The 56550-nt window shown below is 35.4% G+C and carries 67 protein-coding genes, 1 tRNA gene and 2 riboswitches (1 of these 70 only partly in view); of the genes, 51 read left to right on the top strand and 17 right to left on the bottom strand.

Annotated elements, in window-relative coordinates:
• The 4 genes from BWGOE10_RS21470 to BWGOE10_RS21455 all read left to right on the top strand — a co-directional run.
• Positions 1–34, top strand: the final stretch of a protein-coding gene (locus tag BWGOE10_RS21470) for a YitT family protein (protein ID WP_002015168.1). 845 nt of this gene lie to the left of the window's left edge; the window shows 34 of its 879 coding nt (coding positions 846–879); the start codon falls outside the window, past its left edge; its stop codon occupies positions 32–34.
• A gap of 180 nt (positions 35–214) precedes the next feature.
• Positions 215–985 (top strand): metal ABC transporter ATP-binding protein, encoded by a 771-nt coding sequence (locus BWGOE10_RS21465; RefSeq protein WP_070144880.1) that lies wholly within the window; start codon positions 215–217, stop codon positions 983–985.
• Positions 985–1818 carry a metal ABC transporter permease gene (locus tag BWGOE10_RS21460; protein ID WP_070144879.1) on the top strand — a complete coding sequence of 278 codons (834 nt, stop codon included), beginning with the start codon at positions 985–987 and terminating at the stop codon, positions 1816–1818. Before BWGOE10_RS21465 ends, BWGOE10_RS21460 begins: the two co-directional genes overlap by 1 nt.
• A 13-nt stretch (positions 1819–1831) precedes the next feature.
• The gene (locus BWGOE10_RS21455) at positions 1832–2245 is read left to right on the top strand and encodes a Fur family transcriptional regulator (RefSeq protein WP_002067192.1); all 414 of its coding nucleotides are present in this window, start codon (positions 1832–1834) and stop codon (positions 2243–2245) included.
• Positions 2246–2328: 83 nt separating this feature from the next.
• Here the strand turns inward: BWGOE10_RS21455 and ispG are convergent, their stop codons facing one another.
• The 3 genes from ispG to yqgB form a co-directional block, all read right to left on the bottom strand.
• Positions 2329–3438, bottom strand: a complete 1110-nt coding sequence (gene ispG / locus BWGOE10_RS21450; RefSeq protein WP_162208025.1) for a flavodoxin-dependent (E)-4-hydroxy-3-methylbut-2-enyl-diphosphate synthase — start codon at positions 3436–3438, stop codon at positions 2329–2331.
• A gap of 165 nt (positions 3439–3603) precedes the next feature.
• The gene (locus BWGOE10_RS21445) at positions 3604–3969 is read right to left on the bottom strand and encodes a hypothetical protein (RefSeq protein WP_070144878.1); all 366 of its coding nucleotides are present in this window, start codon (positions 3967–3969) and stop codon (positions 3604–3606) included.
• A 66-nt stretch (positions 3970–4035) separates the two neighbouring features.
• Positions 4036–4803, bottom strand: coding sequence for a protein YqgB (gene yqgB, locus BWGOE10_RS21440; RefSeq protein ID WP_070144877.1), 768 nt, complete (start codon positions 4801–4803; stop codon positions 4036–4038).
• A 239-nt stretch (positions 4804–5042) separates the two neighbouring features.
• Here yqgB and BWGOE10_RS21430 point away from each other — a divergent pair.
• The 14 genes from BWGOE10_RS21430 (at position 5043) to glcK (ending at position 19455) form a co-directional block, all read left to right on the top strand.
• Positions 5043–5116 (top strand) — tRNA-Ile (locus BWGOE10_RS21430).
• 224 nt (positions 5117–5340) lie between these two features.
• Positions 5341–5952, top strand: coding sequence for a superoxide dismutase [Mn] (gene sodA / locus BWGOE10_RS21425; protein ID WP_001052033.1), 612 nt, complete (start codon positions 5341–5343; stop codon positions 5950–5952).
• A 121-nt stretch (positions 5953–6073) separates the two neighbouring features.
• On the top strand, positions 6074–7351 hold the full coding sequence (locus tag BWGOE10_RS21420; protein ID WP_070144876.1) for an MFS transporter: 1278 nt from the start codon (positions 6074–6076) through the stop codon (positions 7349–7351).
• Positions 7352–7460: 109 nt separating this feature from the next.
• Entirely contained in the window at positions 7461–9587 is a 2127-nt protein-coding gene (locus BWGOE10_RS21415) for a peptidoglycan D,D-transpeptidase FtsI family protein (protein ID WP_070144875.1), read from the top strand.
• A 521-nt stretch (positions 9588–10108) separates the two neighbouring features.
• Positions 10109–11026, top strand: a complete 918-nt coding sequence (locus BWGOE10_RS21410) for a PstS family phosphate ABC transporter substrate-binding protein (RefSeq protein WP_070144874.1) — start codon at positions 10109–10111, stop codon at positions 11024–11026.
• A gap of 27 nt (positions 11027–11053) precedes the next feature.
• Positions 11054–12004, top strand: a complete 951-nt coding sequence (gene pstC, locus BWGOE10_RS21405) for a phosphate ABC transporter permease subunit PstC (RefSeq protein ID WP_070144873.1) — start codon at positions 11054–11056, stop codon at positions 12002–12004.
• A gap of 1 nt (position 12005) precedes the next feature.
• A complete protein-coding gene (gene pstA / locus BWGOE10_RS21400; protein ID WP_070144872.1) occupies positions 12006–12872 on the top strand; it encodes a phosphate ABC transporter permease PstA in 867 nt (288 codons plus the stop codon).
• A 28-nt stretch (positions 12873–12900) separates the two neighbouring features.
• The gene (pstB, locus tag BWGOE10_RS21395; protein ID WP_070144871.1) at positions 12901–13716 is read left to right on the top strand and encodes a phosphate ABC transporter ATP-binding protein; all 816 of its coding nucleotides are present in this window, start codon (positions 12901–12903) and stop codon (positions 13714–13716) included.
• A 172-nt stretch (positions 13717–13888) separates the two neighbouring features.
• Positions 13889–14545 carry a phosphate signaling complex protein PhoU gene (gene phoU, locus BWGOE10_RS21390; RefSeq protein ID WP_070144933.1) on the top strand — a complete coding sequence of 219 codons (657 nt, stop codon included), beginning with the start codon at positions 13889–13891 and terminating at the stop codon, positions 14543–14545.
• A 346-nt stretch (positions 14546–14891) separates the two neighbouring features.
• Positions 14892–17246 (top strand): sugar phosphate nucleotidyltransferase, encoded by a 2355-nt coding sequence (locus BWGOE10_RS21385; protein WP_070144870.1) that lies wholly within the window; start codon positions 14892–14894, stop codon positions 17244–17246.
• A 69-nt stretch (positions 17247–17315) separates the two neighbouring features.
• Positions 17316–17465 (top strand): 50S ribosomal protein L33, encoded by a 150-nt coding sequence (gene rpmG / locus BWGOE10_RS21380; protein WP_001265616.1) that lies wholly within the window; start codon positions 17316–17318, stop codon positions 17463–17465.
• A 104-nt stretch (positions 17466–17569) separates the two neighbouring features.
• Positions 17570–18148, top strand: coding sequence for a 5-formyltetrahydrofolate cyclo-ligase (locus BWGOE10_RS21375; protein WP_070144869.1), 579 nt, complete (start codon positions 17570–17572; stop codon positions 18146–18148).
• 103 nt (positions 18149–18251) lie between these two features.
• The gene (locus BWGOE10_RS21370; protein ID WP_000253699.1) at positions 18252–18452 is read left to right on the top strand and encodes a YqgQ family protein; all 201 of its coding nucleotides are present in this window, start codon (positions 18252–18254) and stop codon (positions 18450–18452) included.
• 19 nt (positions 18453–18471) lie between these two features.
• The gene (gene glcK, locus BWGOE10_RS21365) at positions 18472–19455 is read left to right on the top strand and encodes a glucokinase (RefSeq protein ID WP_002145726.1); all 984 of its coding nucleotides are present in this window, start codon (positions 18472–18474) and stop codon (positions 19453–19455) included.
• Between the two features lie 80 nt (positions 19456–19535).
• Here glcK and BWGOE10_RS21360 read toward each other — a convergent pair whose 3' ends face one another.
• Positions 19536–19709: a DUF2759 domain-containing protein gene (locus BWGOE10_RS21360; RefSeq protein ID WP_070144868.1), complete on the bottom strand. Its 174-nt coding sequence runs from the start codon at positions 19707–19709 to the stop codon at positions 19536–19538.
• A 170-nt stretch (positions 19710–19879) separates the two neighbouring features.
• On the opposite strand from BWGOE10_RS21360, the gene BWGOE10_RS21355 reads away from it, so the two are divergent.
• Both BWGOE10_RS21355 and BWGOE10_RS21350 read left to right on the top strand, forming a co-directional pair.
• The gene (locus tag BWGOE10_RS21355; protein ID WP_070144867.1) at positions 19880–20509 is read left to right on the top strand and encodes an MBL fold metallo-hydrolase; all 630 of its coding nucleotides are present in this window, start codon (positions 19880–19882) and stop codon (positions 20507–20509) included.
• Positions 20510–20518: 9 nt separating this feature from the next.
• Entirely contained in the window at positions 20519–21631 is a 1113-nt protein-coding gene (locus BWGOE10_RS21350; protein WP_070144866.1) for a class I SAM-dependent methyltransferase, read from the top strand.
• Positions 21632–21775: 144 nt separating this feature from the next.
• Here the strand turns inward: BWGOE10_RS21350 and BWGOE10_RS21345 are convergent, their stop codons facing one another.
• The 4 genes from BWGOE10_RS21345 to BWGOE10_RS21330 form a co-directional block, all read right to left on the bottom strand.
• Positions 21776–22066, bottom strand: coding sequence for an ArsR/SmtB family transcription factor (locus BWGOE10_RS21345; RefSeq protein WP_000894375.1), 291 nt, complete (start codon positions 22064–22066; stop codon positions 21776–21778).
• Between the two features lie 428 nt (positions 22067–22494).
• On the bottom strand, positions 22495–23007 hold the full coding sequence (locus BWGOE10_RS21340) for a cysteine hydrolase family protein (RefSeq protein ID WP_070144865.1): 513 nt from the start codon (positions 23005–23007) through the stop codon (positions 22495–22497).
• Positions 23008–23178: 171 nt separating this feature from the next.
• Positions 23179–24342, bottom strand: a complete 1164-nt coding sequence (gene metC / locus BWGOE10_RS21335; protein WP_070144864.1) for a cystathionine beta-lyase — start codon at positions 24340–24342, stop codon at positions 23179–23181.
• A complete protein-coding gene (locus tag BWGOE10_RS21330; protein WP_070144863.1) occupies positions 24339–25451 on the bottom strand; it encodes a methionine biosynthesis PLP-dependent protein in 1113 nt (370 codons plus the stop codon). The genes metC and BWGOE10_RS21330 overlap by 4 nt, the downstream gene beginning before the upstream one ends.
• Positions 25452–25532: 81 nt before the next feature.
• A riboswitch (SAM riboswitch) is annotated at positions 25533–25646 on the bottom strand.
• A 203-nt stretch (positions 25647–25849) separates the two neighbouring features.
• A riboswitch (SAM riboswitch) is annotated at positions 25850–25959 on the top strand.
• Positions 25960–26029: 70 nt separating this feature from the next.
• On the opposite strand from BWGOE10_RS21330, the gene BWGOE10_RS21325 reads away from it, so the two are divergent.
• From BWGOE10_RS21325 to BWGOE10_RS21300, 6 genes are all read left to right on the top strand, one after another.
• Positions 26030–27862: a bifunctional homocysteine S-methyltransferase/methylenetetrahydrofolate reductase gene (locus tag BWGOE10_RS21325; RefSeq protein ID WP_070144862.1), complete on the top strand. Its 1833-nt coding sequence runs from the start codon at positions 26030–26032 to the stop codon at positions 27860–27862.
• Positions 27862–31260 (top strand): methionine synthase, encoded by a 3399-nt coding sequence (gene metH, locus BWGOE10_RS21320; protein WP_070144861.1) that lies wholly within the window; start codon positions 27862–27864, stop codon positions 31258–31260. Before BWGOE10_RS21325 ends, metH begins: the two co-directional genes overlap by 1 nt.
• Positions 31261–31278: 18 nt before the next feature.
• On the top strand, positions 31279–32337 hold the full coding sequence (locus tag BWGOE10_RS21315) for an undecaprenyldiphospho-muramoylpentapeptide beta-N-acetylglucosaminyltransferase (RefSeq protein ID WP_070144860.1): 1059 nt from the start codon (positions 31279–31281) through the stop codon (positions 32335–32337).
• A gap of 243 nt (positions 32338–32580) precedes the next feature.
• Positions 32581–32823 (top strand): DUF3966 domain-containing protein, encoded by a 243-nt coding sequence (locus BWGOE10_RS21310; protein WP_085960924.1) that lies wholly within the window; start codon positions 32581–32583, stop codon positions 32821–32823.
• A gap of 97 nt (positions 32824–32920) precedes the next feature.
• Entirely contained in the window at positions 32921–33295 is a 375-nt protein-coding gene (locus tag BWGOE10_RS21305; RefSeq protein WP_070144859.1) for a nucleoside 2-deoxyribosyltransferase, read from the top strand.
• A 79-nt stretch (positions 33296–33374) separates the two neighbouring features.
• On the top strand, positions 33375–33863 hold the full coding sequence (locus BWGOE10_RS21300) for a hypothetical protein (protein ID WP_070144858.1): 489 nt from the start codon (positions 33375–33377) through the stop codon (positions 33861–33863).
• 33 nt (positions 33864–33896) lie between these two features.
• On the opposite strand, the gene BWGOE10_RS21295 is transcribed toward BWGOE10_RS21300, so the two are convergent.
• Positions 33897–34208 (bottom strand): hypothetical protein, encoded by a 312-nt coding sequence (locus BWGOE10_RS21295; RefSeq protein WP_070144857.1) that lies wholly within the window; start codon positions 34206–34208, stop codon positions 33897–33899.
• Between the two features lie 252 nt (positions 34209–34460).
• On the opposite strand from BWGOE10_RS21295, the gene BWGOE10_RS21290 reads away from it, so the two are divergent.
• Entirely contained in the window at positions 34461–34676 is a 216-nt protein-coding gene (locus BWGOE10_RS21290) for a DUF3912 family protein (protein WP_002111839.1), read from the top strand.
• An 87-nt stretch (positions 34677–34763) separates the two neighbouring features.
• Positions 34764–35156 carry a hypothetical protein gene (locus BWGOE10_RS21285; protein ID WP_070144856.1) on the top strand — a complete coding sequence of 131 codons (393 nt, stop codon included), beginning with the start codon at positions 34764–34766 and terminating at the stop codon, positions 35154–35156.
• 61 nt (positions 35157–35217) lie between these two features.
• Here BWGOE10_RS21285 and BWGOE10_RS21280 read toward each other — a convergent pair whose 3' ends face one another.
• The 3 genes from BWGOE10_RS21280 to BWGOE10_RS21270 all read right to left on the bottom strand — a co-directional run bounded on the left by BWGOE10_RS21280 (position 35218) and on the right by BWGOE10_RS21270 (position 37789).
• Positions 35218–36612, bottom strand: a complete 1395-nt coding sequence (locus BWGOE10_RS21280) for an L-cystine transporter (RefSeq protein ID WP_016092314.1) — start codon at positions 36610–36612, stop codon at positions 35218–35220.
• 107 nt (positions 36613–36719) lie between these two features.
• A complete protein-coding gene (locus tag BWGOE10_RS21275; RefSeq protein ID WP_002088627.1) occupies positions 36720–36962 on the bottom strand; it encodes a DUF2626 domain-containing protein in 243 nt (80 codons plus the stop codon).
• 131 nt (positions 36963–37093) lie between these two features.
• On the bottom strand, positions 37094–37789 hold the full coding sequence (locus BWGOE10_RS21270; protein WP_070144855.1) for a helix-turn-helix transcriptional regulator: 696 nt from the start codon (positions 37787–37789) through the stop codon (positions 37094–37096).
• Positions 37790–37994: 205 nt separating this feature from the next.
• Between BWGOE10_RS21270 and comGA the strand changes: the two genes are divergently transcribed.
• The 10 genes from comGA (at position 37995) to BWGOE10_RS21220 (ending at position 43639) form a co-directional block, all read left to right on the top strand.
• Complete coding sequence (gene comGA, locus BWGOE10_RS21265) at positions 37995–39038, top strand: competence type IV pilus ATPase ComGA (RefSeq protein ID WP_070144854.1); 1044 nt, start codon at positions 37995–37997, stop codon at positions 39036–39038.
• Positions 39025–40062 (top strand): competence type IV pilus assembly protein ComGB, encoded by a 1038-nt coding sequence (gene comGB, locus BWGOE10_RS21260; RefSeq protein ID WP_070144853.1) that lies wholly within the window; start codon positions 39025–39027, stop codon positions 40060–40062. The genes comGA and comGB overlap by 14 nt, the downstream gene beginning before the upstream one ends.
• An 11-nt stretch (positions 40063–40073) precedes the next feature.
• Positions 40074–40373 carry a competence type IV pilus major pilin ComGC gene (comGC, locus tag BWGOE10_RS21255; RefSeq protein WP_002145747.1) on the top strand — a complete coding sequence of 100 codons (300 nt, stop codon included), beginning with the start codon at positions 40074–40076 and terminating at the stop codon, positions 40371–40373.
• The gene (comGD, locus tag BWGOE10_RS21250; RefSeq protein WP_070144852.1) at positions 40370–40825 is read left to right on the top strand and encodes a competence type IV pilus minor pilin ComGD; all 456 of its coding nucleotides are present in this window, start codon (positions 40370–40372) and stop codon (positions 40823–40825) included. The genes comGC and comGD overlap by 4 nt, the downstream gene beginning before the upstream one ends.
• Positions 40818–41114: a competence protein ComG gene (locus tag BWGOE10_RS21245; RefSeq protein WP_070144851.1), complete on the top strand. Its 297-nt coding sequence runs from the start codon at positions 40818–40820 to the stop codon at positions 41112–41114. The genes comGD and BWGOE10_RS21245 overlap by 8 nt, the downstream gene beginning before the upstream one ends.
• The gene (gene comGF / locus BWGOE10_RS21240) at positions 41098–41559 is read left to right on the top strand and encodes a competence type IV pilus minor pilin ComGF (protein WP_070144850.1); all 462 of its coding nucleotides are present in this window, start codon (positions 41098–41100) and stop codon (positions 41557–41559) included. Before BWGOE10_RS21245 ends, comGF begins: the two co-directional genes overlap by 17 nt.
• Entirely contained in the window at positions 41556–41927 is a 372-nt protein-coding gene (gene comGG, locus BWGOE10_RS21235) for a competence type IV pilus minor pilin ComGG (protein ID WP_002145752.1), read from the top strand. Before comGF ends, comGG begins: the two co-directional genes overlap by 4 nt.
• A 173-nt stretch (positions 41928–42100) precedes the next feature.
• Positions 42101–42751, top strand: a complete 651-nt coding sequence (locus BWGOE10_RS21230; protein ID WP_070144849.1) for a 2OG-Fe(II) oxygenase — start codon at positions 42101–42103, stop codon at positions 42749–42751.
• Between the two features lie 151 nt (positions 42752–42902).
• Positions 42903–43400 (top strand): shikimate kinase, encoded by a 498-nt coding sequence (locus tag BWGOE10_RS21225; protein WP_070144848.1) that lies wholly within the window; start codon positions 42903–42905, stop codon positions 43398–43400.
• Between the two features lie 38 nt (positions 43401–43438).
• Positions 43439–43639, top strand: coding sequence for a YqzE family protein (locus tag BWGOE10_RS21220; protein ID WP_002015009.1), 201 nt, complete (start codon positions 43439–43441; stop codon positions 43637–43639).
• Between the two features lie 66 nt (positions 43640–43705).
• Here BWGOE10_RS21220 and BWGOE10_RS21215 read toward each other — a convergent pair whose 3' ends face one another.
• Entirely contained in the window at positions 43706–44341 is a 636-nt protein-coding gene (locus tag BWGOE10_RS21215; RefSeq protein WP_070144847.1) for a VC0807 family protein, read from the bottom strand.
• 126 nt (positions 44342–44467) lie between these two features.
• Positions 44468–44584: a hypothetical protein gene (locus BWGOE10_RS30435; protein ID WP_003279814.1), complete on the bottom strand. Its 117-nt coding sequence runs from the start codon at positions 44582–44584 to the stop codon at positions 44468–44470.
• Positions 44585–44657: 73 nt separating this feature from the next.
• On the opposite strand from BWGOE10_RS30435, the gene BWGOE10_RS21210 reads away from it, so the two are divergent.
• Positions 44658–44885 carry a hypothetical protein gene (locus tag BWGOE10_RS21210; protein ID WP_000032702.1) on the top strand — a complete coding sequence of 76 codons (228 nt, stop codon included), beginning with the start codon at positions 44658–44660 and terminating at the stop codon, positions 44883–44885.
• Positions 44886–44983: 98 nt separating this feature from the next.
• Complete coding sequence (locus BWGOE10_RS33735; RefSeq protein WP_098786117.1) at positions 44984–45115, top strand: hypothetical protein; 132 nt, start codon at positions 44984–44986, stop codon at positions 45113–45115.
• Between the two features lie 38 nt (positions 45116–45153).
• Here the strand turns inward: BWGOE10_RS33735 and BWGOE10_RS21205 are convergent, their stop codons facing one another.
• Positions 45154–45948, bottom strand: coding sequence for a YqhG family protein (locus BWGOE10_RS21205; RefSeq protein WP_070144846.1), 795 nt, complete (start codon positions 45946–45948; stop codon positions 45154–45156).
• On the bottom strand, positions 45935–47617 hold the full coding sequence (locus BWGOE10_RS21200) for a DEAD/DEAH box helicase (RefSeq protein WP_070144845.1): 1683 nt from the start codon (positions 47615–47617) through the stop codon (positions 45935–45937). The genes BWGOE10_RS21205 and BWGOE10_RS21200 overlap by 14 nt, the downstream gene beginning before the upstream one ends.
• A gap of 390 nt (positions 47618–48007) precedes the next feature.
• Here BWGOE10_RS21200 and gcvT point away from each other — a divergent pair, with 390 nt between their 5' ends.
• From gcvT to BWGOE10_RS21145, 11 genes are all read left to right on the top strand, one after another.
• The gene (gene gcvT / locus BWGOE10_RS21195) at positions 48008–49108 is read left to right on the top strand and encodes a glycine cleavage system aminomethyltransferase GcvT (protein WP_070144844.1); all 1101 of its coding nucleotides are present in this window, start codon (positions 48008–48010) and stop codon (positions 49106–49108) included.
• A 20-nt stretch (positions 49109–49128) separates the two neighbouring features.
• The gene (gene gcvPA, locus BWGOE10_RS21190) at positions 49129–50472 is read left to right on the top strand and encodes an aminomethyl-transferring glycine dehydrogenase subunit 1 (RefSeq protein ID WP_070144843.1); all 1344 of its coding nucleotides are present in this window, start codon (positions 49129–49131) and stop codon (positions 50470–50472) included.
• Positions 50469–51944 carry an aminomethyl-transferring glycine dehydrogenase subunit 2 gene (gene gcvPB, locus BWGOE10_RS21185; protein WP_002122485.1) on the top strand — a complete coding sequence of 492 codons (1476 nt, stop codon included), beginning with the start codon at positions 50469–50471 and terminating at the stop codon, positions 51942–51944. The genes gcvPA and gcvPB overlap by 4 nt, the downstream gene beginning before the upstream one ends.
• Positions 51945–52230: 286 nt before the next feature.
• Positions 52231–52434 carry a DUF3929 family protein gene (locus BWGOE10_RS21180; RefSeq protein ID WP_000262495.1) on the top strand — a complete coding sequence of 68 codons (204 nt, stop codon included), beginning with the start codon at positions 52231–52233 and terminating at the stop codon, positions 52432–52434.
• Between the two features lie 70 nt (positions 52435–52504).
• Positions 52505–52696, top strand: coding sequence for a hypothetical protein (locus BWGOE10_RS21175; protein WP_002160499.1), 192 nt, complete (start codon positions 52505–52507; stop codon positions 52694–52696).
• Between the two features lie 115 nt (positions 52697–52811).
• A complete protein-coding gene (locus tag BWGOE10_RS21170) occupies positions 52812–53186 on the top strand; it encodes a GntR family transcriptional regulator (protein WP_070144842.1) in 375 nt (124 codons plus the stop codon).
• 5 nt (positions 53187–53191) lie between these two features.
• Complete coding sequence (locus tag BWGOE10_RS21165; RefSeq protein WP_070144841.1) at positions 53192–54064, top strand: ABC transporter ATP-binding protein; 873 nt, start codon at positions 53192–53194, stop codon at positions 54062–54064.
• Positions 54045–54710, top strand: coding sequence for an ABC-2 transporter permease (locus tag BWGOE10_RS21160; RefSeq protein ID WP_070144840.1), 666 nt, complete (start codon positions 54045–54047; stop codon positions 54708–54710). Before BWGOE10_RS21165 ends, BWGOE10_RS21160 begins: the two co-directional genes overlap by 20 nt.
• Before the next feature lie 14 nt (positions 54711–54724).
• A complete protein-coding gene (locus BWGOE10_RS21155) occupies positions 54725–55357 on the top strand; it encodes an ABC-2 transporter permease (RefSeq protein ID WP_070144839.1) in 633 nt (210 codons plus the stop codon).
• 17 nt (positions 55358–55374) lie between these two features.
• The gene (locus BWGOE10_RS21150; protein WP_070144838.1) at positions 55375–55968 is read left to right on the top strand and encodes an ABC-2 transporter permease; all 594 of its coding nucleotides are present in this window, start codon (positions 55375–55377) and stop codon (positions 55966–55968) included.
• 247 nt (positions 55969–56215) lie between these two features.
• Positions 56216–56401: a hypothetical protein gene (locus BWGOE10_RS21145; protein WP_070144837.1), complete on the top strand. Its 186-nt coding sequence runs from the start codon at positions 56216–56218 to the stop codon at positions 56399–56401.
• 60 nt (positions 56402–56461) lie between these two features.
• On the opposite strand, the gene BWGOE10_RS34075 is transcribed toward BWGOE10_RS21145, so the two are convergent.
• Positions 56462–56545, bottom strand: coding sequence for a hypothetical protein (locus BWGOE10_RS34075; protein WP_367890491.1), 84 nt, complete (start codon positions 56543–56545; stop codon positions 56462–56464).
• Between the last annotated feature and the right edge of the window lie 5 nt (positions 56546–56550).

The following is a 56550-nucleotide window of genomic DNA, read 5'->3' as shown; positions in this document are numbered from 1 at the left end:
AAATGGTGGTAAGTTTAAATCAGCAATTCACTAAAAAGTTAATTATAATATCTTTTGAAAGCAGAGAATTCTTCTCTGCTTTTTGTTATAATAATAAGGTTTCTTGAAATAAAGAATATATTTTAGGTAGATTGGTTTACAACTATAATAAGCTGTACTATAATTCAAATAGAGATAAATCGGAATCATTCTGAATTAAAATAGGTGAGATGATATGAATAATATATTGGAAATAGAAGGATTAACGTTTCGATATGAAGATCGCAACGTGTTAGAAGATATTAATTTGCAAGTTCCGAAGGGGGCTTTTTTAGGTTTAGTTGGACCAAATGGTTCAGGGAAATCGACTTTACTTAAATGCTTATTGGGTGTTTTAAAACCAAAGCAAGGAAGTATTAGATTGTTTGGCATTGATAGTAAGAAATTTAAAGAGTGGAATAAAGTTGGTTATGTATCCCAAAAGGCAAGTAGTTTTAACTCAGGTTTCCCGGCAACTGTTTTTGAAGTTGTTTCAATGGGGCTCGTTTCGAAAAAGGGGCTTTTTCGCTTTTTTACGAAAGACGATAATACGAAAGTAGAAAAAGCGATTGCTGATGTAGGTATGAGTGAGTTTCAAGGTCGCAACATTGGAGAACTTTCTGGTGGACAACAACAGCGTGTATTTATTGCTCGTGCGCTTGTAAGTAATCCGGAATTGCTTATTTTGGACGAACCTACTGTTGGGATCGATGTAAAAAATGTGGAAAGCTTCTATGAGATACTAGAGGATTTAAACAAAAGGCTCGGGATTACGTTAATTCTTGTTACGCACGATATGGGTGCTGTAACAGAGAAGGTGACGCATGTTGCATGTTTAAATCAGCATCTACATTTCCATGGGAATGTAGAGAAATTCCGAGAGTTAGAAGATGCAGAAATGTCGATTTTATATGGACATCATGTTCATCGCTTAGAACATGATCATGGGCATCACGGGAGGATATAATGATACAGGATTTTTTACAATATGATTTTTTACGTAATTCTTTATACGCTGGTATTTTAATTGGGCTTGTCGCACCACTTATCGGCGTGTTCGTTGTAATTCGCCGCATGTCGCTTATTGCGGATGCATTAAGTCATGTGACGTTATCAGGAATTGCAGCAAGTTTATTACTTGAAAAGACAATCTTTACCGGTGGGTTTTTAAACCCTTTATATATGGGAATGTTTTTTTCAATCGGTGGAGCATTGCTAATTGAAAAATTACGTACTGTATATAAACATTATCAAGAGTTAGCAATTCCGATTATACTTTCAGCAGGGATGGGGATTGGAGTTATCTTCATTTCACTTGCTAATGGATTCAATACGGATTTATTTAGTTATTTATTTGGTAGTGTAAGTGCTGTGACAAGCGCAGATTTAATTATTATTGGTATAGTAGCAATTGTAGTTATTATAACGATTGTTTTATTATACAAAGAGTTATTTTTACTATCATTTGATGAGGAATACGCTGTATCAACCGGTTTGAGTGCAAAGTGGATTCACTTTATTTTCATTATATTAGTTGCTCTTGTAATTGCGGTATCAATGCGTGTTGTAGGTGTTCTTCTCGTATCATCTTTAATGACGTTACCAGTTGCAGCAAGTATTCGTATTGCAAAAGGATTTAAACAAACAATTTTCTTTTCCATTTTATTTGGTGAAATTGCAGTAATTGGTGGAATGTTTGCTTCGTATCAACTTGATCTAGCACCAGGTGGTACAATTGTTATGATAGCGGTTCTTATTTTAATCGGTGCGATTTTATGGAAGAAGAAAAAAACTGCATAAAGTAGGGATAGGTATGAATCTAACAGAAGCTTTACGCCTAATGAAGGAAAAAGGATATAAACATACGGGGAAAAGGGAAGAGATGCTAAGATTATTCGCGGCACATAATCGTTATTTAACCGCAAAAGATGTTTTAGAACATATGAAGGATGATTATCCAGGACTTAGTTTCGATACGATTTATCGTAACTTAACGGTTTTTGCTGAAATTGGTGTTTTAGAGCAAACAGAATTAAATGGTGAGAAACATTTTCGTTTTATGTGCTCTATTATGGAACATCATCATCATTTCATTTGTTTAGATTGTGGTGGTACGAAAGAAATCACTTCTTGTCCAATGGATTTTATGAATAAAGATTTTAAAGGTTATGAGGTAACAGGACATAAGTTCGAAATATATGGTCGTTGTCCAAAATGTGCAAAATAAGAGAACTCGTCGGTTATATAACTGACGAGTTTTTAATTTAAATGTAAAAAAGGTTGCTCACAAAAATTGTGGGCAACCTTTTTTTATTGTTCTTGTTTTTCTTTTTCTTTTTCTTTTTCTCTTTCGGCAGCCATTTCAGCAGCGATTACATCAATTTCTTTTTTCAGTTCTTCTACCATTGTTTCTTCTGGTACTTTACGAACGACTTGCCCTTTACGGAATAATAAACCTTCTCCGCGTGCACCAGCAATACCGATGTCAGCTTCACGAGCTTCACCAGGACCGTTTACGGCGCAGCCGAGTACGGCAACCTTAATTGGAACTTTAAGCGTAGAGATGTATTCTTCGACTTCATTAGCAATGCTGATTAGGTCGATTTCAATACGACCACAAGTTGGACAAGAAATAAGTGTTGCGGCATTAGATGCAAGACCGAATGACTTTAATAGTTCACGTGCAACTTTTACTTCTTCAACTGGATCAGCACTTAAAGAAATACGAAGTGTATTTCCGATGCCTTTACTTAAAATTGCTCCAAGACCAGCGGCGCTTTTTACAGTTCCAGCAAACAATGTTCCTGATTCTGTAATACCTAAATGTAATGGATAATCAAAAGCGCGAGCAGCTTTTTCGTATGCTTCAATTGCTAAGTTAACATCAGAGGCTTTCATTGATACGATAATATCGTGGAAATCTAAGTCCTCTAAAATTTTAATATGGTGCAGTGCGCTCTCGACCATACCATCAGCAGTTGGATATCCATACTTTTCTAAAATATGACGTTCTAATGAACCAGCATTTACACCGATACGGATTGGAATGCCACGCTCTTTCGCTGCATTTACAACAGCTTCTACTTTATGGCGACGTCCAATGTTACCTGGATTGATACGTACTTTATCAATGCCGCCTTCGATTGCTTTTAAAGCAAGGCGATAATCAAAATGAATATCAGCAACAAGTGGAATGTTGATTTGTTTTTTAATATCAGCAATAGCATTTGCTGCACGTTCGTCTGGAACAGCAACACGAACAACTTGACAGCCAGCTTCTTCTAAACGTTTAATTTCAGCAACTGTAGCCTCAACATCATGTGTTTTTGTTGTCGTCATACTTTGTATAATTAATTCATTGTTACCGCCAATTGTTAAATTACCGACTTTAACTGGACGTGTTTTTGTGCGTTGAGTCATTTCATTCACGAATTGATCGCTCTCCTTATAAAAGAAGTTTCTTATTTTAGTCCCTTACATCAATGATAGTATGTGTGAGAAAGGGCTATAGAAACCAAAGTACTCGGTTTCACTTTTACTATTGTATCAGCGCTTTTATGTAATTGACAAGGATTAAGTGATTGCTTATTGATATAACGGGAATTTATAAGACCTTCCAACTTGGATTTTTGTAGCAGATGTATTTTTATTTAATTGCTTAAAATCATCAATTACTTTTTCAATAGAAGGGATTTTCTTCTTATTAATTTGTTCTGTAATAGAAAGAACGGTCTCGCCAGTTTTTACTTCGATTGTTTTATAAGCTGTATCCGTTTCTTTTTCTGTTTCTTTCTCTTTATTTTGTTTTGCATCTGCATTTTCTTTTTTTATCGTTTGGGCAGCAGAGGTTTTTTTGTATGAACTTAACATCGGTAAAGTACCGATTTTTATGTCGTAATAAAATATATAACCGAGGACAAGCACGAATAAGAGTACACCTAATCTCTTCATATCCTTCACTCCTTTGCTAGGAATATATGCTTGTCCAAAAAAAAAATGCCTATTTAGGCATTTTTTTTATAGTTCTTGTTTTTCTTTCGGTTTTGGAACTTCTTTAATTGTTAAGTATAGAACGATTAAAACAACTGCAATGTAAATGAATGTTGCACCAGGTACGTTTATTTTGAATAAATCCATAATCATAAAGAAGATTGTTGGAATTGTGTAGCTGTAAGCAGTTAATGTCCAAACTTGTTTATAAGATAATTTGCGTTGACCGCTCATCGCAGAACCGATGAAGGCAAGCAAGGTAACTCCTACAAAGGTAATAAATAATTGGAACAAGTACAGTAAGAACCCAATAACGAATAATAAGATTGGATAAATACTGTCAAATAACGAAATGAAATCTTGTAAATCTTTCTTCTCAAGAGATGCGCCTAGTAAGTCATTATAGGAGTATGTTTGTGTTTGACCATTCCCCATGGAGACTACTTTATCTTTTAAAACAAATAAACCTGTTTTATTTTGATATTTTTCTAAGTCTGTTGAATTTGGATCAAATACGAAAAGGGCATTTCCGTCTTCTTTTTCGATAGGTTGATCAATATCAGCTTGTAGCTCGCCATTTTCGATTTTAAAATCAGGTAAATCTTTTTCGATTACTTTATTTACCATGTTAACACCATCTTGGATGACGCTACCGTACAAGAAAGTTCTTGGAATAGTAGTGATTAGGCAAAGAAGCATAATATACAAAATGGTTTTACCGATTTTTTGAAAACGGAAAAGCGCCATATCTTTAGGCGAATATACGCTTTTTGCTAGCTGTTTAAAAATGGACATAGATTCACTTCCTTTATGTATGTATAAAATCATTGTAACGTACGAATCTAAAGAAGCTCAAGATATATTATATTTACATATAGTAGAAAGGACTAAATTTCTTCTTATTAATTTACTTCTTTTAGTAGAGAAAAATACAATTGACACTTTTCTTTTGTATATGGTAAATTTATCTTACATTTTTCAAACGATATATCCGATGGGAATTTAGTTGTTTTTAATGTTACATACATAATCGTGGACCCTTAGCTCAGTTGGTTAGAGCAGACGGCTCATAACCGTCCGGTCGTAGGTTCGAGTCCTACAGGGTCCATATCCATTTCAGATGTTTAGTATGCCAGCAGGAAGCTTCCTTGTAGAAGGAAGCTTTTTTTACGGAATATATGAGCATTTTAATTGAAAAGAAGTGGGAATTTTGCTACTTTAATGATAGCAAGACAAAGCGATTTATTTGTTTGCACCCTATGGCAATTAGGGTAGAATGAAGTTGTAGGTCACATATGTAGTGACAATACATAAACCGGGAGGAATATAACAATGGCAAAACACGAATTACCAAATTTACCTTATGCGTATGATGCTTTAGAACCTCACTTTGATAAAGAAACAATGAACATCCATCATACAAAACATCACAACACGTATATTACAAACTTAAACGCTGCTTTAGAAGGTCATGCAGAATTAGCTGACAAAAGCGTTGAAGAATTAGTTGCAAACTTAAACGAAGTACCTGAAGCAATTCGTACAGCAGTACGTAACAATGGTGGCGGACATGCTAACCATACATTCTTCTGGACAATCCTATCTCCAAACGGCGGGGGACAACCAGTAGGCGAACTTGCAACTGCGATTGAAGCGAAATTCGGTAGCTTCGATGCATTCAAAGAAGAATTCGCAAAAGCTGGCGCAACTCGCTTCGGTTCTGGTTGGGCTTGGTTAGTAGTAAACAATGGTGAGTTAGAAGTAACAAGCACTCCAAACCAAGATTCTCCTCTAACTGAAGGTAAAACTCCAGTTATCGGTTTAGATGTTTGGGAGCATGCTTACTACTTAAATTACCAAAACCGTCGTCCTGACTACATCGGTGCATTCTGGAACGTTGTAGATTGGAACGTTGCTGAAAAACTTTACCAAGAAGCAAAATAATTAAAGTTAATACAGATAGAAAAAAGCTAGGAGTTTTCTCTTAGCTTTTTTCTATGCTCTCCTTTTACATAATTGAGCTTGTCTTTGGAAGACTAGAACATGAAGTAAAGGAGAGTTGTGTATGAAGTGGAAACATGTAATTGGTGATGTTGAAGTGAATCGGGATTTAGTATTATTGCTTGTTATAGGAGGTTTATACACGCTCGCAATTTCTTTATCGAATACGTTTGTAAACATTTATTTGTGGAAGCAAACACAAAATTATGTAAATCTGGGCTTGTATAATTTGGCCAGCGTTGTATTGCAGCCTCTAACATTTCTTGTGGGCGGGAAATTAGCGAAACGTATTGATCGTTCGATTTTATTGCGAATAGGTGTAGGCACGTTAGCTGTTTTTTTTATCGTCGTTTTAGTAGCGGGAAAAAGTGCATCTCACTATATTTTACTAATGGGAGCCCTTTTAGGAGTTGGTTATGGTTTTTATTGGCTCGCTTTTAACTTGTTGACATTTGAGATTACAGAACCAGAAACAAGAGATTTTTTTAACGGTTTTCTCGGACTTCTTACATCTTTCTCTGGAATGATTGGACCGATAGCAGCAGGATATACAATTTCACGTATGGAAAAATGGAGCGGTTATACTGTCGTTTTCTTCCTCTCGTTAATGCTATTTGCGGTTGCAGTCGTTCTAAGCTTTTTTTTATCGAAGAGGGAATGTGAAGGACGCTATGAAATTGTGCAAGTATTGAAAGAGCGGCAAGTTGATGAAAACTGGGGAAGAATCACGCGTGCTCATTTCTTCCAAGGTTTGAGAGAGGGAACGTTTATTTTCGTTATTTCGGTATACGTCTATTTAGCATCTGGTAGCGAGTTAGCACTAGGGAAGTATAGTTTAGTGAATTCTGCAGTATCATTTGTATGCTATTATTTAGTTGTTCGTCTGTTAAAGAAAGAATGGCGAAAAAAAGCAATTTTACTTGGTGGCATTATTTTATATGCGGTCGTATTCTTAGTTATTTTCAATGTTACATATACGAAATTACTTATTTATGCAGCATGTATCGCGGTTGCATATCCCATTTTACTCGTTCCGTACGGATCCATGACATACGATGTAATTGGTAGAGCAAAACAGGCGAGAGAATGGCGTGTAGAATATGTAGTTGTCAGGGAATTATGGTTAAATGCTGGAAGAATTTGTTCCATTTTAAGTTTTTTATGTGCTGTCATATTCTTTCCTCCTGAAAAAAGCTTACCTTTCTTACTATGTATTTTAGGAGCTGGACATTTCCTTATTTATTTTGCAGTTAAAAATGTCAAATATGATGAGGGGAATGTGAACAAAACCAGCGTTGTAGCGCAAGGAACCACGCAGAATCAAACTGAACCAGAAGGTTAACTTATCGTTTGTTTTATGCTAGAATAGAAAAAGATGTAAGACAGCAGTGAGGGCACCTGTATGAAGGTGTCCCTTTCACATTACATAGCTGTTGGTAGAGGGGGTTTGTATGAGCAAGAAGCAGAAACAACAAAAGAAAAAAACCCACGTTCCCTTTCGGTTAAACGTGTTGTTTTTTTGCGTGTTTTTAATGTTCTCCGCGGTTATTGTAAGGCTTGGATACGTACAAATTGTTCGTGGCGAGGAATATAAAAATGAAGTTGAGAAAAAAGAAAATTCAACGATAAGTAATCCTGTACCACGCGGGAAAATATTTGATCGTAATGGAGAAGCAGTCGTAGATAATGAGCCTATTCGTACAATTACATTTACAAAAATGAAGGGATCAACTGCAGCAGATCGCTTAGAAACGGCGAAAAAGTTAGCAGATTTAATTGAAGTCCCAACAGATAAGTTAACAGATCGCGATAAGAAAGATTATTGGCTTGCTTTACATAAAGAAGAAGCAGAAGCAAAAATCACAAAAAAAGATCGTGAAGAGTTTAAAGCGAATAAAATTGACGATAAAGAACTGGATGAACGTCAACGAAATCGTGTAACAGAAGAAGAGATTAATCAACTGTCAGCAAAAGATTTAGAAATATTGGCAATCAAAAGCAAGATGGAAAGCGGATATGCAATGACACCGCAAATCGTTAAAAAAGGTGCAACAGAAGAAGAATACGCGATTATTAGTGAAAATTTAGCGAAATTACCAGGCGTAGATACAAATGTTGACTGGGAGCGAAAATATAAGTATGACGATATGTTCCGAAGTGTACTTGGTGGTGTAACTTCTTCTGATGAAGGGTTACCGAGAGAAAGGCTAGATTACTATCTTGTTCGTGATTATAATCGTAACGATCGCGTAGGAAAAAGTTACCTTGAGCAACAATATGAAGATAGCCTACACGGTACAAAAGCTGAAGTAAGAAATGTTACAGATAAAGATGGTAATATTTTAGAAACTATTAATGTGTCACAAGGACAACGAGGTAACGACCTGAATTTAACGATTGATATGAAATTACAAAAGCGCGTAGAAGAAATTCTTACAAAAAACTTAATGAGATTTAAAGGGAGCGAACCTCTTTTAGACCGTGCATTCGTTGTAATGATGAACCCGAAAAATGGTGAAGTTTTATCTATGGCGGGGAAACAATTAGTGAATAAAGACGGCGAAACGAAAGTAGAGGATTTTGCATTAGGAACGATGACGAGTTCTTATCCGATGGGTTCAACTGTAAAAGGTGCGACAGTACTTACGGGATATCAAACTGGTGCAATTCAACCTGGATCTGTACAGTTAGATGAACCGATTAAATTAAAAGGGACACCTACGAAGTCATCTTGGAAAACGATGGGGTATATTAATGACCTTACAGCGTTAAAAATGTCTTCTAACGTTTATATGTTTAAAACAGCGATGAATATCGCTGGTGTTCCATACGTACGAGGTGGTACGTTAGATATACCACAAAAAGCATTTGATACTATGCGTTACTATTTTGGGCAGTTTGGGCTTGGTGTAAAAACAGGAATTGATTTGCCAAATGAAACTGCTGGTCAAATAGGTAGAGGGAATCAACCAGGTTTCTTATTAGATTTATCAATCGGACAGTATGATACGTATACACCGCTTCAATTAGCGCAATATATTTCGACGATTGCAAATGGTGGATATCGTATGCAACCTCAAGTTGTAAAGGAAATTCGTCAGCCATCGGCGAAGCCAGAGGAAGTTGGAAAAGTTGTTCAATCCATGGAACCGAAAGTATTAAATCGTGTTGATATGCCTGAATCACAAATTAAACGTGTTCAAGAAGGATTTAGACAAGTGTTTAACGATACAGGTGGTACAGCTACAAAATACTTTACAGGTGCACCATATAAAGCAGCTGGGAAAACAGGTACAGCTCAAACTGTATATGGCGGAGATAAAGAGATTGGTAGAAATGCAAAAAATGAGCGTGTTGAAACATATAACTTAACATTAGTAGGTTATGCGCCACTTGAAGATCCAGAAGTAGCATTTTCTGTTGTTGTGCCGTGGGTACATGACGATAAAACAGGAATTAACGGATATATTGGTCGTGAAATTATGGACGCTTACTATGATTTGAAAAACCAAGCATTAACTGGTGAAGCTCCGAAAGATGAAAAAGAGAAAAAAAGTAATACACAAGATGATGAATAAAAAAGTTGTAAAAAAAGCACACTATTTGAAAAGATAGTGTGCTTTTTTTTATGCTTTATGCATATGGTTTAGTAAATGTGGACAAGCGTAAACTGTTGAAAAAACATGTAGTTTTAAAACGATGAACACAACAACGTTAGTGCATACGCTCTAAGTTTGTTGTGTGTGATAGGAGATAGCAGTTTTATCCCGCTATTTGAGGGTAGCAGGGCTCCCACCTCAAAATTCAGCTGGAGCAAAGAAGTTAGGGGGGAGCCCTGCTGCCCGTAAAAGCCCGATTGGTGAGGGCTAATAATCAGTGGGGATGAACAAAACCGCCACTGATTAAAGTTTCACTTTATGGATGATTAGAAAATTTCCTGCATCTAAAGTACAAAAGTAAAAATAAAGTTTGTGTATACAGTTGTTTTTTGTGGAACTTTACAAAACTTTTACAAACAATTAAAACCGAATTAATAGTTTAGCAGTATTCTTATATCTGTAATCCTGTTATTTCCGGTTACTTCTAGGAGGAAGAACACGTGAAATGGATGAGCGCATCGATTAAAGTTTTGACATTATCGACATGTTTCCTTTGTTTTAATATGTCTACTGCATTCGCTACAAATGAAATGGGAGAAGTGAGAGTTGATGGATCCTCAACGGTTTTTCCCATTATAGAGGCAGTAGCAGAGGAATATACAAAGGCCCATCCAAATGTGAAAATTTCTATTAGTATTTCTGGGACAGGGGGAGGATTTAATCGTTTCAGTAAAGGCGAAGTAGATATAAACAATGCTTCGAGATTGATGAAACCGGTAGAGGAAAATGCAATGCAGAAAAACTCTATTCAATTTACACCATTTGAGGTTGCTTATGATGGTCTAACGATTGTTGTGAATCGTCAAAATACGTGGGTAAACAATATGACGATAGATGAGTTACGTCTATTATGGAGTGAAAATGGAAGGTTGAAACGATGGTCACAAATTCATTCATCATGGCCACGTGAACAAGTTAAATTTTATGCGCCAGGCGTAGACTCTGGTACTTATGATTATTTCCAAAATGTTGTCTTACAAAATAATCGCCTTGTAAAGACGGTTTCTTTGTCTGAAGACGATCAAGTTATTATGCAAGGGGTAATGAATGATAAAAATGCCATTGCTTTTGTAGGATATGCTTATTATATGGCCAATCGAGATAAGGTAAAAGCAATACAGATGGATGGTGTGTTTCCAACGAAAGAGACCATTCAGTCGGGTACGTATAAGCCATTATCTAGGCCGCTATTTACGTATGTGAATCATGCATCTATTAGAAATAAAATTAATGTAGCAAATTATATTGAGTTTATGATTAAGCATGTTGGAAGCCTTGCTGAAGAGGTCGGATATGTAAAATTACCAAAAGAAAAATATAATGAACAGCTGCGAATGTTAACAGAAATAAAAAGGTAATGTCAGGGTGGAAAGGGGTTTTCATCTTTGGCTCATAATGACAAAAGTCAAATTACATTTTCTGTACAACATTTGATTGAGAGAAATACAAATAGAAGAAAAAAAACGCAGCGAATCAATCGAATTGTTCCGTTGATACTAAAAGCGATTGCTAGCGTGTCCATTGTAACGACACTTGGAATTATTATTACGTTGGCAAATGAAACAATCATGTTTTTTCAAAAGATACCATTGCATTCTTTTTTGACAGAGAAAGAATGGTTACCTTTTTTTGAAGATCCGAAATTCGGTATATTACCACTTATATGTGGAACAATCCTTGTAACAGCAATTGCCATGTTCGTAGCAATTCCTATTGGTTTAGGTTGTGCCGTGTTTTTAAGCGAATACGCTTCGAATGGCGCTCGAAAAATATTAAAACCGTTGTTAGAGCTACTAGCAGGCATCCCGACAATTGTATATGGTTTTTTCGCGTTAACAGTTGTCACACCACTTTTACAACGGGTTATACCAGATTTGCAGTTTTTTAATGCTATTAGTCCAGGTATTGTTATAGGGTTTATGATGATACCGACGATTGCGTCTCTCTCTGAAGATGCGATGAGAGCTGTAGCGAAAGGAATTAAAGAAGCCTCACTAGCGCTAGGAGCAACTCGTTTTGAGATGGTAAAACAAGTGGTGTTTCCATCGGCTTTTACGGGCATAATGGCAGCGATTATATTAGCAGCTTCTCGAGCAATTGGTGAAACGATGATTGTTGTTATTGCAGCTGGATCAACACCTAATGTATCGATAGATCCGACTCATTCTATTCAGACATTAACAGCCTATATTGTACAAGTGAGTTTAGGTGATGCTCCGCACGGAACGATTACTTATTACAGCATGTATGCTGTAGGTGCAACGTTATTTATGTTTACTTTTCTTATGAATATCATTTCGCAATATATTATGCACCGTTTTAGGAGGGTGACATAATATGCGAATGTTAAACCATAAGAAAATACAAGAAAATATGGCATCGCGTTTTTTAAAAGATCGGATTTACAAGTGTTTGTTTTATATAGCAATTTTGTTTTCAGTAGTAATACTTTTTATATTGCTTTTTCAAATTTTTGAAAAAGGTATAAGTTATCTTTCAATAGATTTCTTTACAAACTTCGCCTCACGTAATCCGAGAGAAGCTGGGATTGTCGCTGCTTTGTCAGGAACAATACTATTTATGAGCATTGTTATACCGGTCTCTTTTATATTTGGAGTCGGAACAGCTCTTTATTTAGAGCATTATGCGAAGGAGTCCGTTTTTAAAAAGTTAATAGAATTAAATAATCAAACATTAGCAGGGGTACCTTCCGTTGTGTTTGGCTTACTCGGGTTAACTATTTTCGTATACGCTCTCCATTTAGGAGAGAGCATAATGGCAGCGGCACTGACGATGAGTTTACTCGTCTTACCAACTGTTGTTGTAGCTAGTCAAGAAGCGATTCGAACTGTGCCAAGCTCATTACTGGAGGCTTCTTACGGATTAGGTGCTACGAAGTGGCAAACGATGTATCAAATTGTATTGCCAGTAGCTTTGCCAGGGATTGTAACGGGATGTACGTTAGCGGTATCGAGAGCAATTGGTGAGGCAGCACCATTATTAGTCATTGGGGCCCTTGCCTTTGCAAATTATGTTCCGTTCAGTATGTTTGATAGATTTACGGTTTTACCAATTCAAATTTTTAATTGGATGAGTAGACCACAAGAAGAATTTCAGTATGTAGCAGCAGCAGGGATGATTGTTTTGCTAGGATTGCTGCTCTTTATAAATATATTTGTCTTATGGTTACGAAATCGAAAATAAGTTGGAAGTGGATGAAAGGGGAATTCAAATGGTAGCAACAGTAGTAAATGTACAGGTGAAAAATGAGAAAAAGATTGAGACAGCACCAAAAAAAGTAGTATTTGATACGAAAAATTTAAATTTATGGTACGGAGAAGACCATGCTTTAAAAGATATTAACTTAAGTATTCATGAGAATGAAGTAACAGCGATTATCGGTCCAAGTGGTTGTGGGAAATCAACATATTTAAAGACGCTAAATCGTATGGTAGAGTTAGTGCCTATCGTTCGAACTACGGGCGTTATTGAATATAGAGAACGAAACATATTTGATAAATCATATCCGGTTGAAGAATTACGTACGCATGTGGGTATGGTGTTCCAAAAGCCAAATCCATTCCCAAAATCTATTTATGAAAATGTAGCATATGGTCCGAAAATCCATGGTGTTCGTGACAAAAAAACACTTGATGAAATCGTTGAAAAAAGCTTGCGCGGAGCAGCTATTTGGGATGAGTTAAAAGATCGTTTGCACGATAATGCATACGGTTTATCTGGTGGACAGCAACAACGTCTATGTATTGCACGCTGCTTAGCGATTGAGCCAGACGTAATTTTAATGGATGAACCAACATCAGCACTAGATCCAATTTCAACATTAAAAGTAGAAGAGCTAATTCAGGAATTAAAGAAAGATTTTAGTATTGTTATCGTAACGCACAATATGCAACAAGCAGCACGTATTTCAGATAAAACTGCTTTCTTCTTAAGTGGAGAAGTTGTGGAATATACAGATACGAACAAATTATTTACAACACCTACAGATAAGCGTACAGAAGATTACATTACAGGAAGATTTGGTTGATATCGCTAGCAAGGCTAAGAGTAAATGCCCTCTTAACAGAGGGCATTTCTCACTTTCACCTCATTTCTAATAGGGGAGTAATATTTCTCTTTTCTCAAGGCTGAATAAACGTACAAGAGGCTGGGTAGGGGATTTATATATAATGGCACATAATATTGAGGGGGAAGAAACGATGGTAAGAGAACAGTTTCAATGTGATTTAAAAACGTTACAGCAAAAGGTGATTGAGCTTGGTGAGTTAGCAAGGGAAGCTTTATTGATTGCTATGGAAGGTCTTCACAACAGGGATGTAGAGAAAGCATTAGAAGTCATTGATGGGGATTATCGCATGGATAATTTAGAAGAGGAAATAAATGACCTTGCGCTTATGCTTATTACAAAGCAGCAGCCTGTAGCAAGTGACTTAAGAAGAATTTTCATTTCAATTAAAACAGCGACTGATTTAGAACGTATTGCAGACCATGCTGTTAATATTGCGAAATCAACAATTCGTCTTGGTGAAAAAGAAGTGGTTGTTAGCTTGCATAATCTTGATGAAATGTTTGAGATTGCTCATAAGATGTTAAATTTATCATTAGAAGCATATGAGCAAGAAAATTTAACTTTAGCTAAACAAATTGCTGAAATGGATGATTCAGTTGATGAAATTTATGGGAAGGCAATTCGTGAATTTATTTCCTCTATCCCTGGACAACCAGAAGCGATTACACAAATTACACAACTATCCTTTGTTGCAAGATATATTGAGCGTGTAGCAGACCATATTACAAATATTGCTGAGAATGTATTTTATTTAGTAAAAGGAAAGCATTATTTATTGAATGAGTAGGGAAAAGAGTAGGTGATGAGAAATCACCTGCTTTTTTTAGTCAAAACATGACAAAAAAAGCTCGTTGTTTCCTTTAGTCTATGATGATAAGATGTATCATAATTAATGGAAAAATAAGTACATATGTGTTAGTTACGTTTTATTAACTATTTTACCAAGTTGACAGTAAGCGCTTTCTTTTTTGTAGGGAGTTAAAAGGTACATTTATTCATAAAGTGAGGATTTAATTAGTGGGGGTGTCTCCCACTAATTGTTAGATCATACTAAACCGGACTTTTACTGCAGTTCATGTGGGATAAATGATACACGGAGTTCTTGAACATTATATAAGTGGAGGCTGAAGTATATGAAGGGGGTTATTTTAGCTGGAGGAAAAGGGAGACGTCTTAGACCATTAACATGTAATACTCCAAAACCGATGTTACCATTGTTAGAAAAACCAGTTCTTGAATATAACATTGAATTATTACGTCAGCATGGTATTCGTGAAATTGCAATTACAGTTCAATATATGAGTACTGCCATTAAGCAATACTTTGGTGATGGTAGTAAGTGGGGAGTTAACTTGTATTATTTTGAAGACTCTCCTCCGCTTGGAACAGCAGGGAGTATTAAGCAAGCGGAAAGTTTTTTAGATGAAACATTTGTTGTTATTAGTGGGGATGCATTAACTGACTTTCAATTATCAGAAGGAATTGCATTTCATGAACAGAAGAAGAGAATGGTAACGATGTTTGTGAAAGAAGTAGAAAACCCACTCTCATTTGGGTTAGTTGTAATGAATAAAGAACAAGAAATTATACGATATATAGAAAAGCCGAGCTGGAATGAGGTAGTTTCTAATATTGTGAATACAGGTATTTATATAATGGAGCCAGAAATCTTTTCTTACATACCATCCATGGAATTTTCGGATTTCAGTCATGATGTGTTTCCGTTATTGGCAAATGAAAATGCTTTATTTGCATATTTATCAGAAGACTATTGGCTAGATATTGGTACACTTGATCAATATAGGCAAGCTCAATTTGATTTGTTGACGAAAAAATTGAAGGTGTCTATCCCATATACAGAAGTATTACCAATGGTGTGGATGGGAGAAGGCGTAACGATAGGAAAAGGGACGAAAATTCACGGCCCTTCTTTTATTGGAGAAGGGGCAATGATTGGTGCGGGGGCTATAATTGAACCGTACTCTATTATTGGGAAAAATAGTATCGTTTCAAGCTATTCTCATCTTCAAAAAAGCATCATTTTTGCAAACTCTCATATAGGAAAAAATTGTGAGTTGTTAGAAACAACAATAGGAGATCATACAATGGTCGAAGATGATGTTACGCTTTTTCAAAAAAGTATTGTAGCGGACCATTGTCATATAGGGAAAAGTACAGTAATTAAGCAAAAAGGGAAAATATGGCCATATAAGGAGATAGATAGTCATTCGATAGTAGGTTCTGCCGGTGTTAAAGAAAGTGAAAAGAGTGCAGGATGGTTACAAAAAAGCCGGATTGTAGGAAGGGGTAATCTTGAAATTACTCCTCAATTTATTGTGAAAGTTGCAATGGCTTATGGATCTCTTTTTGCCAAAGGAGAGAGTATATTGATTGGAAGTCAGGAAAATATAGAAACAACTTCCTTTAAAAATTTATTCCTTCATGCCATTCATGGCAGCGGGATTCATACGATGGAATGTAAAGAAATGAACGAGTCGCTTTTTCAGTATGCCATTCATAATTTGCAATGTGCAGGTGGAGTTTTCGTTCAAGTGGAAAGCGAAAGAGGGATTGTTATACAACTGTATGGTAAGGAGGGCTCATTTTTAACGTATAAGCAGCAAAAAGCGATAGAACAAGTATATATGTCTGAGTCGTTTTATTACGCTTGTGAGAAAGAAATGGGACGAAATAAGCTAGTTCACGTTTCTGTAAATAATTATGTAGAAGCTGTGTTAGAGCGTATTGATATTGAAACGATACAAAAACAGAAGTTTCATCTTCTTATTAATAAGAGAAATGATATGTTACAACATTTACTTATGATTTTTTTGCAAAGGCTCGGATGCACAGTTACATGGATTTATGCGGGCGAACAAAAGCATCATGTGAAAGCCTTGATGAAATCAAGTAAAGCAAATATGGCACTTATGTTTTCAGAGCAAGGAAATTATTTCGAGTTATATGATAATCATAGTAATATTTACCAGGGAACAGATTTTGAAGAGGTAGATATTCCAGATTTATTACTTGAATCGGCAGGAAATATTTACCCGATGTCTTTGAAATTAGGAGAATGTTACCTTCTATTTTATACGCAGGATGAAAAAAAGTCGTTTCAAGCGAGATGGAAGCGAGATATTTTATATCGAATTGGAAAATTATTCGAGCTAATAGCATTGCAGGGAAAAACATTTCTCAGCATAGTAGAGCAATCACCTCCGCTCTATCTACTTTGTGATGAAGTTGTATGTTCATGGAATGAAAAAGGGAAAGTAATGAGGAAATTATTGGCTGATATGGAAAGAAAGGAAGAAGGTATATTTGAAGGAGTACAGTTCAAATATACCGAAAAGGAGTGGTCTTATATCGTTTCTGACACAAAACAACCGAAATTTTTAGTGTATTCGCATGCTAGAAACCTAGTAATAGCAAGGGAAAACATGAAAAATCTTATAGAAAAAATTAGACAATATCAAAAGGTGTAGAATTTTTATTTTAAAAGTGGTATTATAGTATAGTCTGATTTAAGTTATTAGTACTGGAGGGAAATAAGAATGCGTGTGAATATTACTCTAGCATGTACAGAATGCGGAGATCGTAACTATATCTCAAAGAAAAACAAACGTAACAACGCTGAGCGTATCGAGCTTAAAAAGTATTGCAAGCGTGACAAGAAGTCTACGTTACACCGTGAAACAAAGTAAGCAGTAGGAATATTTTCCTACTGTTTCTTTTTTTATTCGGTTCCTCTTTTAAAAGTGATACACTATCATCGTAGAGCAAAGTGTCACTGTGAGGGGGAAAATGTGTGAGAGAAGAGAAACTACGTTTACGTAAACAAATAATAGAACACATGAATTCTTTATCAGAAGAACGGTATACAACTTTATCAGAGCAAATTGCAGCTTCGTTGTATGCGCAAAAAGAGTGGGTTGAAGCTAAAACAATTGGAATCACCCTCTCAATGGAAAATGAAGTGGATACATATCCTATTATCGAAAAAGCTTGGGAAGAAGGAAAGAAAGTTGTTGTTCCGAAGTGTAATAAAGGAACACGAACAATGTCCTTCCGGCAAATTAGTAATTTTGATCAATTAGAAACAGTGTATATGAATTTACGTGAACCAATTCCAGCGCTTACGGAAGAAGTGGATGCAGATGAAATTGATCTTCAAATCGTGCCAGGCGTAGCTTATACAGAGCGAGGAGAACGGATTGGATATGGCGGTGGCTATTATGATCGTTATCTCGTGCATTATAAAGGGAAAACGCTATCATTAGCTTATAGTTTTCAAATGGTAGAACATATTCCAGTAGAGCCATTTGATAAAAATGTAGAAAAAATTATTACAGAAAAAGGAACAATGGTTAAAAATGGGCTTGTATAGACAAATAAAAATTGACGAGACTTTTTCTTCGTGATTATAATAAAATATGTGAACGTTTTCTTATTATAATTTTTTATAGTAAGTGAGCATAGAGGGTGATGAAATGGTATCTATTTATGATATTCAGCAATTGCTAAAGAAATTTGGTACGATTATTTATACGGGTGATCGAATTGCAGATTTACAATTAATGCAAGATGAATTGCGTGAATTAAATCAATCACAGCTAATCGATCCACAAGACTATCAAACAGCTTTATTTTTATTGAAGCAAGAAATTCAAAAAGAGCTAAATAAGAATTAGATAAAGGTAGGTAAGTAACATGGAAGAGAAATGGTTAGTTGGTGTTGACCTTGGTGGTACAACGATTAAATTAGCATTTATTAATGTGTACGGTGAAATTTTACATAAGTGGGAAATCCCTACGAATACAAATGAACAAGGAAAACATATTACACTTGATGTAGCGAAAGCTATTGATAAAAAGTTAGAAGAATTAGGTGAATTAAAAAGCAAGCTAATTGGTATTGGTATGGGAGCTCCTGGTCCTGTACATGTGGCATCTGGTATGATTTATGAAGCGGTTAATTTAGGATGGAAAAACTATCCGTTAAAAGACTTGCTAGAAGTAGAAACAGGATTACCTGTTGTTATTGATAATGATGCAAACTTAGCGGCGCTTGGTGAAATGTGGAAAGGTGCTGGCGAAGGAGCAAAAGATTTAATTTGTATGACACTTGGCACTGGTGTTGGTGGTGGTGTTATCGCCAATGGTGAGATTGTACATGGTATAAGCGGTGCTGCTGGTGAGATTGGACATATTACAGTTGTTACAGAGAACGCTTTTCCATGTAATTGCGGGAAGTCAGGTTGCTTAGAAACAGTAGCCTCTGCAACAGGTATTGTGCGTGTTGCTATGCAAAAAATACAAGAGACAGATAAAGAAAGTGTTTTACGTTCTATGTTAGCAGAAGAAGGGCTTATTACATCAAAAGATGTGTTTGAAGCGCTTGGACAAGGTGACGAACTAGCAGGTGAAGTAGTGGAAAAAGTAGCTTCTTATTTAGGATTAGCTGTAGCGAACCTTGCTAGTACGTTGAACCCAGAGAAAATCGTAATTGGTGGTGGAGTATCTAAAGCTGGAGATGCACTATTAGAGCCGATTCAACGTTATTTCGAGCAATATGCTTTCTCACGTGCTGTAAAGAGCACAAAGTTAGCAATTGCAATACTTGGTAATGATGCAGGTGTTATTGGAGGAGCGTGGCTTGTAAAAAAGCACAAATACGAGGCGAAGATGATATAAGTTGTGAATAATGAGAAGAGGAAGGGGCCCCCTTCCTCTTTTTATGCAAGATCTTGTTGGAGAATAAAAATGTAAATGGATTAAGCTGTTGGTGGATACCCATTATATAGAACAGTCATGATTGTAAACCATCCGAAAACAAGTACGGTTGCAATAGCGAAGCCGCCCGCGAATAAGTTTTTTTCGCGAAGTGTTCTAAGCGTAGCAAATACAGCTAACAGAGTGACTAGCGCAAAAATAATAACAAGGCCCATACAATATCCTCCTCTGTCTACTCATTCCTTAGGATGAGTTTTTAGAATATTTACTCTTTTATATTGTACATGTTTTAAAAATGATTGTCGAGATAACACCCCTTCTTTTCCTAAAAGAAAGAAATGTTGTATCATTAAAAGTAAATTAAATAACTGGAGGAGATTTTTATATGAAATGGATACAAATGCCGTTAGGCCCATTGCAAACAAATGCATATATATTAACGAATGATCAAAATGAGTGTATTATCTTTGATCCTGGCCATGAAGGAGAAAAACTTGTTACATATTTACAAGAAGCACAGTTAAAACCACTTGCGGTTTTATTAACACATGCTCATTTCGATCATATCGGTGCGGTTGATGCGGTGAGAGGCGCTTTTCATATTCCTGTATACGTACATAAAGAAGAAGCGGATTGGTTAGGCGATGCAACTGTGAATGGCTCGCAAATTTTTATGATGAACCGCAGTATTACAGCAAAACCAGCAGATCATATTATTGACGCAGAGGGTACATTAACGATTAGTTCTTTTAGTTTTGAAATTTTTGAGACACCAGGACATTCTCCAGGAAGTATTTCTTATTATAGTAAAGAAGCGAATGCTGTATTTTCTGGTGATGTATTATTCCAAATGAGTATTGGAAGAACAGATTTACCTGGCGGAAGCTTTGCTGAATTAATTGGGAGTATTGAAGAGAAATTATTTGTATTACCAGATGAAACAGCGGTGCTATGTGGACACGGTCCAGAAACGAGCATTGGTTTTGAAAAAGAAAATAATCCATTTTTACAATAAGGAGTCATTATGGGGATGGAGCTCATTTTAAGAGAATGGATGGGAAAAGAAAAGGATCATTCGATTTCATATAGTACGTATATGAACCTCGTATTATATGCAGAGGAACATGGGTATTATATGAGAGAACGCGAAAAAATTGGAAGACAGGGAGATTTTTTTACGAGTAGCAATGTATCTTCTATATTTGCGAAGACTTTTGCTAAGTTTTTTATTCGGCTTGTTGAAAAGGGAGAAGTTTCTCCAAATATTTGTGAGATTGGTGGGGGAACAGGAAAGTTTGCCTATGATGTTTTACAAGAATGGAAACAATTATCTCCGGAAACCTTTATCAATTTAAACTATTCAATTATTGAAGTGAGCCCTTTTCATAGAAGGCTACAACAGGAGAGGCTTTGCTCATTTGATAATGTGTCGTATTATACATCTTATATTGAAATGGGAGAGTCTTTCGAAGGAATTATTTTTTCGAATGAATTATTTGATGCGTTTCCTGTTGAGATAGTTGAGAAAAGAAATGGAATTTTGTATGAAGTACGTATCAAGTATACAGATGAGGGAAACCTTACAGAAGTATTTAGACCGATAGAGAAAAGAGTCGGTCGTTACTTATTGCAATATAACATTCATATTGCTGAGGGACAGCGCTTTGAAGTGCCTATTGCAATGGAAGAGTATATAGAAGAGATTGCGAAATGGTTTCAGAAAGGTATATGTATTACAGTTGATTATGGATATACAAAAGAAGAATGGATGCATCCTGCACATCATGAAGGAAGTTTAAGAGGATATTATAAGCACAAGCTAATTCGTAATCCGCTTGCATATCCAGGAGAAATGGACCTTACTACGCATGTTCATTGGGATGAGTTGAAGATGAATTTTGAGCTACAAGGAATTAATACGATATGGCATAGGAAGCAATCAGAGTTTTTGTTAGCAGCAGGAATATTAGATCAGCTTGCTAGCCATCAAGATACCAACCCTTTTTCTGAAACTCAAAAACTAAATAGAGCTATTCGCTCTATGATTTTAAACGGAGGATTAGGTAATGCTTTCGATGTTGTTATACACACGAAAGATATGAAGAATTTACCTTTGAATCAATATTTAACAATATGAAAAAAACAAGACACAGTATTTTCTGTGTCTTGTTTTTTAATACGACTTATGTAGTATTATATATTTCCTCTCATGATATATATTTATATTAAAGATATGAGATGAAAAATATAGAATACGTTCTTTTTCTCTGTCTATTAGTCCCTAACCTAATAATACGCGAACGAGTTGAATAATTGTTTCGTTTTCTACTTTGTAGTAAATTTCCAATCCTTTTCTTTCACTAGAAACGATTTTAGCACTTTTTAACTTTGCTAAATGCTGTGAAATTGTAGATTGTGGCATGTTTAAGCCTGTGTACATTGTAGAAACGTTGCTTGGGCCACGTTCAATTAATCCCTTTACAATACATAAGCGAACAGGATGAGCAAGCACTTTCAATAATTCTGCATTGCTTTCATATAGTTCTATTTCTTTTTGAAAGGTTTCTAACATGTTCTTTTCCACCTCCGTGTGAGCTGTTATACCATACTATACATACCAAAAAATCAAAGAAAAGAAAACAGTTGTTGCAGAAAAAAAGTCCTAAAGTAAAGAAATTGTAAGAAAAGAGACCCTGATGTAAATAAAATAGATAAATTTGCACAGTTTTGTAAAATGACATTTTTGGGTGAAAATTTTGATGCGTTTCAAAAATTGAAAGATATAGATATATTCGTAACACAATTTTATCATGATTTTCTTATTCTTTCAAATGAATATACAAAATTTTTAAAATAATATGACAAAGGAATTGTAATGTTATATATAGAATATAAAACAGGTTAAAAGAAGCCCAGTGTAATCAGCTTCTTTATGATGATAAAGAGACCCTTGAGTGTAGCCGATAAATCTTAGAATGATCAAGTCATTAGTCATTTATTCTAGAGTTCATCTTTTATCAACTTTAAAAATCTGTGGTTCCATATATTCTCATAAAAATCAATTGTCTCTTTTGCGGACATAAATGGATTGTTTAACGTAGAGGTTGTTTTCTGTCCCATGAAGTTTTCGTATCCTAGTCCGTGGGCAAATTTAATCGTAGCATCCATGCAGTACTCCGTTTGGGCACCACAAAATTCAATACGATGTACAGATAATTGATCTAAAATTTCTTTTAAGTTTGTTTTATAAAATGAATTTGCATGTGTTTTTCTTACAAAAAAATCTTGTTCTTGAACATCTAAATCGGTATGAATAGCCCAAGGTTCTGTTTCGGGTACTAAATCATCATCACAATGTTGAACAAAAATGATTGGTTTATTTGATTTTCTGTATGAAGAAATTTTTTTATTTACTTTTGTAAGCAAGTTTTGTAAATCAAATAAATGCTCTCCGCTATAACATACCCCATTTTGTAAATCGATAACGATTAAAATATCTGCACAAGTATCCATTATTTTTACCCCTTTTTTATTTCTTAATATATCAATTAATCCGTTATTTGGAAATAGATGATATACTTTTATTTTTTAATGAACTATACAAAAAGAAAAAACATTAAAATGAATATGCTAGACAGCATAAAAAGAAGATATGAAAACTTAATTTCATATCTTCTTTTCTCTCTATGCATTTACCGGTTCTTCTACATAAGAAAGAGCATTTTCGAAATCGGATATTAAATCGTTAACATTTTCAAGACCAACCGATAAACGAAGTAATGAATTGGAAATCCCTCTTTCATCACGTGCTTCCTGTGATAAGGCTGCATGTGACATTTTTGCTGGATATGAAAGAATAGATTCAACAGCGCCCAGACTAACCGCAAAAACGGGTAGTTTAACTTTTGATAAAAATTGGCGCAGTGCATCTTCGGACTGTAAGGTGAAAGATAAAACAGCCCCAGCCGATGTTGCTTGAGTTTGTTGAATACTATAGCCAAGATGTGATTGTAATCCAGGGTAATAGACATTTTGAACTTTAGAGTGCTCTTGTAAAAAATGTGCGATTTTGTTGGCACCTGCAGTTGAATGTTCGAGACGTACATGCAATGTTTTCAGACCGCGAAGCACGAGAGAACAATCTTGCGGTCCTAAAATAGCACCAAAAGCATTTTGTAGAAAGCCGAGCTTTTGAGCAAGTTCTTCATCTTTTACGACAGCTAATCCGGCGGTGACATCACTATGACCAGCAATAAATTTTGTTGCACTATGAAGAACGACATCAGCGCCAAGTTCAAGTGGTTTTTGAAATAGTGGTGTCAAAAATGTATTATCAACAAAAGTAAGAGCATCAATAGATTTTGCAAGATTAGAAACAGCACGAATATCTGTCACTTTTAAAAGTGGGTTAGAAGGTGTTTCTACATAAAAGAGCTTCGTATTTGGTTTAATGTTTTCTTTTACTTCTTCCAGATTTGTCATATCAACAAATGTATGTGAAACACCGTAACGAGAGAGTACTTCAGTTATTATTCGGTAAGTGCCTCCGTATACGTCTTCTGAAATGAGTACGTGATCACCTTGTGAAAGAAGGAGAAATGCAGTAGAAATGGCTGCAATGCCTGATGCAAAGGCGAATCCTTTTGTCCCGCCTTCTAATAAAGCAATGATTTCTTCAAGAGCTTCACGTGTTGGATTTCCAGATCTACTATAGTCATACTTTCCGAAAGCATCTACATCAAACTGATGAAATGTTGATGTGTTATAGATGGGAACGTTAACAGCTCCTGTGTGTGTGTCATGCTTGTATTGATTATGCAGTAAAAGCGTATCTATGGAATAGCTCATATTCTTACACCCTCTTTTACAAGTTTAATTGCTTGCTTTAAGTCTTGAATTAAATCATTGCTATTTTCGATACCGACTGAAAAACGGAGAAGACGATTACACACACCGCGTGCTGTTCGAACTTCTTCTGGAATATCGGCATGAGTTTGCGTTGCTGGATAAGTCATTAAACTTTCAACGCCGCCAAGACTTTCAGCAAATGTAATTAAGGATAAAGATTGTAAGAAAGGATTAATCCAAGTTTCATCTTGAAGGCGAAATGAAATCATACCACCTCTGCCTGGATAAAATACATCTGTCACACCATCTTCAGCATTTAAATAAGCAACAATTGCATGAGCGTTTTCTTCATGCTGTTTCATGCGAAGTGCTAAAGTTTTCATGCCGCGAATTAATAGCCATGAATCAAACGGGCTTAAGACAGCACCAGAGGCATTATGATAATGAGCAAGCTCCTCGCAAAGAGATTTCCCTTTCGCAACGACAAGTCCGCTTAGTACATCGTTATGTCCGCCTAAATATTTAGTTGCGCTATGAAGGACGATGTTTGCACCTTCTGTTAATGGTTGCTGTATATAAGGTGTATAGAACGTGTTATCTACAATAAGAAGTAGTCCGTGCCTTTTCGCTACACTTGCTACACTTACGATATCAGTTACTTGCATTAATGGATTAGTCGGTGTTTCTATGAAAATAGCCTTCGTTTGAGATGTGATTGCTTTCTCAATTTGTTTAATAGATTGTGTATCTACGTATCTACATCGAATATTCCACTTGTCTTCATGTTCGGAAAATAGACGATATGTTCCCCCGTATAAGTCTTCAGATACGATAAGCTCATCTCCGGAACGGAATAGTGAAAGGACAAGGAGAACAGCCGCCATTCCTGAACTACAGGCATATCCTTGCTCACCGCTTTCTAAGTCTGCAATTGCCTGTTCTAAAAGACCGCGAGTCGGATTTCCAGTTCTTGAATAGTCAAAGCCAGTAGATTTACCAATTCCTTCGTGACGATAAGCAGTTGAGAAATAAACAGGTGGATTAACAGTTCCTGTTGTAGCTTCGCTACGGTTCCCGATTTGTGCTAGTTTTGTTTCGATTGTTGACATGTGAAAATTCCCCCTTTTAAATTGAATTTAAAATAAAAAAAGCCTTCTAAGAAGAAGGCTTTCGGTTTGAATAGAGTCTTCTTCTCATCTGTCAAATCTTTCACAATTTGCTGGAATTAGCACCTTATTAACGAATGAATGTTAATGGTTGCTGAGGCGTCATAGGGCCAGTCCCTCTACCTCTCTAGATAAGAATGTTCGTATGCAATTTTTATTATGGTTTTAACTTTACAACAAAAGATAATTGAATTGCAACTTTATTTTAAATAATTTTTATTTTTCTGCAAGTGTCATTGACTTTTATTTTAGTGCGTGCTAAATTTATAAAAAATTAACAAACATTGTTAAAAGGGGAACGCATTTCCTTTTAGCTACATAAATAAAATAATAAAGACAAACTCTTATTGAGAGCGGTGGAGGGAAAGGCCCTGTGAAACCCGGCAACCTTCAAACTAAATGTTTGAAACGGTGCTAAAACCTGCAAAACGTGTGTTTTGCATAATAAGAGGAGGCACAATTATGTCCCCCTCTTCAAAGTGAAGAGGGGGTTTTTATATTGATAGAAATGAGGGAGATTCGTGAAATTACTAGATTTATTATCAAAAGGAATTGTAATAGGTGATGGTGCGGTTGGAACTTTATTACATTCGCATGGTTTACAAAGTAGTTTTGAAGAATTGAATTTGTCTGATCCGGACTTAATTATATCGATCCATAAACAATATGTAGCTGCTGGAGCGGATGTTATTCAAACGAATACGTATGGGGCAAATGAAGCAAAATTACGTATGTATGGATTAGAAAATCAAGTTGTCCAAATTAATAAAGCGGCAGTGAATATTGCGAAAGCATCGGTAACAGAGCGGAATGCAATTTTAGGGACAATTGGAGGTATGAAACATATTGGTGCTGTTACAACGACTGATATAGAGCGAGAATTTATGTTACTTGAGCAGGCAGGTGCTTTACTAGAAGAACAGGTTGATGGATTACTATTAGAAACTTTTTATGATGAATTTGAATTATTGCATGCCGTTAAAGTATTGCGTAAACAAACGAATATTCCGATTGTTGCTCAGTTAGCGTTACATGAGGCAGGTACGACTCAAAATGGGAATGATGTCAATGAAATATTAAAACAGCTTTTAGATTACGGTGCCAATGTTGTTGGGTTGAACTGTCAACTAGGCCCGCTTCACATGACGGAAGCTTTCAAAATGATATCGATTCCTCAAAATGGCTATTTATCAGCATATCCGAATGCAGGTCTCCCGAATTATGTGGAAGGGCGTTACGTATATGAGGGAAGTCCAGCGTATTTTGAAGAAATGACACCGAAATTTATTGAACAAGGTATTCGTTTATTAGGTGGTTGTTGTGGTACTACCCCGGAACATATTGAAGGAATGAAACGTGCTATTGCAAATATTGCACCTGTAATAGCAAAGGAGACGGTTCCATGGCCTAAAGTGGTCCATACACAGGAGAAGCGTTCGAGAGCTCATGTTACTCTCGCAGAAAAGGCAAAGAAACAAACGACAGTTGTAGTGGAATTAGATCCACCGAAAACGTTAGACACGCAGCGGTTTTTTGAAGGGGCAAGAGCGCTGAAAAGGGCTGGAGCGGATGCTATTACTCTAGCAGATAATTCATTAGCATCTCCTCGCGTTTCGAATATGGCTATGGGTGCATTATTAACGAAGCATGATATTCCAGTATTGACGCACTTAACGTGTAGAGACCATAACGTCATTGGACTACAGTCTCATTTACTTGGATTATCAGCATTAGGTATGGAGGAAGTGCTAGCTTTAACTGGTGATCCAGCGCGCGTTGGTGATTTTCCAGGTGCAACTTCTGTATATGATTTGTCATCTATAGAGCTAATTAAAATGATTAAAGAGATGAACGACGGTCGCTCTATTTTAGGGAAATCAATTGGTCCGGCAACAAGGTTTTCTGTCGGAGGGGCATTCAATCCTCATGTAAGGCATTTAAAAGCAGCGGTAAAAAGAATGGAACGAAAAATAGATGCTGGAGCAGAATATTTCTTAACTCAGCCGATTTATGATGTAGCTTTAATTAAAGAAGTATATGAAGCGACAAAGCATTTGGAACAACCAATCTTTATTGGAATTATGCCGTTAGTAAGTAAGCGGAATGCAGATTTTCTTCATTTTGAAGTGCCGGGTATTACTCTTCCAGAAGAGATAAGACAAAGAATGGATGGACATGAAACGAAAGAGGCTGCTATCGAGGAAGGGATGCGCATTTCACAAGAGTTGATCGATGCGGCAATGAAATATTTTAACGGTATTTATCTTATTACGCCGTTTTTAAAATATGAAATTACAGAACATCTCGTGAAATATGTGAGAGAAAAGCAAGAAGTGAAAGAGGGTATTAATTGATGAAACGAATAGAAGAGAGATTACAACATGAAATTTTAATATTAGATGGTGCAATGGGAACGATGATCCAGCAAGAAGACTTAACAGCGGAAGATTTTGGAGGAGAAGAATACGAAGGTTGTAATGAATATTTAGTAAAAACAAGACCGGATGTTATTTTAAATATTCATAAAGTCTATATTGAAGCTGGTGCAGATATTATTGAAACGAATACGTTTGGTGCAACGAATATTGTACTAAGTGATTATGCATTGTCTCATTTAGATGAAGAGTTAAACGAAAGGGCAGCGTTTTTGGCGAAGCAAGCGGTCAAAGAAAGTGGGAAAGAAGTATATGTTGCGGGAGCGATGGGACCAACGACGAAAGCGATTAGTGTTACAGGCGGTGTGACTTTTGAAGAGTTAATCGAAGCCTATACAAGGCAAGCGAGAGGATTATTAAGAGGAGAAGTTGATGTATTGCTCGTTGAGACGAGTCAAGATATGCGTAATGTGAAGGCTGCGTATATTGGAATTCAATCGGCGTTTGAAGAACTAAATAAAATAGTACCTATTATGATTTCGGGAACAATTGAACCGATGGGAACGACTTTAGCGGGTCAAACAATCGAAGCTTTTTATTTATCGATAGAGCATATGAAGCCTTTATCTGTTGGATTAAACTGTGCGACTGGTCCAGAATTTATGAGGGAACATATTCGTTCTCTATCTGATTTATCAGAGTGTTATATTTCTTGTTATCCAAATGCTGGTCTTCCTGATGAAGATGGGCATTATCACGAATCTCCGGCGTCACTTGCTGAAAAAGTAAAACGTTTTGCTGAAGAAGGATGGATTAATATTATTGGTGGTTGTTGTGGCACAACACCAGAACATATAAGTGCAATGAAATTGGCGCTTGCCTCGATTAATCCTCGTGAGCATCATGAAAGGGTTGGACATGGAATTAGTGGACTAGAAGCGTTGCAATACGATGATTCTATGAGACCTTTATTTGTTGGAGAAAGGACGAACGTAATTGGATCGCGTAAGTTTAAAAGATTAGTAGCAGAAGGGAAATTTGAAGAGGCTGCTGAAGTGGCAAGAGCGCAAGTGAAGAAAAATGCTCATATTATTGATATTTGTATGGCAGACCCTGATCGTGATGAAATAGAAGATATGGAAAGATTCTTGGCAGAAGTTACTAAAGTGTTAAAAGTACCGATTATGATTGATTCAACAGATGAAAATGTTATGGCGAAAGCTCTTACTTATATTCAAGGAAAAGGTGTTATCAATTCTATTAATTTAGAGGATGGAGAAGAACGTTTTGAAAAAGTGACCCCCCTTCTTCGGAAATACGGTGCTGCGATAGTTGTAGGGACAATTGATGAAGATGGTATGGCAGTTAGTGCAGAAAGAAAGATAGAGATTGCTAAAAGAAGCTATGAATTACTAACGAAGAAGTATGGTATACGCCCATCTGATATTATTTTTGATGCGCTTGTGTTTCCTGTAGGAACAGGTGATGAAGAATATATAGGTTCAGCGGCAGCGACTATAGAAGGAATTCGTCTTATTAAAGAAGCGTTACCAGAATGCTTAACGATTCTAGGTGTGAGTAACATATCTTTTGGTTTACCACCAGCTGGACGTGAAGTATTAAACTCTGTCTTTTTATACCATGCAACGAAAGCAGGATTAGATTATGCGATTGTTAACACGGAAAAATTAGAACGCTATGCGTCAATTCCAGAGGAAGAAAAACGTCTTGCAGATGCATTATTATTTGAAACGACAAAAGAGACGTTAGAAAAATTTACAAACTTTTACCGTGTTGCCAAAAAGAAAGAAGTCGCTACACAAGAAACGCTAACGCTTGATGAACGACTGGCAAACTATATTGTAGAAGGTACGAAGCAAGGACTACAAGAAGATCTAAGTCTCGCCCTTACAGAAGGACGAAAACCTCTGGATATTATTAACGGGCCGCTTATGACAGGAATGGATGAGGTCGGGCGATTATTTAATGGTAATGAGCTTATCGTTGCTGAAGTATTGCAAAGTGCTGAAAGTATGAAAGCTGCCGTAAGTTATTTAGAGCCACATATGGAATCTAGTGAGAGTGCGAAAAAAGGGAAAGTATTATTAGCGACTGTAAAAGGTGACGTACATGATATTGGGAAAAACCTCGTTGAAATTATTTTATCCAATAACGGATATGAAATTATTAATTTAGGAATTAATGTTCGTTCGGATCGAATTGTTCAAGAAGTACAAGAAAAGAAACCTGATATTATTGGCCTTTCAGGCTTGCTAGTAAAATCAGCCCAACAAATGGTAACAACTGCTGAAGATTTAAAAGCGGCAAATATTGATATTCCAATCGTTGTCGGTGGTGCAGCGCTAACGAGAAAGTTTACAGATAATCGTATTTCTCCATCATATAAAGGGCTCGTATGCTATGCGAGTGATGCGATGACGGGGCTTGATATTATTAATAAGCTTCAAAAAGAAGAAGAGCGTGAGAAGATGAAACAGGATAAAAAAGAACGTCATCTTCATATCGTTAAAAAAGAGGAGAAACAAGTAAAAATTCCAGCAGTAATTGAGCCATTACCGAAGGCGGAAGTTATGATACCTGATTCAACAAAACGAATTGTATTACGCGATATTCCAGTTGCACATCTCGCGCCGTTTTTAAATAGACAAATGCTACTTGGACATCATCTTGGATTAAAAGGAAATGTAAAAAAACTCCTGCAAGAAGGAGATAGAAGAGCGCACGAATTAAATGATTTAATCGATGAATTATTACAAGAAGGACAATCTTGGTTACGCCCAAAAGCGGTGTATCAATTTTTCCCGGCGCAAAGTGATGGACAAAATATAATTATATACGATCCGGAAGATCACACACGTATTATAGAGCGATTTGAATTTCCGAGACAAGGGAAAGCACCATACCGTACTTTAGGAGATTATATACGCCCGATTAGAGATGAGATGGATTATGTCGCTTTCTTATCTGTTACCGTTGGAGAAGGGGTTCGAGATATTGCAGAGGAATGGAAGGCGAAGGGAGATTATTTACGCAGTCATGCGATTCAGTCGTTAGCACTTGAATTAGCAGAAGGACTTGCTGAAAAAACACATATGCTCATTCGTGATCGTTGGGGAATTCCAGATTCACCTGAACTGACGATGGAAGAGAGATTCCGTACAAAATATAGAGGAATACGCGTATCATTTGGTTATCCAGCATGCCCAGAACTTGCTGATCAAGAAAAATTATTTCGCTTAATTCATCCAGAAGAAATTGGTATTTCATTAACAGAAGGATTTATGATGGAGCCAGAAGCGTCTGTAACGGCTATGGTATTTTCTCACCCTGAGGCAAGGTATTTTAGTGTACTATAGTGTAGAAGGGGGAGACGTATGAAAAAAATAGTCTTTACAGGTGGCGGTTCGGCCGGGCATGTAACACCTAATTTAGCAATTATTCCACATTTACAAAAGCAGAACTGGGATATCTCTTATATTGGTTCTCATCAAGGGATTGAGAAAACGATTATAGAAAAAGAAGGAATCCAATACCATAGTATTGCAAGCGGGAAGCTACGTCGTTATTTTGATTTGAAAAATATAAAAGATCCTTTTCTCGTGATGAAGGGTGTTATGGATGCGTACGTAACAATTCGTAAACTAAAACCGGATGTTATTTTTTCAAAAGGTGGTTTCGTATCTGTACCAGTCGTAATTGGAGGATGGTTAAATAGGGTGCCAGTTTTGTTACATGAATCTGATATGACACCTGGACTAGCAAATAAAATTGCGCTCCGTTTTGCCTCGAAAATATTTGTTACATTTGAAGAAGCTGCGAAGCACTTACCGAAAGAGAAAGTAGTATATACAGGATCACCAGTACGTGAAGAAGTACTAAGAGGAAATCTTGAAAAAGGTTTAATGTTTCTAGGGTTTTCCCGTAAGAAATCAGTTATTACTGTTATGGGAGGAAGTTTAGGGGCAAAGAAAATTAATGAAACGGTTCGATCGGCACTTCCAGATCTTCTGAAAAATTATCAAATTGTGCATCTTTGCGGAAAAGGAAATCTTGATGAATCCTTACAAAATAAAGAAGGATATAGACAATTTGAATATATACATGAAGAGTTGCCGGATATATTAGCAGCAACAGATTTTGTTATTTCACGTGCGGGATCCAATGCGATTTTTGAATTTTTAACAATGCAAAAGCCGATGGTTTTAATTCCGTTATCGAAATTTGCAAGCCGTGGAGATCAAATTTTAAATGCTGAATCCTTTAAAAGACAAGGGTATGCATCGGTATTATATGAAGAGGATGTAACAGTGAACTCGCTTATAAAGCATATAGAAGAGCTATCTCATAATAATGAGACGTATAAAACAGCATTAAAAAAATATAATGGAAAAGAAGCAATTAAAACTATCATTCAACATATTTCAGAGGCATGATTATATAATCATGCCTCTTTTAATAGGATGAAAGATTCCAAGAATTGATATTTTTATGTTACAATAAAGTGAAACTTTAATCAGTGGGGGGCATCCCCCACTGATTATTAGCCTTCACCAATCGGGCTTTTACGGGCAGTTAATCCCACATCTAACTTCTTTGCTTTTGCTGAATTTTGAGGTGGGGGTCTTACTGCCCTCAAATAGCGGGATAACAAATGGTTAATAGGGAAATTCCAATTGATTAAGCGTGAAAATACGAATGGATTAGGAGTGACTGTGTTGGAGCTAAGTCTCTATGAAAATACTGCACTTATTATATGCTTTGTGTTGTACGTTGGTAGTGTTATTGTTTATATTTCACGGAAATTTTCACAAGAACGAGAGCTTGAAAAATCAGAAATAACAGCTGAACTAGAAATGTTAGCTGATGAAAGTTATAAAAAACAAAAAATAAAAGAAGATCATGAGGCACCCCATCATTGAAACGCAAATAAGTTCTAAAGATGGGGATTTTTTTTGAAAAAAATCCTATTAACGCTAAAACGGAGTTTCCCCATACATAATTAAGGAGTGGATATAAATGAAATTTTATATTGCTTCAGGGTTTCAAAATAAGCATCTTGTACGTTTCGTATCAAGCCAGTTGAAAGAAGTAGGATGGCATCATACATATGATTGGACGAAAAATGAAAGAGCAACTAATAGAGAACAATTGCAAAAAATTGGTGAAGAAGAACAAAAAGCGATCCGAGAAGCTGATGTCTTTTTACTTATATTAGATGGCGGAAATGGAAGTCATACGGAGTTTGGAATGGCGATTGCGCTAGAGAAAAAGGTATATATTTATCATGAAGGAAACCCACTGCAAACAACGTTTTATCATTTACCAGAGATAAATATTTTTGAAGGAGATGTAGCTGAGTTTGCATCTTATGTTATGAAGCATATGGAATAATAGTAATTACCTAAAAGGTTATAAAAGGGATCTTTTGGGCACAGTGATTATAAGTAAAGTATATAAAGGAGTTATACATATGAAATTAGAAAATGGTTGGGAAACGAGTTTTTTAGAAGTTGTACAAAACAGTGAATTTAAGAAAGATGCAATTCTTAGTCAATTGCTTTTTGCGGATAGTGAAGAAGTAGAAGAGCTTGTTGATGATTACGGTTATGAAGAGATTATTGAACGCGAACATGATGATGAGTTAGCAGGAATTTTAGGAGAGGAACTTTTTAGTGAGATGGAGCGAAACGTATTCTTATCTTCACAGCCAGAAGAAAAACTTATTTCATTCGTAAATGGATTAGGTTTTCATGTGTTAGATTGGATTGTGCTTCTTGAAACAGAATTTGGTATTGATAGCGCAAATTTCACATCGGATGCGGTGAAAATGTTAGAAAAGCGTTTTAGACAGTTTCCATATATAGAAGAGAAGACAATTTTTGATATGAAGCTTGAAGAAACAATGGATGTATTAGAGTCTGTAACAGGTTTGCATTTAAAAGAAAAGATGGGTGTGTAAAAAAAAGAACGTGATAGCTTCACGTTCTTTTTTTTACACAATAATAATTTTATCATCTAGCTTTGTTTGTCCAGTAAGAAGTGCATTTAAATACTCTACTTTTCGTATGCAAGCTTGTATATGTCTTTCAACCTCTTGTAACTCTGCTTGGTGATGCGTTTCAATTGGATGAATTTGTACGTTAAATTTTTCGAATTGACTACTATATGTTATTTCTGCATAGCCGCTCATAATATCGGTTTTGTTATGAAATAAAAATTGCTTCGTTTCTTCACAGAATGATACATCCTGAAAGCCATATACTTTTAATGCTTCAATTACTTTTTTAATCATTTTTGTATTCATTTTTTAACCCTCTTTACGAAGTTCTACTTATATATTATAACATAAAAAATTACGTAGAAAGCGCTTCCAAGTGTATTTTATTATAAACTTTACGTTTCAATCATAAAAATGAAACAAAGAAAAAATAATTGTAAAGAAGGAAGGACTCTTTTATTGTTTCGTCATATATATAGAGAAATAGTGCAATGAAAGGAAATTTTCCGAGGTGGAGATTGTATTTCCAATTTGAGCGCAGTAAAAGAGGTGAGAATCTTGAACTTTGATATTGTAGGACAAAAAGCATATATAAAAGATGGGCCGCATCGGAACCGAATTGGAACTGTAAAGAAAAATGAAAAACAATTAGAAACACACTTTGCTATTGTAATTGGGGAACAAAGTATTGCTGTAGAGCTAAAGGATATCGTGTTAGTTGGAGTAGATGTAGGACAATTTCATAAATGGTGCGAGCAGAATGGTTATTTGTAAAAGGGACGGGCTGTGAGATAATGAAATATATTTGAGAAAAGAGAATATGTTATTGTATTCTCTTTTTCTGTGTGTAAGGAGGCAGAAATGGAGTATAAAGAACAAGAGTTTACATTGGAGCTGAAAGAGAAAATTAAATGTATGGAAAAGGAATTAGAGCGAATATCATTTAAACTTTCTGGAGAGTATTCATATTTATATATAGAGAAAAACATGGAATTGTCTATGGGACTTGTTAAAGATAAAGAGCATCCTTTTGAGGTGGGGTATTATTCATCAGTTGCTATAGCTATATTAGATGAAGAAAAAGAGATGATTGGATTTCACAAAATTCCAATTTGGAAATGTGAAAGAATCTTTTTAGGAATGCAAATTCAATTAAGCATTTGGGGAAGTAAGAAAGTAGGGGAACTTGTTGATGAATCTTGTTATGAGATCGAGGAAGAGTTAAAAGAGCAACTAGAAGAATGCCTAGAGTGATACTTTTCAAGATGAGATGTAAAAAAGACGCTAACAGTTTTATGTTAGCGTCTTTTTCTTATTATGAAGCAATTTCCCCAGTTTTTACATCATCTTGATTGTACGTATCCTGATCTAATTCACCAAGCCATTTACTAGAAATAAGACCTGCTGTCATAGAACCACTTACGTTAAGAGCAGTACGACCCATATCGATTAATGGTTCAACCGAGATAACAAGAGCGACAATGCCGATTGGTAAGTTCATTGTAGATAGTACGATTAACGCTGCGAATGTTGCGCCGCCACCAACACCGGCAACACCGAATGAGCTAATAGCAACGACAGCGATTAAAGTTAAAATAAATTGTGGTTGTAATGGATCAATTCCTACAGTTGGAGCGACCATCATAGCAAGCATTGCTGGATAAATACCTGCGCAACCGTTTTGACCGATAGATACCCCAAAGGATGCAGCGAAGTTAGCGATTCCTTCAGAAATACCAAGTTTTTCTTTTTGTGCTTCAATATTTAATGGCATCGCACCAGCACTAGAGCGAGATGTGAATGCAAATGTTAATACAGGGAACACTTTTTTCAAATATTGAATTGGATTTAAACCAGATAGAGCGATTAATAATAAGTGAATGATAAACATTACGATAAGTGCTACGTAAGATGCTAACACGAAGTTACCAAGTTTTAAAATAGCATTTATATCGCTACCAGCAACTGTCTTTGCCATAAGAGCTAATACGCCGTATGGAGTAAGACGTAAAATTAATGTTACCATACGCATTACGATTGCATACACAGCATCAAGCATTTTCTTAAATAGCTCTGCTTGTTCTGGATATTTTCGTTTTACACCGATAAAGGCGATACCGATAAAGGCTGCAAATATTACAACAGAAATTGTTGATGTTGGACGAGCACCTGTTAAATCAAGAAACGGATTTGTAGGCAACAGTTCTAATAGTTTGTCTGGAATTGTTGTCTTTTCAATAGAAGTAAATCTTTCTTCTACTAATTTCAGACGAGCAGATTCTGCATCACCTTGTTGTAATCCTGTTGCTGATACATCAAATCCTGCGCTTGCAGCTATACCGACAGCTGCGGCAATGCCTGTAGTAAGAATTAAAATTCCGATAATAAGACCACTGATTTTACCAAGGTTTTTCGTTAATTGTAATTTTGTAAATGCTGAAATAATAGATACTAAAATAAGTGGCATAACAATCATTTGAAGTAATTTTACATAACCGTTACCAATTAAACTAAACCAGTTATTTGATTCGATAATTACTTTAGAAGTAGGCTCATAAATAAATTGTAATATAAGACCGAATATAATTCCGACTCCTAAAGCAGTAAATACACGTTTATTAAAAGATACATGCTTACGTTGCATATAATACAATACGCCAACTAAAATGAGCATGACTGTGATGTTAATTCCGACAAGCAGTGTATTCATGGTAATTCCCCCTAATTCCAATGTGTTATATAGAATATAAGGTAATAAAACCTATAAGTCAACTAGGGAATTGCGGAATTAAAAAAAAGATGGCAAATTGCCATCTTTTAATGTCCAGCTCCAGGGACAAGTAAAAATGTTGTGTACCATGTAAATCCGATGAAGAAAACGGTTAAATATGCCCCGAATACGTATATATACATACGCTCTGTTAATTTTAAATAACTTAAAAGTACGAAGAATCCTGTTTGTCCTAAAAATAGTAGTGCAGCCGAATGCATATCACCTACGTAAAACATAACCGAGAAAATTCCAGTCCAAAAGCCGAGAACGCGAAACATGCGCTCCATGCCATCTCCCTCCTTTTCTAAAAAAAGTAAAACCTCTTTTCATTATAGTTTATTTTTCTAACTATTGTAAATATTCATTCATATAAAAGGAAGAAGTCAATTATAATATTGACTTCTTCTTAGTTGAAAAACTAAATTTGAACTTTATAGTTACAAGACTTACATCCATCTAGTAGACTATCATTTCGTGTTAATTCCGTGTTAGGGAATAGGATTTCAAAAATCCCTTTCATCATATCTCCATGCATGTTACAAATTTCAGTCGGGTGATGAACAGCAACTTCTTTAAATGGACAATTGTGTACATCATAGAAAATTTTTGTTCCATCTGCACTTAATTCAAATGCAGGCGATAAGCCAGCTGTTGAGAATGCTTCTTTTGCGATTTGCATTTTTTGTTCTATCGTCAATGCTTCTGCACTTACATTTAAGCGATGCATATGTTGTTGCATTAATTCTTTGCCGAATTGTTTGCCGGTTTCATATAATGCTTTTTCACCAGCAGAGCCGAGGCTAAGCAGTGAATTAAATGCTATCTTCGCTAATAATTGATAATCACGAAATGGAAATTGTAGCTGGATGACATCTTGAGACAGGACGTATAGTCTGCTTGGTCGCCCGCCCTTTCCAGTTTTTTTTGTTTCTGATTTGAGCATATTAACATCTTCTAATTTAGATAAATGTAAACGCGCTACGTTTGGATGAATGTTAAACTCATCTGCAATTTCTTGTACAGTTACGTAATTATGTTTTTGCGAAATATATTTATAAATATAATAACGAGTAGGATCAGATAATACACCTGTAATTTTTAAAGCTTGTTCCATGAGGATCTCCACCTTTATCACTTTATCCAAGATATTAACATTATAATACAGATAAACTTCCATATAGGTAATTTCAGACAATAATTCGGAAATTGTTCATAATTTCACAAACATATTTTCCCTTTTTATCCTAGTGAAAATACAAAAGTCCTAATTTTTCTTCTCTAGCACTTCATGATATATACATGGTGAGGAGGGAAATTTGATGAATGGTATCGAGATTTTTGCGAATATGATTATGAAAGAAGCTTGTGGGGTGCAAGCATCGGACTTACATATTGTGCCCAGGCAGAAGGACGTGGCGATTCAATTACGGATAGGAAAAGATTTAATTACGAAACGGTGTATTGAGAAGGAATTTGGAGAAAAGCTTGTTTCGCACTTTAAATTTTCAGCATCAATGGATATAGGAGAGAGGAGAAAGCCTCAAAATGGTTCATTGTACTTACAAATTGATGGACAAGAAGTGTATTTACGCCTTTCAACACTTCCAACAGTATATCAAGAAAGTCTCGTTATTCGCCTCCATTTACAAGCATCTGTACAGCCACTGTCTCACCTCTCGTTATTTCCAAGTTCAGCGGAAAAATTACTCTCTTTTTTAAAGCATTCGCATGGGTTACTCGTATTTACTGGGCCGACTGGTTCTGGAAAAACGACGACAATGTATGCGTTATTAGAAGTAGCTAGAAAAGGAGAAACACGTCGTATTATTACTCTGGAAGATCCAGTTGAGAGAAGAAAAGACGGTTTATTACAAATTCAAATAAATGAAAAAGCTGGTATCACATATGGAACGGGATTAAAGGCTATTTTGCGTCATGATCCAGATATTATTTTAGTTGGTGAAATCCGTGATGAAGAAACAGCAAAAATAGCTGTAAGAGCAAGTTTGACAGGTCATTTAGTAATGACGACGTTGCATACAAATGATGCGAAAGGGGCGATACTACGATTTATGGATTATGGTATTACAAGGCTAGAAATTGAACAATCATTATTGGCTGTAGCTGCTCAGCGGCTTGTCGAATTAAAATGTCCGTTTTGCAGAGGGAAGTGTTCAACTTTATGTAAATCAATGAGGCAAGTGAGGCAGGCAAGCATTTATGAACTGTTATATGGATATGAATTAAAACAAGCGATTAAAGAAGCAAGTGGAGAACATGTTACGTATCACTATGAAACATTGGAAGCATCAGTGCGAAAAGGATATGCTTTAGGATTTTTAGAAGAAGATGTTTATGTTTAAGAGAAAATGGAGCTTAAGTGATCAAGTATTATTGTTGAAAAGGCTAGGGGAGTTATTAGAGAAAGGTTACTCACTTTTACAGGCAGTAGAATTTTTGCAGTTCCAATTACCATTAGGAAAGAAAATGCAGTTACAGTGTATGATTGAGGGATTGAAAAATGGACAAAGTTTGCACGCTTCTTTTCACCAATTAATGTTTCATCCGGAGGTGCTAAGTTATTTGTTTTATGCAGAGCGACACGGTGACATTTCTTTTGCTTTGCAACAAGGGAGTGTACTTCTTTACAAGAAGGATAAATATAGGAAAGATATGATGAAAGTAATGCGATATCCTATGTTTTTATCGTTTTTTTTAATGATTATGCTTTCTGTTTTTAACCTCATTTTATTGCCTCAGTTTGAAATGATGTATAGTTCTTTACGTTCTACAGCACCACCACTTACGGAGCAAATTTTAGTTGCAATTAAATTATTACCCTACTTCATTTATATCGTTTTTCTTATCATAATAATGGGCTTTAGTTTATATATATTTTATTTCCGAAAACTTCCACCTACTCAAAAGGTAAAGATTATGATCCGTATTCCCCTTATGAAAACATTTCTTATTTTAAATCATTCGCATTATTTTTCCGCTCAATTAAGTGGTTTATTACACGGTGGATTGTCGGTACACGAAGCATTAACAATAATGATGAAGCAAAAGTATCATCCGTTTTTTCAGTATGAAGCAGCCCGAATTGAGCGGCAATTAATTGCAGGAGAACCGTTACAATCTATTATTGATAAAAGCGGTTATTACGAGAAAGAACTTTCTTATATCATTACGCATGGACAAGCAAACGGTAATTTAGCAAATGAGCTTGGTGATTACAGTGAGCTCATTATTGAAAAGGTAGAACAAAAAATTAAACGTATGTTATTTGTGATTCAACCTATTTTATTTACATGTCTTGGGGTTGTAGTCATTCTGATGTATTTAGCGATGATTATGCCGATGTTTCAAATGATGAATTCTATTTAGGGGGCAATTACATGCAGAATGAAGAAGGTTTTACTCTTTTAGAAATGTTGTTAGTTATGGTTGTCATAACTGTATTATTACTATTAATTATTCCAAATGTAGTTAAGCAGCGATCCTCGGTGCAGGAAAAAGGGTGTGAAGCCTACGTGAAATCTGTAGAAGCACAAATACAGGCATATCAACTCGAAAATAATAAAATACCTACAATCGAGGAATTAAAAACTAAAAAATATATTGCTGTTGATGAATGTCCGAAAGGTAAACCAATCCATATTTCCGATGATGGTACGGTATCAGCTGGGAAATCGTGAAGCAAAAAGGTTTTACTCTTTTAGAAATGCTACTTGTCTTATTCGCTATTTCTGTACTGAGTGTTGTTACGCATTTTAACGTTACTTCATTACATGAAAAGCAAAGAGCCGAGCAGTTTTTGAAGCAGTTTTCAAATGATATTTTGTATATGCAGCAGTTAGCGATTAAGCGTCAAAAACATTATACGTTACGCTGGTTTAAAGAGAAACATATGTATTATATCTCGGAACCGGAGACGGACTTTTTAATTGTTAAGAGAGAATATGATAAAGATGTCCAAATTGATTTGCATACCTTTCCAAATCCAATGACATATAATCCGAGCGGGAATATTAATAGAGGTGGTACGATTTTACTTTCCTATCGAGGGTATAAATATGAGATTGTATTTCAGCTTGGAAGAGGGAGATTTACGTATCGTGAAGTGTCAAAAAGGATCAGTAATGGTTGAAATGGTTGTAGCGTTAAGTTTAATAATGATGGCGGTATCGTTATCGCTCCCGCAAACATTATTAATTATGCAAGAAAGAAAAAATATAAACATGAGCTATAAAGCATTACTATTATTAAAAAAAGAAGCGGCCTTATTTAAGTATGAGAATGAGGAAAAGCGAGTAAAAGAGCAAGCCATAAAAGGAATTGTATATTACACATATTGGAGAGGAGATGAAGTTTGTACGATGTGGAAAGATATGAGAGGAAAAGCGATGGAGCAATGCCTTTATGCAAAGGAAAAATAAAAAAGAAGCGGGATTTACATTAATAGAAATGATTGCATGTTTGTTGCTTTTATTAATGTTCTTTTTACTTTTACCGCGTCTTCATATTATGGGGATAGAAAATACACATTCAAAAGGATTAAATGACTGGGAGTGGGATGTGTTTTTAGGACAAATGCAATTAGAGTTTCGTGAAGTATCAAGTGGGAGGAAGATAGCGCTAGAAAATGGTGGGAATATTTTGCGCTTCCAACTTCGTAATGGTGATCAGGTGACGTATGAAAAGGTGAATAGTAATTTAATAAGAAAAGTAAATATGCGTGGAAGGGAATTTATATTACAAAGGATTGAAGCGATTTCGTATGAATTAACACCTCATTTGTTATATATATATGTGAAAGATATAAGTGGTGAAATATATGAAGGCGTGGCTGTACGCTATAGTGAAATTGAGATAGAAACATGAGAAAACAAGATGGATTTGCAATGCCAGGAACAATTATTTTTCTTATTTTATTCATTTCTTTTTTGATGTACGAAACGAATATGTTACTTTCGGATAAAAAATTTTATTCTGAAATAGAACAAAGTTTTTTCATGGAGGAACTTGTTGATCGAGCTATTTCAGATATAAAAAGAGACTTACAGCAAAAAGAAAAAGAGGATGTTTTTTTATTTCAGTATGAAAGAGGAGAAGTGAGTGGAAAGTACGTCTTTGAAAATGATGGTATTATCATTTCGTTGCAATGTGTTACAAAACAGAGAGTTTTCTATACAGTGAGCTTTCGCTATAGGAAAAAGGATAATAAAATATTTGATTGGGTAGAAGGGTAATATGTAAAATATATGGAAAAGAACCATGAGTTTCTATTGTGGAGGGAGTCAATTTCTTTGAGGAAAGGGATAAGAACGATGGTCAAAAGTTTAAATTTTCTCAAAAAAGAGAAAGGTAGAAAGAATATGATATATTCATGCTATCCAAACATTTTTTCTAGGGAGATAAGGAAATGACAAATAACAATCAAATAGGTGAAAATAAGGAACAAACTATTTTTGATCATACAGGAAATACAATTGTGACAGAAGATAGAGACATACACATTATTTCAAGATTCGAAGAACCTCTTATTGTCGTATTAGCAAATGTATTAAGTGATGAAGAGTGTAATGAATTAATTGAATTGTCTAAAAATAATATGAAACGTTCTAAAGTTGGTTCATCACGTGATGTAAATGATATTCGAACAAGTAGTGGTGCATTTTTGGAAGAGAATGAACTTACTTCGAAGATTGAAAAACGAATCTCATCTATCACGAATGTTCCTGTAGCGCATGGAGAAGGATTGCACATTTTAAATTATGAAGTGGATCAAGAATATAAGGCGCACTATGATTATTTTGCGGAACATAGCAGGTCAGCTGCTAATAATCGTATAAGTACTCTTGTGATGTACTTAAATGATGTAGAAGAAGGCGGGGAAACATTCTTTCCGAAATTAAATCTTTCTGTACACCCTAGAAAGGGAATGGCAGTATACTTTGAGTATTTTTATCAAGATCAATCACTAAATGAGCTTACGTTACATGGAGGAGCACCTGTAACGAAAGGTGAGAAATGGATTGCAACGCAGTGGGTGAGAAGAGGTACTTATAAGTAAAAGTGAGCCAGCTTGTTTGATTGCGAGAAAATAGCGAGTATGTTACGTTTTGTTCTTCATAGCATAAGAAGAACAAAACGTTTTTTTATTAAATAAAGTAACATCTTTCGTTATAATAACAAATAATAACGGATGATTGAGAGGAATGAAAATGAAGTCTATATACATAACCGGCTATATGGGAGCTGGGAAAACAACAATTGGAAAAGCGTTAAGTAAAGAACTCCATATGGAAGTTGTAGATACAGATCAAAAAATCGAAGAGCAGAAAGAGAAAGCGATTCGGCATATTTTTGCAGAAGAAGGCGAAATGGCTTTTCGCGAATATGAAAGTGAAATGTTACGTTCACTACCGGTTCAGAAGGTAATTATTACAACTGGTGGAGGGATTATTGAACGAGAGGAAAATCGAAAGTGGATGAAGGAAAATGGAACTGTTGTGTATTTGTATTGTGATCCACATGTAATTGCAGAAAGGCTTCGTGAAGATACGACACGTCCACTATTTCAGAAGAAAGATATAGATGCATTTGTAACGAAATTTGAATCGCGCCGAGCTTATTATGAAGAGGCTGATATTCATATCGATACGACAAATAAGTCGGTAAAGCAAATTATGAATGAATTAAAGCAAAAGATTAATGAATAAAAAAGTGGACATACTAATCAAGTAGAGGTGATGATAATATGTCTACTAATGATTATGTACGCTTTGTGACACAGCAATTTGTGTCATATATGGATGCTCCAAAAGAGGATCGAAAACAACAGAAACAACAACGTCGTGCGGAGAAAGAGCCATTCTTAAATAAATGGTTTGGTGTTATGCCGTTGAGCGCGGCTTTGTTTTATCGAAATGTAAAAAATAAAAGAAAAAAATCAAGCTAACTTTTTCGTAATATGTCTAGCAAAGTAAAGATCCCCCAGTGCAACAAGCTGCTAGGGGATCTTTATTTATTGTTGCACAGATTCTTTTTCTTCAGTAACCGCATGTATCTTATTGTTTACCCATACAAATCCAATTCCTATACAAATAGAAATCCCCCAGCCAACAGCGGTCATAATAGCTCTCATTTCACCATATCCATCTACACCGAAAACAGAGATGAAATAGATTTTCAAGAAGCTTTTTAATATAAATTGAAGGCCGAAAAATAGTGTTAAATATTGCAGTGCTCGATATATACGACTATCACGATAAAGCTCACGGCTTTTATCACGATCATGACCTTGCAGTGCTGCGATATCAGCTGCGAAATATAACATAAGTGGTTTTTTTATAAAGATTGTACATATAACGATGCAGCCAAGTACGATATGATAATATGCATCATTCCATAGCATTCGTTCCGCTGATCCAGATATTAAGTCTACCGCTGTATTAGAAATAAGTGTAATTAAAATAAAGAACCCTGTAACGTTAAACTGTTTTTCTTTTTTAAAGGTATACAGTGTATAAATAATCCCCGGAACAGAGGAAATTAACATTGCGTAATAAGGATCGATATAAGGTTTTGCAAATTTCCAAATGAGGAATGGGAATACGAGATAAAAGACAAGATCTAATATAGCTTTTTTATTTTGATTCATACATGGCCTCCTTAAGTCATACATATATTTTATAATATAATTTCTGAAAATTGTATAAGGTTAATAAAAAAAAGAAAAGTAGATGATTAGTAGATTGAAAAATTGCCCCTAGCGTAGTAAGTTTTTTTAGTATATAATAAAGGAAACGCTTTCATTTTTGGTTTGTTCACAAAATGGACGGAAAATCACATATTTACTATCGATATGTTGCTTTATAATGAAACTAATTAAATATACATGCATACAATATTGTGAAATAAATAACATAAATAATCTATATAAATGTAAACGTTATCAAAAGAGAGAGGTGGAGACAATGAGTAAATTTTTCTTCAATCATAATCCAGCAACAGTAGAGGATGGAAGGCTTGTTAAATATGCTGAAATTATTTATGGAGAAGGTGGCCGTTCTGTATTAGAAAATTTAATGGTGAAGGCATCTATCAGATTGCGTGATCGTTATCCGAATAAATCTGACGAGCAGATCTCGAACCTCGTAAATAAAGGCATCCATGATATGTTTCAAAAATATGTGAGTGAGTAAGAGTAGCCAATGGCTGCTCTTATTTTTTTTGTATAAGGATTGTGCCTCTAGCTGAAAATAAGGGTGTATTTTGAAAGACTTAAAAAGGAGTGGAAAAGATGAGTAATGGAATTGGGCGTTCAAAAGAGAATCTGCCGACAGATGCTAACCATGTGAGTGCAAAGGATCGTGCATATCAAAAACGTATGGCAAAGCAAAAACAACAACAGCGTAATGAAGATAGAGAGTAACTTAAAATAAAGCTCCTTCTAAAGCAGAAGGAGCTTCTTTAAGATAGAAAATGATTCGCGGTAACATAAAAGAGACCACCGTTTATAATTTGTATTGTAATACGTGGTTCGTATTGTTCTTGTAATGCTTGCTTTTCAATTTCATAGCTTTCTGGAAGTTCATCGCTATCTTCGTAAAATCGATTTAAAAGGTCTAAATCGTGATTCCAACGAACTCTCGCTTCTTTTGCCCACGTGTGGTCATCTTCAGCGATTATACTTTTTAAAGCAGCCTCTATACGTTGTAAGCCACTTTGTGGCTTAATGATAGGTGAGAGCGTAAAACAAAAATCAGGTATTTTCGGTGTGAGTTTGACCTCTGCTAAAGTGTCATGAAAGTTTGCAATCATTGTCCCGGAAATAAGATGAATACCGATGGAATGAAGTATGTCTTTTTTTCGGTCGCATTGATAAGATACTTTTATATTTACACCAAGCCAAGGATGAAGGGGGGTATGAGTTGCCCCGCTATGTTTCACTTCCTCATATAAACGTATGTATGAGCCTAGTTCTTTTGTCGTTTCAAATATTTGATGCAAACGTGGTGAACCGTAATGAATAAGTTCACCGTCGTTTTCTTCGTTTTCCGGATTTGTAATAAGAGTAAGGCGCATCGGGTTCGGAACGCCTCCTGTTTTTTCAAGATAGTGCCAATAGAAAGGGCGGTTCATTAATAATTTATCCATTTCAATTGTTAACTGCACGTCTAATAGGTGAGGGGAACGCTCTAAAATTTCACAGTTATTCGCCTCAAAAAAGTTGTATAAGTAATTATGAATTTCATTTTGCTGCATAGTCCTGCACCTCTGCTTCATTGCGCTTCGCAAAATCGATAATAGATGTTAAATTTTCCATCTTGATTCGAATTTCACCTTCGCTTTTTGACTGCGCGAAAATTTCTTGAATATGCGCATCAATATTTTTCATGTTGATTCTCGTTAAAATTTCATCGAGTTCACCGATTACACGTTCAAATAAATTAATTTTTTCATATAGTAGTTTTAAAATGTGCTCTTCAACAGTGTGCTTTGTTGCTAAGTTATAAATATGAACATCATTTTTTTGTCCAAGACGGTGAATACGTCCAATCCTTTGCTCGAGTCGCATTGGATTCCACGGTAAGTCGTAATTAATCATGTGGCTACAAAATTGTAAGTTAATTCCTTCACCACCAGCTTCGGTCGCAATTAATACTTGGGCACGATTTTGGAAAAGCTCCTTCATCCAATCTTTTTTCCCGCGCTTAAATCCACCGCGAAATGGTACAGAGGAAATGCCATGTTGTTGTAAGAACCATTGTAAATACATTTGTGAAGCTCTATATTCAGTGAAAATAATGACTTTATCGTCAATTTCTTTTATAAGCTCTAGTGCTTTATTTGCTTTGGAGTTAAACGGAATATGATTAATTTTATCCATCAGTACATCAATATGTGGGTCCTTTATGTAATGTTCATTTTCTTTCTGCCTTTTTTCTACATGTTTTTTTAATGAATAGTAAACAGCTTCACGACTACTACATGCTTCCCGTTTTAAAGTTAAAGATGAGAAAGCAGATGTGACGGCATCTTGTCCACGCCAATTTTCAATTTCATTATACAAAGCTTGTTCTTCTTCATTAAATTCAACGAAGATTGTTCGTACATGCCTCTTTGGCCAATCAATGCCAGTGTTATGGCGTCTATTTCGAACCATTACTTTATTGATAAGAGCTTTTAAATCTTCATCGGATTCAGTGGAACGATTTTTGGAAGCATAATATTCTTCAAAATTAGATTGATTACCTAAATGACCTGGTTTTAATAAAGAAACGAGGTTGAAGATTTCATCAATTTTATTTTGAACAGGAGTTGCAGTTAGTAATAAACAAAACTTCTTTTTTAATCGCTGTGCAAATTCATAGTTTTTTGTTTTATTATTTTTTAGTTTATGTGCTTCATCGATAATAATAAGGTCATACTCTAGGTTTAAAACGATATCGCGATGCGGTGAACGTTTCGCAGTATCGATTGATGAAACGATGACATCAGCTTGTTCCCAAGAATAACTTTTCTTTTGAGCGACCGCAGGAATAAAAAATTTTGTGTTTAGTTCATACGCCCACTGAGATACGAGAGAAGCTGGAACGAGAATGAGTACCTTTTTTACAAGTCCTCGAACCATATATTCTTTTAAAATAAGTCCAGCTTCAATCGTCTTTCCAAGTCCAACTTCATCTGCTAGAATCGCTTTACCATTCATTTGTTCAATGACATTTTGAGCGACCTCTAATTGATGTGGAAGCGGCGTGAAATGTGATAAATGTTTCGGTGCTTGCAATCCATCAAAAGTAGGGACGAGTAACGATTTCTCTGTTTTATAAGCTAAATGATATAAATCCCAATTTGTCCAAGGACCATCTTCATCAATTCTTTTTAAAAAATTGTTTTGCCATGTTCGATCTACGGAAATATCGACATTCATTAAGACTCTCCCACCTTTTATAAACTAAAGTGATTATTTAAAAAATCTTTATTATAAGCCTTGTAATAAGGCACTATCACAATTACTAAAAGTTAAAGAATAGGTAATGATAAAGGGCTGAATCCCAAAAATTGTATTTAATAAGATTAAGAATAAAAAATTCTAAATTATTTTTTATGCTAGAATATTGATGAAATATAGCGAATGATGTTAGGATAATGGTGTGAAATGTGTGGAATCTTTCGTATTTTATCCAAGAAAGTAACTTTTTATTTACGCTTTCATAAAAAAATATAGTGAGATTCCGTATATCCTATCTTTTCAGAATGAAAATATTTAGATATGGGAAGCAACTTTTATTGATTTGTCAGAGCATAAGGGGGAAAGAGCATGATTACATTACAACGTACACCGTTATTTGATGTATACGCGAAGTATGGTGGGAAAACAGTCGACTTCGGTGGTTGGGAATTACCAGTTCAATTTTCAAGCATTAAAGAAGAGCATGAAGCTGTACGTACAAAAGCAGGTTTGTTCGATGTATCTCATATGGGAGAAGTAGAGGTAAAGGGTGTAGATAGTTTAGCATTTTTACAACGTGTTGTTACAAATGACGTATCTACCTTAAAGGTAGGGGGCGCACAATATACAGCTATGTGCTATGAAAATGGTGGCACAGTAGATGATTTATTAATCTACAAACGTGGTGAAGAAGACTATTTATTAGTAATCAATGCATCAAATATCGAGAAAGATTACGAATGGTTAGCAAGTCATGTAATAGGCGATGCAAAAGTAGTCAATGTTTCTAGTGAAGTTGCGCAACTTGCAATTCAAGGACCAAAAGCACAAGACATTTTACAAAAAGTTGTGTCAGAAGATTTGAAAGAAATTAAGTTCTTTAAATTTAAAAACGATATTCTTGTAGATGGAATTCCTGCACTTGTATCTCGTACAGGTTATACAGGAGAAGATGGATTCGAAATTTACTGTAAGAGTGAAGATGCTGCAAAACTTTGGGAGAAACTTCTTGAAGTTGGAGAAGAAGAGGGATTAAAACCATGTGGCTTAGGTGCTCGTGATACACTTCGCTTCGAAGCAACACTTCCGTTATACGGACAAGAGTTATCAAAAGATATTACACCAATTGAAGCGGGAATTGGCTTTGCGGTAAAACCAAATAAAGAAGCAGATTTCTTTGGAAAAGAAACGTTAAAAGAGCAAAAAGAAAACGGTGCATCTCGTAAATTAGTCGGCATCGAAGTAATCGAACGCGGTATTCCTCGTACGCATTACCCTGTATTTATAGGAGAAGAAAAAATCGGGGAAGTAACGAGTGGTACACAATCTCCAACGTTAAAGAAAAGCATTGGTTTAGCACTAATTGATGTGAAATACGCAGCAGTTGATACAGAAGTAGAAATTGAAATTCGTAATAAACGCGTCAAAGCAGTAGTTGTTCCAACACCATTTTATAAACGTTCAAAGTAACGGGGAGAGGGGTAGATTTCATGTTGCATCGTTATCTTCCAATGACAGAAGAAGACAAAAAAGAAATGTTACAAACAATCGGCGTTCAAACGATTGATGAGTTATTCTCTGATATTCCAGAGAGTGTTCGTTTTAAAGGGGATTTAAAAATTAAAGAAGCAAAATCAGAGCCAGAGCTTTTAAAAGAGCTATCTCAAATGGCTAGCAAAAATGCGAACTTAAAAGAATATGCTTCTTTCTTAGGAGCAGGTGTATACGATCATTATGCTCCAGTAATTGTTGATCATGTTATTTCTCGTTCAGAATTTTATACAGCTTACACACCATACCAACCAGAAATTTCACAAGGGGAACTACAAGCAATTTTTGAGTTCCAAACAATGATTTGTGAATTAACAGGGATGGATGTAGCAAACTCTTCTATGTATGACGGAGGTACAGCTTTAGCTGAAGCGGCAATGTTAGCAGCTGGTCATACACGCAAAAAGAAAATTCTTGTATCTAAGGCAGTTCATCCAGAATCAAGAGCGGTACTTGAAACATATGCAAAAGGTCAAAATCTTGAAGTTGTTGAAATTGATCATAAAGACGGTGTAACAGATTTAGACGTATTACAAAGTGAAGTAGATGATACAGTTGCTTGCGTAATCGTTCAATATCCAAACTTCTTCGGACAAGTTGAAAAGTTAGCTGATATCGAAAAAATCGTTCATCAACAAAAATCATTATTTATCGTTTCTTCAAATCCATTATCATTAGGCGCATTAACACCGCCAGGAAAATTTGGTGCTGATATTGTAATCGGTGATGCACAGCCATTTGGTATCCCAACGCAGTTTGGTGGACCTCATTGTGGTTACTTTGCAACAACGAAAGCATTTATGCGTAAAATTCCAGGACGTCTTGTCGGACAAACTGTAGATTCAGATGGTAAACGTGGGTTTGTATTAACGTTACAAGCACGTGAACAGCATATTCGCCGTGATAAAGCGACGTCTAACATTTGTTCAAACCAAGCGTTAAATGCATTAGCAGCATCAGTTGCAATGACGGCACTTGGAAAACAAGGTGTGAAAGAAATGGCACGTCAAAATATTTCTAAAGCACAATATGCAAAACGTCAATTCGAAGCGAAAGGCTTCACTGTAACGTTCGCTGGTCCATTCTTCAATGAGTTCGTTGTAGATTGCAAACGTCCAGTTAAAGAAGTAAATGATGCATTATTACAAAAGAATATTATCGGCGGTTACGACCTAGGCCGTGATTATAAAGAGCATGAAAATCATATGCTTGTAGCAGTAACAGAGCTTCGTACAAAAGAGGAAATTGACACACTTGTAAACGAAATGGGGGCTATCCAATGAAGAACCAAGACCAAGCACTTATTTTTGAAGTGACTAAAGAAGGACGCGTAGGATACAGCTTACCCAAATTAGATGTAGAAGAAGTGAAACTAGAAGATGTATTTGAGAGCGATTATATTCGAGTAGAAGATGCAGAGCTACCGGAAGTATCTGAACTTGACATTATGCGCCACTATACAGCACTTTCAAACCGTAACCACGGCGTTGATTCTGGATTCTATCCACTTGGATCTTGTACGATGAAGTATAATCCGAAAATTAATGAAAACGTAGCTCGTTTCGCAGGATTTGCAAATATTCATCCACTTCAAGATGAAAAGACAGTGCAAGGTGCAATGGAATTAATGTACGACTTACAAGAGCATTTAATCGAAATTACAGGTATGGATACTGTTACATTACAACCAGCAGCTGGTGCACACGGAGAATGGACAGGTTTAATGTTGATTCGTGCATACCATGAAGCAAATGGTGACTTTAACCGTACGAAAGTAATTGTTCCTGACTCTGCTCACGGAACAAACCCGGCGTCTGCAACAGTAGCTGGTTTTGAAACAATTACGGTGAAATCAAATGAACATGGTCTTGTTGACTTAGATGATTTAAAACGTGTTGTAAACGAAGAAACAGCAGCACTTATGTTAACAAATCCAAATACATTAGGCCTATTCGAAGAAAATATTTTAGAAATGGCAGAAATCGTCCATAACGCAGGCGGTAAATTATACTATGATGGTGCAAACTTAAATGCGGTATTAAGCCAAGCGCGCCCAGGAGATATGGGATTTGACGTTGTGCATTTAAACCTTCATAAAACATTTACAGGTCCGCATGGCGGCGGTGGTCCAGGTTCTGGTCCAGTAGGTGTGAAAGCTGATTTAATTCCGTACTTACCAAAACCGATTTTAGAGAAAACGGAAAATGGCTATCACTTCAACTATGATCGTCCAGAAGCAATTGGGCGTGTGAAACCATTCTATGGTAACTTCGGAATTAACGTTCGTGCATACACATATATTCGTTCTATGGGTCCAGATGGACTACGTGCAGTAACTGAGTATGCTGTATTAAATGCGAACTATATGATGAGAAGATTAGCACCATTCTATGATCTTCCGTTCGATAGACATTGCAAGCATGAATTTGTATTATCAGGTCGTCGTCAAAAGAAACTTGGTGTACGTACATTAGATATTGCAAAACGTCTGCTTGATTTTGGTTACCATCCACCAACAATTTACTTCCCATTAAATGTGGAAGAATGTATTATGATTGAACCGACAGAAACAGAATCAAAAGAAACATTAGATGGTTTCATTGATAAGATGATTCAAATTGCTAAAGAGGTAGAAGAAAATCCAGAAGTTGTACAAGAAGCACCACATACAACGGTAATAAAACGTTTGGATGAAACATTGGCTGCTCGTAAACCAGTTTTACGTTATGAAAAGCTAGCACCTGTACAAGTGTGATTGGAATAAAAAGAACTCGCTATATGCGGGTTCTTTTTTTTTTGCAACATTGGTGCGGATAGAATGAAAAAAATGTTAAAAATTTATATTTTTTGTTTCATATTGCTGTAAAGATGCGGTTTTATAGGTGTTTTTGTTGAAAAAGTCGGTTTGATAAAAGTATTTATTTTTGTTAGAATTTTATTGAAATTAAGAAGATGTGATGAGGTAGAAATTACTCATTTTTATGTATATGTGAAAAAACGAGCAAGGCGGGGGTGGAAGCGTGGGATATCGATGCTATAGAATGGTATACCATTTAGAAAATGGAGAAACAATTAAAGATGTAAAAGAATTTTGTTACAGAGACCAAGGAAAAGTGTTAGAAAGAGTAGCGCACCGTGTAATGGATAATAGAGAAGTGACAGCGATTGATAAACAAGGAACAATCATTTCAATAGCGTGTGAGGACATTGTAAAGGTAGAACTTGATTACATAACAGAAAGTTAACCTTGAGTCATATCGAATTATTCGATACAATATACTGTTGAATGGTGAAGTGAGAAGAGAGGAGTTTATAATGGATAATACAAGACACTTTTATATGTTTATTTTAGCGTTTGTTCTTGTTGTGGCGTTAACGATTTATTTAATTGTTGATAGCAGCTGGTACAATACAGTTCATCCGGCATTCCTTCTGTTTATGTATGTAGGAATTGCAGTAGTTAGTTTCGGAATGAGAGACGAAATGTTAGATCGCTTTGAAAAGTGATACATATACGAAAGACCAACAGGAAAATGTTGGTCTTTTTTCTTGCCAAAAATAGGATGTTGTGTATATACTGTATATATAAGGTATACACAGTATATACACACTGGAGGAAAACATGAATATTATTATTTCGAATTCTTCCCAAGACCCTATTTATGTGCAAATAAGAAAACAATTAAGCCAGCTTATTTTAAATGGTGGTTTAAAGGGTGGAGATCAGTTACCGTCTATTCGTAGCTTAGCGAAAGAATTACAAATTAGTGTAATTACAACGAAGCGTGCGTACGAGGAGCTTGAAAAAGAAGGATATATAGAAACTGTTGCTGGGAAGGGGACTTATGTTTCACGTAAAAATAATGAAATATTAAAAGAACAGCGGCTACGTCTATTGGAAAGTAAAGCTGAAGAAATCGTAAAAGAAAGTAAAGTGTTGCACCTTTCACTTGAAGAATTACAACAGATGATTGCGTGTTTATACGAGGGGGAATGAGAAAGATGTTAGAGCTAAAAAACGTTTGTAAAAGTTATCAAGATTTCTCAGTGAAAAATGTAAGTTTTACATTGCCACGTGGATATATTATGGGATTTATCGGACCGAATGGAGCCGGGAAAAGTACGACGATCAAAATGATTATGAATTTAATCAGAAAAGAGAGCGGTGATATAAAAATTTTTGGCAAGGACAATAAGAAAGCCGAAAAGGAAATAAAACAAAATATTGGTTTTGTATATGATGAAAATCATTATTACGAAGATTTAACGTGTGAGCAAATGAAACGGATTATTGCACCGTTATATAAAAAGTGGGACGAAAAGCAGTATCAATCGTATATGCAGAGATTACAAGTTCCAACATATAAAAAGATTAAAGAGTTATCCAAAGGGATGAAAATGAAATTTGCGATTGCAATCGCACTTTCACACCATGCGGAATTCATTATTATGGATGAACCAACAGCAGGGTTAGATCCAGTTGTTCGAAGTGAATTGCTTGATATGTTGCAAGAGATTGTAATGGAAGATGAAGTGTCTGTATTATTCTCAACGCACATTACTACAGACTTAGAACGTATTGCAGATTATATTACGTTCATCAATGATGGAGAAATTATATTTACTGGTGAGAAAGATGAATTAATGGAGAACTACGTAATCGTAAAGGGAAGTAATGATTTATTAGATCGAGAAGGAAAAGAACTATTTGTTGGATTACGAAAAAATAAATTCGGCTTTGAAGGGCTGGCGAAGGATAAACAAGCAATTATAGACTGGTTTGGAAATGAGGTTGTACTAGAAAAACCTAGATTAGATGATATTATCGTTTACACTGCGAAAGGGAGAGGTGCTTATGCGTCAGCTCATATATAAAGATTTATTCTTTTTTCGGGTAACTTGGTTAGTGTATTTTATTATGCCCCTTGTTTTCTTTGGGTTAGAGCCAGATGGTGAATTGTTATTTCCGTTGAGTTGCTTACTCATAACGATATCATCTTCTATGATATTAATAGCGATGGATGAAAAAAATAAAAGTGATGTTATTATAAATAGTTTACCTGTAAGACGAAAGGATATCATTATTGCTAGATATATTTCCAGTGCAATATTCATTGTAGGTGGCATGCTTTCTACTATGTTAGTTGTTTTTCTTATAAGGGGCATCACTGTCATTGGTGATATTGGAGTTTATCATCCTAATTTGTATATCGAAATTCCTTGGTATGGAGTAGTCAGAGGGGCTATATATTCTTTAGTTTATATTACAGCATTGTTCCCTAGTTATTATGGGACAAAATCAAAAATAGTACGTGGAATATTTTCAGGTGGAGCCGCTGGAATAGGTGTTATTACTGGAATGTTTATTGGTGACGGAGAAAGTACCACTGTATCATTCATTGATTGGATTATGAATCCATCACATCTTGGTGTGTTTATAGTTGGAGGCATGATATTAGCTAGTGTATATATTGCTTCTATGTTTCTTACAATTAAAATTTACGGAGCACGTGATTTATAGAGAGGAGAATTCATATGCAACAGTTGATTTTGAAGGAGTTTTTCTTACAGAAGAAGATGTTTCCTTTCTATTTTTTAATACCTATTTTATCTATTTTTAGGAATTCCGTAGAACCAATGGGGATTGCAATAGGATTATTTATAACATGTAGTACGATTATATATATTTCTTTTTATTATGAAGAGAAAAATAAAATAGAAAAAGTATTAGTGAGTTTGCCTATAACGAGAAAAGAGATAGTTATAGCTAAATATATTTCAACCACATTATTTTTTATAGCCGGTTTGAGTATAACTTTTATAGTCGTAATATTGGGAAATATTTTGTTGAAAAGAGATATGGTTATTCCTGGATATGCAATATTTTCAGCAATAGTAGCAACTTTGATTTATTGTGTAGTAATGATACCTACTAATTACATCGGAGGATATAAAGCTACTACTGTCTTGAATGTGATTATGATTTTCCCTTTAATGGGTATGATTGGCCTTATGTGCAATGTTTTTGGTGATAAAACAATTATGTTAAAAGTACTTCACTCTGAAGAGGCTACACTAGCAATGGGTGTTCTTGGTATCGGAGCGTTAGTAAGTATAGTCATATCAATGTTACTCTCAATTAACTTGTATAATGAGCGTGATTTGTGAGGAGAGGGGGAATCACTTTGAAACAGCTCATTGTAAAAGATTTCATTATCCAATGGAAATTTTTTATTTGGTACATACTGTATCCTATTTTCTTTTATATGGCCTTAACAGATACGAAAAATTTATTCATAATTATGTCAGTAATTATTACCGTTGGGGCAACAGTAAAAACATTTGAAGCCGATAGAAAAAATGAGAGTGAAGTCATATTAAATAGTTTGCCAATATCGAGAAAACAAATTGTATTTGCAAAGTATATAGTAGCAATTATTATTCTTTTCATAAGCGTAACAATTGGTTGTTTCACGATGGGAATGAAAAATGGAGCTAATGTATTTGAATTTATTGAAACGACAATGGTTGCTAGTATTAGCTTTACTTTAGTATATTTAAGCTTTGTCTTACCGATATCGTTTTGGCTAGGATATAAAAAATCTATTTTTATTACGCTTTTTATACTAATAGCACCTGTTCTTATTTTAGAAACTTTCTTTCAAATCAACCTGGAACAAATTCAACTATATAATAGCATATTGCTCATTAGTTCAATATGCATGTTCATAGTATCGGTCTTCGTTTCAGTAAAAGTATATGAAAAAAGAGAATTTTAAAAGGTGCCTCATAAAAGGCACCTTCTTCAATAACGGCAATACGAGAGCAGTAGTTTATAAAAAGAAACGCTATTAGGTACATCTTTCGGAGTATGTAATATAAAGCTGAAAACGATAACGAAAATGAGAAAGAGGAAAAATAAAAATAGGATCTGCTTATGTATAGAATTTTGCATATTATCCACTCCTTTTTTAGGTAGTATGTCCAAAAGAAAGGAGTGTATGAAAAATTTTAGGGGGGAGAATGATGAACAAAAGAAAGTGGTTATATAGAATAGGGATATTTTTATTTTCAATTGGTCTCATATTAGCAAATTTTTATTCAGATATACCATCACCATTTCCTAACTTGCATAAAGGGATTGGTATAAGTATTGTCATAGTTGGTCTTCTTTGTCTTATCGCATCAAACTTTTACAGAAAGCCTGAATGAATATAAAAAAGGACAGTTACTCTGGACTTATCCCCGTCAAGTAGACAACTGTAAAAAAGACTATGCAGCCATCGAAATTCGATATTCGATCGGAGCTCGATGATTGAGTCGTTTTTGGAATCGTTTGTAGTTATAATGATAGATGTATG

Source organism: Bacillus mycoides (assembly GCF_001757995.1).
In the GTDB taxonomy this organism is placed as follows: Bacteria; Bacillota; Bacilli; order Bacillales; family Bacillaceae_G; genus Bacillus_A; species Bacillus_A mycoides_B.
The sequence above is the reverse complement of the archived record's forward strand: the minus strand, read 5'-3'. Positions and strand labels throughout refer to the sequence as shown.

Excerpts from the sequence above, each read along its gene's own strand:
- BWGOE10_RS21460 (WP_070144879.1), top strand. The coding sequence starts at position 985 with ATGATACAGGATTTTTTACAATATGATTTTTTACGTAATTCTTTATAC.
- BWGOE10_RS21210 (WP_000032702.1), top strand. The coding sequence starts at position 44,658 with ATGAGTAAATTTTTCTTCAATCATAATCCAGCAACAGTAGAGGATGGA.
- BWGOE10_RS21465 (WP_070144880.1), top strand. The coding sequence starts at position 215 with ATGAATAATATATTGGAAATAGAAGGATTAACGTTTCGATATGAAGAT.
- BWGOE10_RS30435 (WP_003279814.1), bottom strand. The coding sequence starts at position 44,584 with ATGCATGTATATTTAATTAGTTTCATTATAAAGCAACATATCGATAGT.
- BWGOE10_RS21355 (WP_070144867.1), top strand. The coding sequence starts at position 19,880 with ATGAAATGGATACAAATGCCGTTAGGCCCATTGCAAACAAATGCATAT.
- comGC (WP_002145747.1), top strand. The coding sequence starts at position 40,074 with ATGCAGAATGAAGAAGGTTTTACTCTTTTAGAAATGTTGTTAGTTATG.
- BWGOE10_RS21415 (WP_070144875.1), top strand. The coding sequence starts at position 7,461 with ATGAGCAAGAAGCAGAAACAACAAAAGAAAAAAACCCACGTTCCCTTT.
- BWGOE10_RS21280 (WP_016092314.1), bottom strand. The coding sequence starts at position 36,612 with ATGAATACACTGCTTGTCGGAATTAACATCACAGTCATGCTCATTTTA.
- BWGOE10_RS21205 (WP_070144846.1), bottom strand. The coding sequence starts at position 45,948 with ATGCAGCAAAATGAAATTCATAATTACTTATACAACTTTTTTGAGGCG.
- BWGOE10_RS21270 (WP_070144855.1), bottom strand. The coding sequence starts at position 37,789 with ATGGAACAAGCTTTAAAAATTACAGGTGTATTATCTGATCCTACTCGT.
- ispG (WP_162208025.1), bottom strand. The coding sequence starts at position 3,438 with ATGACTCAACGCACAAAAACACGTCCAGTTAAAGTCGGTAATTTAACA.
- BWGOE10_RS21370 (WP_000253699.1), top strand. The coding sequence starts at position 18,252 with ATGGTATCTATTTATGATATTCAGCAATTGCTAAAGAAATTTGGTACG.
- gcvPA (WP_070144843.1), top strand. The coding sequence starts at position 49,129 with ATGTTGCATCGTTATCTTCCAATGACAGAAGAAGACAAAAAAGAAATG.
- BWGOE10_RS21155 (WP_070144839.1), top strand. The coding sequence starts at position 54,725 with ATGCAACAGTTGATTTTGAAGGAGTTTTTCTTACAGAAGAAGATGTTT.
- BWGOE10_RS21445 (WP_070144878.1), bottom strand. The coding sequence starts at position 3,969 with ATGAAGAGATTAGGTGTACTCTTATTCGTGCTTGTCCTCGGTTATATA.
- BWGOE10_RS21315 (WP_070144860.1), top strand. The coding sequence starts at position 31,279 with ATGAAAAAAATAGTCTTTACAGGTGGCGGTTCGGCCGGGCATGTAACA.
- comGG (WP_002145752.1), top strand. The coding sequence starts at position 41,556 with ATGAGAAAACAAGATGGATTTGCAATGCCAGGAACAATTATTTTTCTT.
- phoU (WP_070144933.1), top strand. The coding sequence starts at position 13,889 with ATGGTAAGAGAACAGTTTCAATGTGATTTAAAAACGTTACAGCAAAAG.
- metH (WP_070144861.1), top strand. The coding sequence starts at position 27,862 with ATGAAACGAATAGAAGAGAGATTACAACATGAAATTTTAATATTAGAT.
- gcvT (WP_070144844.1), top strand. The coding sequence starts at position 48,008 with ATGATTACATTACAACGTACACCGTTATTTGATGTATACGCGAAGTAT.
- BWGOE10_RS21215 (WP_070144847.1), bottom strand. The coding sequence starts at position 44,341 with ATGAATCAAAATAAAAAAGCTATATTAGATCTTGTCTTTTATCTCGTA.
- BWGOE10_RS21160 (WP_070144840.1), top strand. The coding sequence starts at position 54,045 with ATGCGTCAGCTCATATATAAAGATTTATTCTTTTTTCGGGTAACTTGG.
- gcvPB (WP_002122485.1), top strand. The coding sequence starts at position 50,469 with ATGAAGAACCAAGACCAAGCACTTATTTTTGAAGTGACTAAAGAAGGA.
- BWGOE10_RS21245 (WP_070144851.1), top strand. The coding sequence starts at position 40,818 with ATGGTTGAAATGGTTGTAGCGTTAAGTTTAATAATGATGGCGGTATCG.
- BWGOE10_RS21225 (WP_070144848.1), top strand. The coding sequence starts at position 42,903 with ATGAAGTCTATATACATAACCGGCTATATGGGAGCTGGGAAAACAACA.
- BWGOE10_RS21360 (WP_070144868.1), bottom strand. The coding sequence starts at position 19,709 with ATGGGCCTTGTTATTATTTTTGCGCTAGTCACTCTGTTAGCTGTATTT.
- BWGOE10_RS21345 (WP_000894375.1), bottom strand. The coding sequence starts at position 22,066 with ATGTTAGAAACCTTTCAAAAAGAAATAGAACTATATGAAAGCAATGCA.
- glcK (WP_002145726.1), top strand. The coding sequence starts at position 18,472 with ATGGAAGAGAAATGGTTAGTTGGTGTTGACCTTGGTGGTACAACGATT.
- metC (WP_070144864.1), bottom strand. The coding sequence starts at position 24,342 with ATGAGCTATTCCATAGATACGCTTTTACTGCATAATCAATACAAGCAT.
- BWGOE10_RS21180 (WP_000262495.1), top strand. The coding sequence starts at position 52,231 with ATGGTATACCATTTAGAAAATGGAGAAACAATTAAAGATGTAAAAGAA.
- BWGOE10_RS21200 (WP_070144845.1), bottom strand. The coding sequence starts at position 47,617 with ATGAATGTCGATATTTCCGTAGATCGAACATGGCAAAACAATTTTTTA.
- BWGOE10_RS21285 (WP_070144856.1), top strand. The coding sequence starts at position 34,764 with ATGGAGTATAAAGAACAAGAGTTTACATTGGAGCTGAAAGAGAAAATT.
- BWGOE10_RS21305 (WP_070144859.1), top strand. The coding sequence starts at position 32,921 with ATGAAATTTTATATTGCTTCAGGGTTTCAAAATAAGCATCTTGTACGT.
- sodA (WP_001052033.1), top strand. The coding sequence starts at position 5,341 with ATGGCAAAACACGAATTACCAAATTTACCTTATGCGTATGATGCTTTA.
- BWGOE10_RS21295 (WP_070144857.1), bottom strand. The coding sequence starts at position 34,208 with ATGAATACAAAAATGATTAAAAAAGTAATTGAAGCATTAAAAGTATAT.
- comGB (WP_070144853.1), top strand. The coding sequence starts at position 39,025 with ATGTTTATGTTTAAGAGAAAATGGAGCTTAAGTGATCAAGTATTATTG.
- BWGOE10_RS21330 (WP_070144863.1), bottom strand. The coding sequence starts at position 25,451 with ATGTCAACAATCGAAACAAAACTAGCACAAATCGGGAACCGTAGCGAA.
- pstB (WP_070144871.1), top strand. The coding sequence starts at position 12,901 with ATGGTAGCAACAGTAGTAAATGTACAGGTGAAAAATGAGAAAAAGATT.
- BWGOE10_RS21145 (WP_070144837.1), top strand. The coding sequence starts at position 56,216 with ATGAACAAAAGAAAGTGGTTATATAGAATAGGGATATTTTTATTTTCA.
- BWGOE10_RS21165 (WP_070144841.1), top strand. The coding sequence starts at position 53,192 with ATGTTAGAGCTAAAAAACGTTTGTAAAAGTTATCAAGATTTCTCAGTG.
- rpmG (WP_001265616.1), top strand. The coding sequence starts at position 17,316 with ATGCGTGTGAATATTACTCTAGCATGTACAGAATGCGGAGATCGTAAC.
- BWGOE10_RS21230 (WP_070144849.1), top strand. The coding sequence starts at position 42,101 with ATGACAAATAACAATCAAATAGGTGAAAATAAGGAACAAACTATTTTT.
- BWGOE10_RS21300 (WP_070144858.1), top strand. The coding sequence starts at position 33,375 with ATGAAATTAGAAAATGGTTGGGAAACGAGTTTTTTAGAAGTTGTACAA.
- BWGOE10_RS21175 (WP_002160499.1), top strand. The coding sequence starts at position 52,505 with ATGGATAATACAAGACACTTTTATATGTTTATTTTAGCGTTTGTTCTT.
- BWGOE10_RS21220 (WP_002015009.1), top strand. The coding sequence starts at position 43,439 with ATGTCTACTAATGATTATGTACGCTTTGTGACACAGCAATTTGTGTCA.
- comGF (WP_070144850.1), top strand. The coding sequence starts at position 41,098 with ATGCAAAGGAAAAATAAAAAAGAAGCGGGATTTACATTAATAGAAATG.
- BWGOE10_RS21420 (WP_070144876.1), top strand. The coding sequence starts at position 6,074 with ATGAAGTGGAAACATGTAATTGGTGATGTTGAAGTGAATCGGGATTTA.
- BWGOE10_RS21170 (WP_070144842.1), top strand. The coding sequence starts at position 52,812 with ATGAATATTATTATTTCGAATTCTTCCCAAGACCCTATTTATGTGCAA.
- BWGOE10_RS33735 (WP_098786117.1), top strand. The coding sequence starts at position 44,984 with ATGAGTAATGGAATTGGGCGTTCAAAAGAGAATCTGCCGACAGATGCT.
- BWGOE10_RS21455 (WP_002067192.1), top strand. The coding sequence starts at position 1,832 with ATGAATCTAACAGAAGCTTTACGCCTAATGAAGGAAAAAGGATATAAA.
- BWGOE10_RS21275 (WP_002088627.1), bottom strand. The coding sequence starts at position 36,962 with ATGGAGCGCATGTTTCGCGTTCTCGGCTTTTGGACTGGAATTTTCTCG.
- pstA (WP_070144872.1), top strand. The coding sequence starts at position 12,006 with ATGCGAATGTTAAACCATAAGAAAATACAAGAAAATATGGCATCGCGT.
- yqgB (WP_070144877.1), bottom strand. The coding sequence starts at position 4,803 with ATGTCCATTTTTAAACAGCTAGCAAAAAGCGTATATTCGCCTAAAGAT.
- BWGOE10_RS21350 (WP_070144866.1), top strand. The coding sequence starts at position 20,519 with ATGGGGATGGAGCTCATTTTAAGAGAATGGATGGGAAAAGAAAAGGAT.
- BWGOE10_RS21340 (WP_070144865.1), bottom strand. The coding sequence starts at position 23,007 with ATGGATACTTGTGCAGATATTTTAATCGTTATCGATTTACAAAATGGG.
- BWGOE10_RS21385 (WP_070144870.1), top strand. The coding sequence starts at position 14,892 with ATGAAGGGGGTTATTTTAGCTGGAGGAAAAGGGAGACGTCTTAGACCA.
- comGA (WP_070144854.1), top strand. The coding sequence starts at position 37,995 with ATGAATGGTATCGAGATTTTTGCGAATATGATTATGAAAGAAGCTTGT.